The following is a 54628-nucleotide window of genomic DNA, read 5'->3' on the forward strand; positions in this document are numbered from 1 at the left end:
ATCGAGGCCCTGGCCGAGCACGTCGGCATGAGCGAGAGCTCGCTGCACCACCACTTCAAGGCCGTCACCAGCATGACGCCGATGCAGTACCAGAAGCAGCTGCGACTCTACGAAGCGCGTCGCCTGATGCTGGTCGAGGGGCTGGACGTCGGCGCGGCCGGTTTCTCCGTCGGCTACCAGAGCCCGTCGCAGTTCAGCCGGGAGTACCGCCGCCTGTATGGCCTGCCTCCGGCGCGGGACGTCGAGGCCCTGCGCGCGCCGATCGCGGCGGAGTAGCCGCTTCGGCTTGCCACCGACGCTGCAATCAGGCTCACATCCGCCGCGTAACGGTGTTTCGGGGACGGGTTTAGTGACGGAAGCCTTGATCGTTCGCGGGTTGAACAAGACGTTCGCCAAGCCCGCGGTGTCCGACCTCGACCTGACGGTCCATGCCGGAGAGCTGTACGCCCTGCTGGGTCCGAACGGGGCCGGCAAGACCACCACCCTGCGGATGGTCGCGGGCCTGACCCAGCCCGACAAGGGCGAGGTTGAGATTTTCGGCGTCGACGCGCGCAAGGACCCGGCGGCGGCCAAGGCCGTGCTGGCCTGGGCGCCGGACGAGGCGATGATCTACGACAAGCTCACGCCCATGGAATATCTGGAGTTCGTCGCCGGGCTCTGGAACATCGACCCCCAGGTCGCCAAGGCAAAGGCCGAAGAGCTGTTGGCTACCCTGGGCCTGGCGTCAGAGGCGCGTCGCCGGTGCGAGGGCTTCTCGCGCGGCATGAAGCAGAAGGTCGCCCTGGCCGGGGCCCTGATCCACGACCCCAAGCTGCTGATCCTGGACGAGCCGCTGACGGGCCTCGACGCCGCCGCCGCGCGCCTGGTCAAGGACATGCTGCAGGCCCGCGTCGACGCTGGCGGCACGGTGATCCTGACCACCCACATCCTGGAAGTCGCCGAGCGCATGGCCGACCGCATCGGCATCATCGCCGGCGGTCGCCTGCTGGCCGAGGGCACGCTGGAAGAGTTGCGTAGCCGGGCCGGCAGTGGCGGGACGCTGGAGGATGTCTTCCTGCAACTGACGGCGGAGACGGCTGCGTGAGCCTGCCGTTCAAGCCCGCCAGCACGCCCTGGCTGCTGGCCCACGAACTGCGCCTGACCTGGCGCGGCTTCAAGGCCGGTCGCGCCTCGCGCGGACCCGGCGCGATGATCGCCTTCGGCGTCCTGGGCTTCATGATCCTGGTCGGCGGGATTTTCCTGGGCCTGGGCATGCGCGGCCACGCCGTGCCGATCGAGCCGCTGTCGATCATGATCGCCGACCTGGTGCTGGCGGTGATCCTGACCCTGATGCTGTCGACCACCCTGGCCGCCTCGGCCGACGCCCTCTACGAGCGCGGCGACCTGGACCTGCTGTTCTCCTCGCCCCTGGCGCCGAGGAAGGTGCTGTTCGTCCGGGCCCTGGGCCTGGCGGTCACCGCCGCGCTCTGGTTCCTGATCCCGGCCGTGCTGCTGCTGACCCCCGCGATCGTGCTGGGGCATTGGAGCTGGCTGGCGGTGTTCGTGGTGCTGGGCGCGGCGGCGCTGGCGGCCTCGGGTGTCGGGCTGTTGGTGGCCATGGGCCTGTTCGCCCTGATCGGCCCGCGCCGCACGCGCACCGTCGCCCAGGTGCTAGCGGCCCTGATTGGCGCGGCCTTCTTCCTGGCCAGCCAGTTCCGCAACCTGATGGGCGAGCGCGCCAGCGAGAGCCTGTTCCAACGCATCACGCTCGACGCCCGCGACGGCCGCATCAAGCTGCCGCCGTTCGCCGACCTGCCGCTGCGCGCGGCGCTGGGCGAGCCGCTGCCGCTGCTGGTCCTGGTCGTGGTCGGGGCGGGGATCTTCCTGCTGGCCGCCCGCACCCTGGGCCGTCGCTTTGCCGACGCGGCCGCCGCGACCGCGGGCGCGGAGACCCGCAAGGCCGCCAAGGGCCCGACCCGCGCCTTTGCCGCCGGGGCCTTCCGCGCCACGGTGCGCAAGGAGCTACGGCTGATGGGACGCGACGCGGCCCTGCTGTCCCAGGTGCTGCTGCGGGTGCTGTACATGCTGCCTTTGGCCTTCGCCCTGGCCCGCGCGGCCTCGCATCAGCCGGCCTGGGCCCTGGCCGGCGGCGCGGCGGGCGTGGCCTTCCTGGCGGGCCAAGTGGCCGGCAGCCTGGCCTGGATCGCCCTGTCGGCCGAGGACACCCCCGACCTGCTGGCCGTCTCGCCGACGCCGATGGCCGTGCTGCGCCGCGCCAAGCTGACGGCGGCCCTGCTTCCGGTCGCGGTGCTGCTGGTCGTGCCCATCGCGGCGCTGGCCTGGTTTCAGCCGCTGGCCGGCCTGTGGACGGCGATCGGCGCCGGGCTGACGGCCTGGTCGGCCGGGCTGATCAATGTCTGGCACCAGAAGCCGGGCAAGCGCGCCGACTTCCGTCGCCGTCGCGGCGGCTCGTTCCTGGCGGCCCTGGCCGAGATCTTCATCGCCTTCCTGATCGCTGGCGCGACCGCGCTGGCGGTGGCGGGCCTGCTGGTCTGGGCGGCGATCCCGTTGATCGTGGCCGGCGCGCTGATGATGGCCATGCGGCGCACCGACGAGCAGATCGCCGCGATGCTGCGGGCGGCGGCCGTCGGGGCTTCGAACTAGAGCGCGTCAGGCGTCCAGCAGGGCGCGGATCCGGCAGACCACGCCGTCGGGCTGGAAGTCGATCGCCGCCGAGCCCGAGAGTTCCGCCGCCAGGCCGCGCTCGATCAGGCGCGAGCCGAAGCCGCGACCGGTCGGGACCGTCACGGGCGGACCGCCGCGCTCGGTCCAGGTCAGGTCCAGGCGCGCCGCGCCGGGATCGGGCGCCAGGTCCCAGACGATGCGGATGCGGCCCTCGGGCGTCGACAGGGCGCCGTACTTGACCGCGTTGGTCGCCAGCTCGTGCATGGCCATCGACAGCGACAGCGCCGTCTTGGGCGACAGGCGGATCGCCGGGCCGCTGAGCTCGAACCGCGCCGATCCGCCGTGCAGCGACGCGACCCGGGCGGTGACGTCGTGCAGGTCCGCCCCCTCCCAGTTTTCGCGGGTCAAGAGGTCGTGGGCCTCGGCCAGGGCGACGATGCGGTTGGAGAAGGCCTCCTGGGCCTGGTCCAGCGAATGCTGGCCGTTGAAGCTCTGAGCGGCGATGGCCTGGATCGTGGCCAGGCTGTTCTTGACCCGGTGGTTCAGCTCGTTGACCAGCAGCCGCAGGTGCAGCTCGGCGCGCTTGCGGTCGGTGACATTGACCACGGCGCCGACGAAGCGGTGGGCCTTGCCGTCGTCGCCGAAGAACACCTTGCCCTTCACGTTCACCCAGCGCTCGACATGGTCGTCGCGGCCGATGACCCGGAACTCGGTGGAGTATTCGGCGCGGATGGCCGGGTCCTGGGCCTGGCGCATGGCGTCGTTGACGCGCACGGCGTCGCTGGGATGGACGCAGGCGCGGAACAGGCCGGCGTCGACCGCCTCTCCCGGGGCCACGCCGAACATCTGGTAGCAGCGGTCCGACCAGATCAGCTCGCCGGTGTCGATATTGAGGTCCCAGGTGCCGACGTCGGCGGCGTCGACGGCCAGGCGCAGGGTCTCTTCCTGGCGCAGCAGATGCTCGACCGCCTCGCGCCGTTCGGTCACGTCGGAGACCACGCCGACGAAGCGCGTGCAGCGCTCGCCCTCGAAGAAGGCCCGGCCGAACGTCTCGACCCAGCGCAGGGCGCCGTCGGTGGCCCGGCGGACCCGATACTCCATGTTGATCGTGGCCGAACCGCTGGGATCGGTGGCGGCGGCGACGGCGGTCTTCACCTTCTCGCGGTCGTCGGGATGCAGCAGTTCGAGGAAGGCTTCGGTGTCCGGCGGCGTGTCGGTGGTCACGCCGAAGATCGCGCTGGCCCGGGCGTCCCAATAGCGCAGACCGGCGTCGGGATTGTGGTCCCAGCGGCCCATGCCGGCGGCCTGCGCGGCGATGTCGAGGTCGGCGCGGGCCGCGGCCAGCTCGGCCTCGACCTGCTTGCGCTCGGTGATGTCGACGATCACGCCGGTGTTGCGCGAGGGCTGGCCGTCGTCGGCCAGATAGGCCTGGCCGCGAGTGTAGACCCAGCGCACGGAGCCGTCTGACTGGACCAGTCGGTATTCGTGAGAGAACTGGCCGCCCGCCGTCGCCGCCTGCAGCGCGATCTCACGGACGCGGTCGCTGTCGTCAGGATGGACGGCGGGGGTGAAGCTCTGGGCGGGCAGGCCGGCCTCGGCCAGGTCTGGATCGACGCCGTGGAGTTCGGCGTAGCGGGCGTCGGCATAGACCTTGTTGGCCTTGATGTCCCACTCCCAGGCGCCGACCACGCCGGCCACCGCGCGCGCCATCTCGTAGCGCTCCTTGGTGGTGCGCAGGTCGCGGACGGCGCGGACGTTCTCGGTGATCTCGACCACGGTGATCAGCACGCCGCCGACGCCATTGGCGGCGTTGACGTCGGGCACGGGGCTGTAGCTGACCGTGAAGTAGCCAACTTCCTGCACGCCGCTTCGGGTGACCTTCAGGGGCAGCTTGTCGAAGGAGAAGCCGCCGCTCGCGCCCGACAGGATGTCCTCGTGCACCCGGCGCAACGAGGCCTGGAGCTCGGCGGAAGCGTTCTTGAAGCTCATGCCCAGCGCGTCGGGATGCCGGTCGTGCAGGGCGGGGGCGTAGGCGTCGTTGTAGATCAGGATCAGCTCTGGACCCCACCGCACCGCCATCGGGAAGTTGGTGGCCAGGATCATGTCCACGACCATTCGCAGGCTGGGTGACCACGCGTCCCGCGCGCCTAGAGGGGTGCTGGACCAGTCAAACGTGCGGACATGGCCGGCCATCTCGCCGCCGGCGATTCTGGTAATCACAGGCGCGGCTCGAGCCTTGCCCTCGCCCATTCCTTCGGTCCCCCTACCGGTCAGACGACCGGACCTAAGTTATGGTGAACCCATAGCGAAGGCGGAGACAAGCGTCACCGTAACGAAACGCCGCACAAAGCGGCGCCGGAGACCCTTTCGGGCCTCCGGATACAACCATTTGTTTTATTTGAGATTAGTCGATGGGGGACCAGCGCTTCTCGGCCGGGGCGGCCGGACGCTTGGGACCACGGAACTCGTTTTGGGCGGAGCCGGACTTCTGGCCCGGCTTGCCGGGACCGCGACCCTGGCCCTGACCGCGACCTTGAGCCTTCTGTCCGCCCTCGGAGCGCCCGCCGCCGCCATTGCCGCCGTTGGCGCCATTGCGGTTGCGGGGGCGCTTGCGGCGCAGTTCCGACGGCACGTCGTTGCGCGGGTCGGCGCGGCGCGGATCGACGTACTTCTCGGCCGGGACCAGCTTGTCGGCGACGGCCGCGGCGGCCGCCAGCTGCTTGTCGTTGCGGCGGTCGAAGGTCGGGATCGTCTGGCGGGTAGCCTTCTGGATGTCCTTCAGCAGGCTGCGTTCGTCATCGGCGCAGAAGCTGATGGCGATGCCGTCCTTGCCCTTGCGGGCGGTGCGGCCGATCCGGTGGACATAGGCCTCCGGCACGTTGGGCAGCTCGTAGTTGATGACGTGGCTGACGTCGTTGACGTCGATGCCGCGCGCGGCGATGTCGGTGGCCACCAGGGCCCGCATCTCACCGGCCTTGAAGGCGGCGAGGGCGCGCTCGCGCTGGCCTTGCGTCTTGTCGCCGTGGATCGAGGCGGCCTCGATGCCGGCGGCGTTCAGGTACTTGGCCACGCGGTCGGCGCCACGCTTGGTGCGCGTGAAGACGATGGTGCGCGAGAAGCTGTTGTCGGCGAACAGTTCGGCCAGCAGCGGACGCTTGCGCTGAGCCTCGATGAACAGGACGCGCTGGTCGATACGCTCGACCGTGGTGGCCTGCGGGGCGACCGAGACCTGCACCGGATCCTTCAGCAGCTCGCCGGCCAGCTTGCCGATCTCGCTGGGCATGGTGGCCGAGAAGAACAGGTTCTGGCGGTTCTTGGTCAGCTGGCTGGCGATCTTGCGGATCGGCACCACGAAGCCCAGGTCCAGCATCTGGTCGGCTTCGTCGAGGACGAAGATTTCCGTGCTCGAGACGTTGGCCGACTTCTCGGCCATGTGGTCCATCAGGCGGCCGGGGGTGGCGACCAGGACGTCGATGCCGCCGGCCAGGGCCTTCATCTGCGGGCCGTACTTCACGCCGCCGTAGATGGTGTGGACCGACAGGCCCATGTGGACGGCGTAGGCCTTGAAGTTCTCGGCGATCTGGGTGGCCAGTTCGCGGGTCGGCGACAGGACCAGGCAGCGGAAGCCGCGGCGCGGGGCCGGCTTACGGTCTTCGGCCAGGCGCTGCAGGATCGGCAGAGCGAAGGCGGCGGTCTTGCCGGTGCCCGTCTGGGCGATGCCCAGCAGGTCCTTGCCCTGCAGGATCACCGGAATGGCCTGGGCCTGGATCGGCGTCGGTTCCTTGTAGCCCTTTTCAGCAAGCGCCTTCAGCAGCGGCTTGGCCAGGCCAAGGTCAGAAAATTGAGTCACGAGTGTTTGTCTTAATCATGCGCCGAATGCAGCCGATGCGTCCTCGCACGGCTGGCCCCTCGGCTAGTCGGTCGGGGGAGCGCCCCGCGTGCACGGGCTCTCTAATGAGAAGCTCTTCAGGGCGCTCGACAGGCTGGTCCAAGGAGGACCCTCACGCGGCTGGAGCACCGATAGCGCCGATGGGGCGCGGGGCTCATATCTTATGTTGCGGTGCAAAAGTCAAGGAACAGCGTGACGCGGGGGCTTTTTGCATCTCTCCTCCCCCTCGGGGGAGGGGGACCAGCGAACGCTGGTGGAGGGGCCCTGTGAGATGGACCCACACTCTGTGGCTGGCGGATTTCGCGCGAGTTCTGAGCCCGACTAGCGGAGGCTGAACCGTTCGGTTGGCCCCTCGACCGCCGTTCGGCGGTCCCCCTCCCCCAGAGGGGGAGGAGAGATGCCTGGGTCCCTAAGGTTTCGCCTTGGGCGCCACGTCGAAGATCTTGTGCACGATCTTCCAGCCCTCGGGGGTCTTCAACAGCTGCATGTAGTCGGTCAGCACGGCGTTGGGATAGTCGAGCACGATCTTGGCGCTGGCGGCCGTGCCGGTGATCGAGATCGACTCGATCCAGCGCTTGCGCTGAGCCTCGTCCGGGGCGGGCTTGCCGTTGGCGCCGGCGATGTACTCGTCGTCGGAGCGCTGCATCAGGGCGTTGTCGCGGATCCACATCAGGCGGCTGTCGTCGTGGAAGGCCTGGCGGAATTCCTTGGGATCGCCGGTGGCGTGACCGGCCAGGTAGTGCTCGAGCGCGGCGCGGACGGCGGGCTCCTCGGGATTGCTGGCTTGGGCGAAGGCCGGCGCGGCGGCGACCAGGATCGCGCCAGCGGCCAGTGTGGCGAGCGTCTTGTGCATGGTGTCCCTCCCAGGTGGTTTTGAGGAGGTTACAGGCGTAATTGCGGCGGACGTGCGGCGACGCGTTGGGCGGCCCTTGCCATCGGCTCTATGCCACGCCAAACCGGCCTCATGACCAAGCCCATCGTCCTTGTCGCCGCCGCCGCCCTCATCGATGTCGACGGCCGGGTGCTGATCTGCCAGCGGCCGCAGGGCAAGCAACTGGCGGGCCTATGGGAGTTTCCGGGCGGCAAGGTAGAGCTTGGCGAGACTCCCGAAGAATGTCTGATCCGTGAACTGCAAGAAGAGCTCGGCATCAAGGTCGCGGAAGCCTGCCTCGCGCCGTTCGTTTTCGCGTCCCACAGTTACGAGTCTTTTCATCTCCTGATGCCACTCTACTTATTGCGTCGGTGGGAAGGCCAAGTGACGCGTAAGGAGCACGAGGCGCTGGCATGGGTAAAACCGGACAAGCTCACGGACTATCCGATGCCGCCGGCCGACGAGCCGCTGGTGGCGTGGCTGCGCGACGTCCTCTGAAAAGCTTCTGGACCGACCAGTCGGGCGCCACGGCTGTCGAAGTCGGCGTGCTCGTGGTGCTGATCAGCATCACCCTGATCGGCGCCCTGACGGTGCTGGGCGACGGCATCAAGACCGCCTTCAACAAGACCTCGACCGCCATCGGCAGCTAGACTGCGCCTTTCCTTCTCCGTTTGCGGGAGAGGGATTTACGGCGTGGGTTTATCCCCCGCCGACTCCTCCGTCGTCCCCAACGCATCCGCCAGGCGCATCTTGGCCGAGCCCGGACGCAGCGGCTTCTGCTGGCTGTCGTGCGGAGCCCAGCCGGTGACCGAGACGATCTCGAAGGTCGCCGGCACCTTGCCGTCGGGCTCGGCGAAGCGCTCGACATAGAGCTCCATCGCCCGGAACAGCACCTTGCGGCTCAGCGGCTTGCGCGAGCGGTCCAGCAGCACGCTGGTCTCGCCCATGCGGCGCAGGTCGTGCAGCAGCTTGATCGGATGGCTGTAGCGCACCTTCACCCGATCGACGTCGGCGACGGGCAGGGCGAAGCCTGCCCGCTGCAGCAGGCCCGCCGCGTCGATGGCGTCCGCGAACGGCGAGACCCGCATGGAGGCGCCGTCTGAAACCTCCGCCTCAGCGGCCAGCAGGCATTGACGCAGTTCGGTCAAGGTCGCTCCGCCGAAGATCGCGCCCAGGAACAGGCCGTCGGGCCGCAGGGCGCGGCGGATCTGGATCAGCGCGCCGACCAGGTCGTTGGTCCAGTGCAGGGACAGGGTCGAGACCACGAGATCCAGGGTCGCGTCGCCGAACGGCAGGCGCTCTTCGTCGGCGACCACGCGAGGGGTGTCACGGCCCTGAAGCATCCGCCCCGAGAGGTCGGCCTCGATCACCGTGTCGATGTTCTGGCGCGCGTCGCTCTCGCTCAAGGCTTTGAAAAAATGGCCGTTTCTCGCTCCGAGGTCGACGGCGACCGGAAAGCGACGCAGGATTGTCTCCAGCCGCATGACCACGTCCTGGGCCGTCCGGGCCTTCAGGAAGTCGGCTGAGGCGAAGTCAGGCGCGGCGCGGTTGAGGCGGGCGCGGTGCAGGTTGCGGTCGAAGAGCAGGGGCGAGGCGGTCATGCGCGCGGAACATGGCGATTTCGGACCGACATGGAAAGCCGGACCGCACCTGATGGCGTTCGGGCGGGGCTTGCTGGACCTCCTGCTGCCGCCGTCCAGCCTGGATGGCGAGGCCGCCCTGAGCCGGGGGCTGTCGGCCTCGGCCTTCGCCAGGGTGACCTTCCTGGACGATCCGGTCTGCGACGGCTGTGGCCTGGCCATGGCCTATGCCGAGGCGGCGATCGAGCGCTGCCCGACCTGCCAGGCCAAGCCGCGCGCCTTCGCCCGGGCGAGGGCGGCCTGCGTCTATGACGAACACTCGCGGGATCTGGTCCTGAAGCTGAAGCACGCCGACCAGCCGGAGCTGGCGGGCCTGTTCGCGCGCTGGCTGTCGCGGGCGGCGGGCGAGCTGCTGGAAGAAGCCGACGCCGTCGTCCCCGTTCCGATCCACCGAACCCGGATGTTCAGCCGCCGCTACAACCAGGCCGCCGAGATCGCCCGGCCGCTGGCCCGGTCGGCGGGCCTGATCTACCTGCCCGACGCCCTGATCCGGAAGCGCGACACCGCCAGCCAGGGCGGCAAGTCCGCCGTCGGCCGCAAGCGCAACGTCGCGGCGGCCTTTGTCGTCCCGGACGCGAGGCGCAAGCAGGTCGTCGGGCGGCGGATCGTTCTCGTTGATGACGTGTTGACCACGGGAGCTACCGCCGAAGGCTGCGCGCGGGCTCTGCTGGCGGCGGGAGCGGCGTCCGTGACGCTATCTGTCGTTGCCCGCGTTACAGAAATGCAGGCGCGTCCTATATGAGGACGTACCGCTATCGAGTCAGAGCATGGCCCACGTCACCATCTACACCCGCCCCTTCTGCGGCTACTGCGCCCGCGCCGTCGCCCTGCTGAACGACAAGGGCGCCGATTTCACCGAGGTGGAAGCCGGCATGGACCCCAATCTGCGCCAGGAGATGATGCAGCGTTCGGGCCGCACGACCTTCCCGCAGATCTTCGTCGGCGAGCAGCACATTGGCGGCTGCGACGACATGATGGCCCTCGAGCGCGAGGGCAAGCTGGACCAGATGCTGGCCGCATGAGCTTGCGGGTCGGTCTCGTCCAGACGCGCACGCCCGCGACCCACGCGGCGGCGCTGGAGCATGTCGCGCCATTGGTCCGCGAGGCCATCGCCGGCGGCGCCCAGTTCGTCTTGACGCCGGAATGCACCAACGTCGTGCAGAAGGACCGGACCAAGCTGCTGCCGTCCCTGACGTCGCTGGAGAACGATCCGGTGGTCCAGGGCCTGCGGGAGATCGCCGCCGAGACAGGGACCTGGATCGACATCGGCTCGGCCCTGGTGCTGCGCGAGGGCGCGGACGACGGCGCCAAGGCCGCCAACCGCCAGGTCGTGATCGACCCGACCGGCGCGGTGGTCGCCACCTACGACAAGCTGCATATGTTCGATGTCGATCTGCCGACTGGCGAGACGGCGCGTGAGTCTTCCGCGTACGAGCCGGGCGACCGGGCGGTGGTGGTCGAGACGCCCTTGGCCAGCTTCGGCCTGTCGATCTGCTACGACATGCGCTTCCCGGCCCTGCATCGGGCCCTGGCCTTGGCCGGCGCGACGGTGCTGACGGTTCCGGCCGCCTTCACGCGCCCGACCGGCGAGGCGCACTGGGACATCCTGCTGCGCGCCCGCGCCATCGAGACCGGCTCGTTCGTCATCGCGGCGGCGCAAGGCGGCGTTCACGAGGACGGGCGCGGCACCTGGGGCCGCTCGATCGTCGTCGGACCCTGGGGCGAGGTGATCGCCAAGCTTGACCACGATGAGCCCGGCGTGCTGTTGGCCGACCTCGACCTGCCCGCCGCCCTCGCGGCGCGGGCGGCGATCCCGGCCCTCAAGAACGCCCGGCCTTTCGTCGGCCCCTGAAAGCGCGCACCTTAGTTCCATGATCAAGTACGCGCTTCAGTGCGACGCGGCCCACGAATTCGAGGGCTGGTTCGGCTCGTCGGCGGACTATGACGACCAGGCTGGTCGCGGCCTCGTCGAGTGCCCCCTCTGCGGCTCGCGCGGGGTCACCAAACAGATCATGGCCCCCGCCGTCGCCGGCACGAAGGCCCAGCGCGCGGCGCCGTCAAATGGGGCTTTTGGGGGCGATCCCAAGATGCGCGAGATGATGATGACGGCCATGGGCGAGGTCCGCCGGCACGTCGAGGACAATTTCGACTATGTCGGCGACGCCTTCGCCAAGGAGGCCCGCGCCATCCACGAGGGCAAGTCCGAGGAGCGCGGCATCTACGGCCAGGCCTCCCCGACCGAGGTGAAAGCCCTGGTCGAGGATGGGGTTAAGGTCGCGCCGCTGCCGCCAGCGGCGCCGAAGAAGACGGACGTGAACTGAGGCGGGCGGCCTCTATCTACCCCTTGGCCAACGCGCTGGCCGTCTTGCCGTCATACTGACCACCGAAGCTGGTCTTCAGGTAGGCCATGATCGCCCCGACATTGGCGCCGGGGTTCTTGGCCCGGAAGTCGTCGATGGCTTCGCGCAGTTCCGATTCCGTCATCTGCTTTGGGCCATACGAGGACAGGATCGCCAGTTCGGTTTCGGCCGCCTTGGTCCGCTCGTCCACCTTCGACGCATCGCCGCCGGCTTCGACCAGGCGCGCGCGTTCGGTCGCGAGGTTATCCAGCGTCAGCTTGGTGTTCTTCAAGAACTTCGCGACCGTCGCGACGACCTTTTCGTCGGTGACTTCCGTCACGCCGCGCTTGAATTCCTCGGTCGTGATCTGCGTCGCTTCGCCGATCAAGGTGGTGAGCACGTCGGCCTTCAGGCGGTCGCTCTGCTTGCGCGCTGTGAGTTGGTCAGCCTTGAGCTCGTCCAGCAAAGCCATGTCGTCGCCCTTTCAGGTCACTCTATTCGATAGTGCTGTAGCGGATGGTGACCCGGTGTCCAACGTCAACATCCTGGAAGCACGCGAGGTCGGCTTCCGACGCGCAACCTTTCGCCCACGAGAAAGGGCGCCGGACCTGCATCCGGCGCCCCTTTGGCTCCTACGAAACGCTAGGCGTTAGCGATAGCGGTACTCGTAGTGGCACTTCTTCTTGTTCTTGCCGATCTCGTGACCGGCCACGGCCCCGACCGCGCCGCCCAGCAGGGCGCCTTCGGTCTTGTTGCCGCGAGCCGCGACGGTGTTGCCCAGCAGGGCGCCGCCGAGGCCGCCGATGATGGCGCCGTTCTTGGCCTTGGACTTGTTACAGACCAGGACCCGTTCGCGACGCTGTTGGGCGTCGGCGGCGGTGACGGCCACGCTGCTGACGGTGAAACCGACGACAGTGGCCAGGACGATGGCTTTCAGGCGGGCGCGCATGGCGAGCTCTCCGATACTTTCTTGTTATGATCCCTCGGGTCGTAAACGCCCAAGCTGACGGCCGGTTGCCGTAAAAGTCGGCCAGTCGACCATCAGACTTGGGTCTTACGTTCGAAATCAGCCGTCGATGCGATAGCGGCCGTCGGCGTCGGGGCAGACGCGGACATAGCGCTGCTCGACGCGGCCGTTGTACTCGGCCGGGGCGGGGGCCAGGCGGCAGCGTTCGCTGGCTTCGGCGTAGCGGCCGTCGCTGTAGCGATAGGGCTGGGTCTGGTCATAGCTGTAGTAGTTGCCGCGCGTGTCGCATTTGGCCGAGGCGTTGCCCACGGCCGCGCCGACGCCGGCGCCGACCAGGGCGCCCAGCACCGTGCCTTCCGGACGGGCGTTGCGGGCGGCCACGTTCGAGCCGAGGGCTGCGCCCGCAAGCGCGCCGATCACCCCGCCGACCGTGGCGTTGCGCTTGGCGTCCTGGCGGCAGTTGCTGGTGGCGACATTGGCGCTGGTGTCGATGCTGTAGGCGCCGGCATAGGGCGCCGAATAGCGGCTGGCCTCGCCGGGATAGCGACGGTCGTAGCTGCCGACGCCGCGACGACGGTCATACTCGTCACGCGCGGACAGATAGCGGCTGCGGTCGCGTTCCCACTGGTCGCGATTGGCGTCGTAGCCGCTGACATAGCTGGCGCCGCTCACGCGGAAGCGGTCGGCCTCGGACGGGTGGCGGCGGTCATAGGCGCCGTCGCCGTTGCGGCGGTCATAGTCGTAGCGGGCGCGCTCGTACGTGGCGCGGGCCCGTTCGAAATCGGCCTGCTCGGCATAGTAGGCGGCGCTGTCGCGGTATTGGGCGACCCGATAGCGCTCGGCATAGCTGGGATTGCGGCGGTCATAGGCGCCGCGACCGTAGCGACGGTCGTAGTCGTCCCGGGTGCGGACATAGTTGGCCCGGTCGCGCTCGTAGGCTTCCTGGCGCGACTGATACTCGCTCACCCGCTCATAGTAGTTGGAGCGCTGGTTGTCGTAGTTGCGCAGGCTCTGCTGGTAGGCCGAGTCCTGGGCGAAGGCGGGAGCGACCGCGCCGCACGCCATCGTGGCGGCCAGCACGGCGGCCATGGTCTTGGAAGTCATGTGGTGTCTCCGTTCCCTCTAGAACGGATCGACGGCCGACCCCCGACAGTTGGGTCGCCAATCCGGGTGCAAGTCCCTGCGGAGACGAAAAGCCTCGGCAGGGGCGAAGTTCCCGAATCTGCGCCGTTTCAACCCTTGGTGACGGTCATCATGTAGTTGATGTCGACGTCGTCGGACCGGCTCCAGCGGCCGGTCAGCGGGTTGTAGGCCACGCCGAACGGCCCCTGCATCTCGACGGGCTCGCCGGCCAGGAAGGCGCGCAGCTCCTCGGGCTTGAGGAACTGGTTCCAGTCGTGCGTGCCGGGCGGCACCCAGCGCAGGATGTATTCGGCGCCGATCTTGGCCAGGGCCAGGGCCTTCAGCGTGCGGTTCAGGGTGGCGACGATCATCAGGCCGCCGGGCTTCAGCAGCTTGGAGCAGGTGCGCAGGAATTCGCCGGGATCGGCGACGTGCTCGATGACCTCCATGGTCAGCACCACGTCGAACGGGCCCGCGCCTTCGGCCAGCAGTTGCTCGGCGGTGGCGGGCCGGTAGCCGATCGAGAGCCCTTGCTCTGCCGCGTGGGTGGCGGCGGTCTTGATGTTCTTCTCGGAGGCGTCGACGGCCGTGACCGTGAAGCCCAGGCGCGCCATCGGCTCGCTCAGCAGGCCGCCGCCGCAACCGATGTCCAGCAGGGTGAGGCCCTCGAAGGGCGCGCGGGCGGCGGCGTCGCGGCCGAAGCGCACCAGGGCCTGCTCGCGAATGAAGGCCAGGCGGCAGGGATTGAACACGTGCAGCGGCGCGAACTTGCCGCGCGGATCCCACCACTCGGCGGCGATGGCCGAGAACCGGGCCACGTCGGCCGGGTCGATACTCCAGGAGGGCGTTGCGGAAGCGGCTTCACTCATGTGGTCTGTCTACCACGCGGAGTTTTTCGCGCCACGACCGGAGAAAAAAGACACATCCGCGACATTGCCGTTGCGCTTTCCGGCCGCTAGAAGGCCCGAGCTTGCGCGAGGGGGAGCGATCCGGCCGCGCGGGCGCAAGAAATAACCAAGTGTCGAGGTACCAGAGACGTGTCACGTCTGGTGATGAAGTTCGGCGGCACGTCGGTGGCCGACCTGGAGCGCATCCGTCGGGTGGCGCGTCTGGTCGCCGCCGAGGTCGCGACGGGCAAGCAGGTGGCGGTGGTCGTGTCGGCCATGTCGGGCAAGACCAACGAGCTGGTCGCCTGGACCGACGGCGCCGGCCGCGCCGCGCAAGGTCTTCCGGAATCGGACGACGAGTACGACGCCGTCGTCGCCTCGGGCGAACAGGTCACGGCCGGTCTGCTGGCCATGACCCTGCGCAACATGGGCCACAAGGCCCGCTCGTTCCTGGGCTGGCAGGTGCCGATCATCACCAGCGAGGCCCACGGCAGCGCCCGGATCGACGACATCCCGCCGGAGAACCTGGAAGAGTGCTTCGCGAACGGCGAGATCGCCGTCATCGCCGGCTTCCAGGGCGTGACCCCCAAGCAGCGCATCACCACGTTGGGCCGGGGCGGTTCGGACACCTCCGCCGTGGCCATCGCCGCCGCCGTGAAGGGCGCTTGCGACATCTATACGGACGTGGACGGCGTCTACACGACCGACCCGCGGATCGAGAGCAAGGCCAAGCGCCTGGCCAAGATCAGCTACGAAGAGATGCTTGAAATGGCCTCGCTTGGGGCCAAGGTGCTGCAGACCCGTTCGGTCGAGATGGCCATGGCCCATCGCGTCCCGGTGCGGGTGCTGTCGAGTTTCGTCGAGCCGGGCGAAGCCCCCGGCCAAGGTACGATCGTCTGCGACGAGGAAGAAATCATGGAAAAGCGCATCGTCTCGGGCGTCGCCTACAGCCGCGACGAAGCCAAGATCACCCTGCTGGGTCTGCCCGACCATCCGGGCGTGTCCTCGCAGATCTTCGGTCGTCTGGCCGACGCCAATGTGAACGTCGACATGATCGTGCAGTCGCGCGCTCGCAGCGCCGACACCGCCAACATGGAGTTCACGGTCGGCAAGCGTGACGCCGCTCGCGCCGTCGAGATCGTCCGCGCCGCCCAGAAGGAAATCGGCTTCGAGGACGTCGCCGTCGACGAGGACGTCTCCAAGGTGTCGGTGATCGGCGTGGGCATGCGCTCGCACGCCGGCGTCGCCCAATCGATGTTCCAGGCCCTGGCCGAGAAGAACATCAACATCCAGGTCATCTCGACCTCGGAGATCAAGATCAGCGTGCTGATCGACGCCGCCTACACCGAGCTGGCCGTTCGCGCCCTGCACGCGGTGTACGGCCTGGACCAACTCTAGGAGAGTTGGTGGCGGAGCGTCTGGGGGGACGCTCCGCCGTTGCCAAAACGTCGCCTTACGGCGTTATGGGAGCGTTCCAGCTTCCGAGAGACCCATGTCCGACGTCTTTAAGTTCGATCCTGCCGCCAAGACCGTCACCTTCCATGGTGATGCGGGCCTGGACCTGCTCTACGACCTGCTGCTGCGCGCCAAGTTCGGCGATGGCTACGAGAAGCCGCTGCTGATCAGCCCTTGGCTGGCGGCCCTGCTGAACCAGCTGGACCAGGCCCTGCCGGACGACGGCCAGTGGTTCCCGGAAAAGCCCGGCCAGCCGATCTTCGACACCGACGACCTGCTGGCCATGGGCGACGCGGTCATCGAGGAAGGCCACACCGTCGGCTGGTGGACCATGACCGAGCCGGAAAAGCGCGCCTATCTCCGCAACGTCATCGCCGCGCCGCATCCCCTGACCGACCTGGAGGTCGAGTTCATCGAGAGCGACATCGACGCGGCGCTGGAGCAGGCCCGTCGGTTGGTGGCGGATGCGGATGAGCCCCTGGCCCTGCCGGGGCACGGCTGACTTCGCTATACTGGGGGTCATGGGCCACGACCTGACCGCCCCCGCCGAGCTCTCGTTCCGCCGCTATGGCGAGGACGCGCCGCCGCACGCCCATGACTTCGACCAGATCGTCCTGCCGCGCCGGGGCGTGCTGGAGATGGAGATCGACGGCAAGGGCGGCCGGGTCGATCCGGGCCGCGCGGCGGTGGTCCCGCCCGGCGCCCGCCACGCCTTCGCCGCCTCGGGCGAGAACCTGTTCGTGGTGGCCGATATCGGCGGGGCGCTGATGCGGCCGTTCGAGCGCCTGCGCGAGCGGCCGTTCGCTCCGGTGACCGGCGGGGTGCGCGGCCTGCTGGAGTATCTGGCCGGCGAAGCGCCCGGCGCGATCGAGACCGGTGTCGCAAGTCTCTGGACGCCCCTGCTGCTGCGCGGCCTGTCGGCGGCGCCGATCAGCGTCGATCCACGCCTGGCCCGCGCCGTCGCGATGATCGAGGCCCGCTACGACCAGCCCTTGACCGTCCGCGATCTGGCCGCCGAGGCGGGGATGAGCCAGAGCCGGTTCTTCGCGCGGTTCTCGGAGGTTTACGGAACCACCCCGCACGCGGCCTTGTCGGACGCTCGCCTGCGCGCGGCCCAACGGCTGCTGTCGGACAGCAGCCTCTCCATCGCACAGATCGCAGCCCGCACTGGCCACGGCGACCAGAGCGGGCTCACGAAGCGCATGAAGGCGGTCCTGGGCGTCACCCCGGGCGCCTGGCGCGCACGCCGCTAGCGTAGCGGCAGATAGAGGTCCGTCACCGCCTCGTGCTCGGCCACGTCGGGGAAGAAGCTGACGCGCCGGCAGTAGAGCGGGAAGTCGCGGGCCTCCTCGCCGCTGTCCGGCAGCCAGTCGCGATAGAGGAACAGGGCCGCCGGCTCGAGATCATCGCCCCCACCGATCACCCGTAGCACCGCGCAGCGCCCGCCGGGGATCTCGTCGGCGAACACGCCCTCATCATTGGCCGCGATCGGGCGCTGCGTCGCCGCGCAGAGGTCCAGCCGGAACTCGGCCGCCTCGGCGCGCGGGTCGCTGTGGAAGACGTTGAAGGTGGCGCTGACCTTCGGGCTGAGGCCCGTGGATCTGCGCCAGGCGATGAACTTCTGGATGGTGTCGCCGATCCGGGTGGGATCGCCGTGATGGCGCATCGTGGCGACGGCGGTGGCAGGGGTGTCGACGATCTTGACGTCGGCGGCGGAGAAGGGGGTCTGCATCAGCTGGCTCCTGGCTTGGATGAGCGGCCCGAAGGCCTCCTGCCACGGCTCCCAGTCGGGAGACCTCCGGAACCCCGACGGCGATTGCCCGACCCTCTGGCGAAAGGCGCGGGCGAAGGCCTCCGGGGCGTCGTAACCGGCGTCGAGGGCGATCTCGGTGACGCTCGCGTCGTCCCGAAAAGCCAGCCGATAGGACGCCCGCTTCAGGCGGACCAGCTGTACGTAGCGATGGACGGAGACCCCGAACATCGCCCCGAACTGCCGATGGAAGTGGTGCGGAGAGAACGCCGCCACGCCGCTCAGCGTCGCCAGATCCAGATCCTCATCGAGATGCTGGTCGATGTGATCCAGCACCCGCCGCATCCGGTCCTGATAGCGCTGAAGCGCCGCCTTGGTCATCCGCACCTCCGTGACGGCCGCAAGATGTCTCCGCCCGATCCGTTGCGCCCGACCGATCTTGCGGAAGCGTAGCGGCGGGACGAGCCGCCCACATGACAAATTCTTCATCCGCCAGATTGCATCCGAACGGCCGGGTTCGAAGCCTCTGGTCAGGATGGAGACCTCGCTTCCGCGCACCGTCCGTCGTCCGCTGGGCGCGGCGCAGGCCTGCCTGACCCTCTATCCGGCGGGGCTGGTGCAGGCGCGGCACACGCACGACGTGGACGAGCTGTCCTACGTCCTTGCCGGCGAACTGGCTGAGGCGCGAGGGGCGGGCGAGGTGTTCGCGGCGCCGGGCCTGATGCTGGGCAAGGCGGCGGGGGACGCGCACGCCGACCGGTTCGGGCCCGCCGGCGCGCTGGTCTTCTCGCTGAAGCGCCCGCCGGCCGATGACGGCAAGGTGCGGTCGGGCGAGGGGCGCCTGGCCGAACCGGCGCGGCGGGACCTGCTGGACCTGATCCGCGCCGTCGCCCTGGGCGCGGGCGCTTTGGACGCCGGCCAGACGGTCGCCGACCTGGAGGCGGTCACCGCCCAGGCCGAACCCGAGCGCGTCGAGGCGCCGCCGCTCTGGCTGTCGCGAGCCCGGGAGGCCTTGCGTGATACGCCCGGCGCGATCGGCGAGATCGCCGACGAGGTCGGGGTCGATCGCACACACCTGTCGCTGCGCTTCCGCCGGGCGTACGGCATGCCGCCCAGCGTTTACCGGCTGCACGCCATGACCGCGCGGGCCATCGGCCTGATGGTGAGCGGGCGCGAGCGGCCAGCCGAGGCGGCGCTGAGCGCGGGCTTCGCCGACCAGAGCCACATGGCGCGCGCCATCCGCTGGGCCAGCGGGCTGACGACCACCGAACTCAAGCGGCTGCTGGCCGATCCCGACATCGGTTCAAGATCGAAGGTCCGGCTTCTGGTCCGTAGGGCGGCATGACCCGCGCCACAGGAGCCGCAATGAGCCTCGCCCGACTGACCTTCGCCGCCGTGCTTTCGGCCCTGGCGCTTCCAGCCTGGAGCGCGCCCGTCGCCCAAGGGGCTGCCAAGGCCGACCTGGATCGCGCGGCGGCGCGGGTGGACGCGGTCGCGCGCGGCGTGATGGCCGATCCGCTGGCCCCGCCGGGCCTGGCGATCGTGATCAGCCAGGCGTCGGGGCCGCCCCGCATCCTGACCTATGGCCGACAGAACATCGCGACGAAGGCCCCGGTGAGCGCCCGGACGTGGTTCTACATCGCCAGCATGACCAAGGCCTACACGGGCCTGCTGGCCGCCGACCTCGACCGCACCGGCGTCATGGCGCTGGACACCCGCCTGGACGAGGCCTGGCCGGGCCTGGCCATCCCGGGCGAGGGCGACCTGGCCAAGATCCGCCTGCGCTCGTGGATGGCGCACGAGGCCCCCATCGCCAACGACACCCTGAACTTCACCACCGGCTTCATCCGCGCGATCCCGGCCGCCGACTATCCCCGGACGCTCGGGACCTGGTCGGCCGCCCGTCAGCCGGGCTTCCGCTATGCGAACACGGGCTACCTCGTCTATGCGGCGGCGCTGGAGACGCGGACTGGCAAGACGCTGCCGACCTGGATGCAGGCGCGGGTGTTCGGTCCGATGGGTCTGACCGAGACCTCGATGCGCATCACCGCCGCGCCGAAGGGCCGCCTGGCGACCGGCTATGCGCTGGACAAGGACGCCCACTGGGTCGCCGTCTCGCTGAAGAGCGACGACCTGATGCATGCCGCGGGCGGTATCGTCACCACGCCGGTCGACATGGACCGCTGGCTGGTCGCCAACCTGCGCCGCGCGGCGCCGGGCCTGCCCGAGGCCGACTTCGCCCTGGCCCAGACCGCCAATGCGCCGATGAAGGCGATGCGCGAGGGGCTGGATTGCGGCGGCTACGGCCTGGGCTGGTACCTCTGCGACTATGGCGGCCGGCGGGTGCTGTCGCACGGCGGCGGCTACACCGGCTACGGCGCCCTGATGACCATTGCGCCCAACGACGGCGTCGGGATCGCGGTGCTGGGCAATGGTGAGACGGCCGGCTTGGGCTTCAGCAGCGCCCTGACGCGCGTCTTCCTCGACGGCCTCGACCCGGCCAAGCCCGACGACACCGCCGCGCGGGTCGCCGCGCGGGTCGCCGCGATGACCGCCGCCCTGGCCCAGCAGCGCCAGCGCGGCGAGGAGCGGGCGGCCAAGAGCCTGGCCGATCCGGTCTTCGGCGACTGGAGCTGGCGTCCCGCCGCCGCCGACCTGACGCCCTATGCCGGCCGCTATGTCAGCGACCGCCTGGGGCCGATGGAGATCGAGGCGCGAGGGCAGGGCGCGGTTGCCCGTTTGGGCGTCCTCACCTTCGATCTGAAGCCGGCCATGCCCAACGTCTTCGCCGCCTCCAGCCTGGGCGCGCCAGGGGCGGAGGTCTTCCGGTTCGAGCATGGCGCCGACGGCCGGGTCACCGCCGTGCTCTGGGGCGAGCGCCGGTTCGAGCGGCGCTGAACCGGAGCCTTCGCCAAAACCTCGGGCGTTTTCGCCAAAGCCGTCGCCCGTGCGGCCTGCTAAGCGGAGGACATGAATTCCTCCCGCAACCTCGTTCTTGGCCTGCTGTGCGGCCTGGTGGCCGGCGCCTTCTGGGGCGGGGTGTTCCTGGCCCCGAAGCTGCTGGCCGCCTTCACGCCGCTGCAGATGACGGCCGGCCGCTACATCGCCTACGGCCTGGCCTCGGCCGTGTTGCTGGCGCCGGGCTGGAAGGCCGTGATGGCCAGGATGGACGGGCGGGACTGGCGCGATCTCGTGCTGCTGAGCCTGCTGGGCAACCTGATCTACTATGTCGGGCTGTCGGTCGCGGTACAGAGCGCGGGCGTGGCCCTGGCCTCGCTGATCATCGGCCTGTTGCCCGTGACCGTGACCCTGGTCGGGGCGAAGCCGGGGGAGGGCGTGCCTTTGCGCCGGCTGGCTCTGCCGCTCTTGCTGGTGGTGGCCGGCGGGGCCTGCATCAACGTGTCGGTCTTCACCGAAAGCCGGGGCGTCGGGATCGGGCGCCAAGTGGTGGGCGTACTCGGCGCGACCCTGGCGCTCGCCATGTGGACCGCCTACGCCGTCTGGAACGCCCGGCGCCTCGCCGCGACGCCGAAGTTCAACAGTCACGAGTGGTCGTTGCTGACCGGCCTGGCGACCGGGCTGCTGTCGCTGCTGCTGGTGATCCCGGCCTTCCTGCTGGGCGGCAAGCTCCATGCGCCGGCGGCCTGGGGCTGGTTCTGGACGGTCAGCTTCGCGGTCGCGATCGGCGCCTCGGTGATCGGCAACGGCCTGTGGAACGCCGCCAGCCGCCTGCTGCCGCTCAGCCTCTCGGGCCAACTGATCGTGTTCGAGACCCTATTCGCACTGCTCTACGGGTTTCTACATGAAGGCCGCTGGCCTCGCGGCCTGGAGACGGCGGCGATCGTGCTGATGCTGGCCGGGGTGCTGTGGTCGGTGCGGCTGCATCGGCCGGCGAAAGATTTTTCAACATGACGCGAACCTGAACACGGCGGTTCAAATCAGGTTCAGGCGCGGGGCTCTAGAACAGTCCTCAACAGCGCCGCCCAATCTCATCTTCGGGAAAGGGGGCGACGCTTCTGAAACAGGAGCCCTGCCATGAAGACCATCGGCAAGTTCACCAAGACCGTCATCGCCGTCGCCATCACCGGCGCGATGGTCGTCCCCGCCTCGACCGCCTTCGCTGGCGAGAAGACCAATCGCGCCATCGTCGGCGCCCTGATCGGCGGCATCGCCGGTGCGGCTATCGGCGACGGCAAGACCGATGCGGTCGCCATCGGCGCGGTCGCCGGCGCCGCCCTGGGCGCGACGACGGCCAAGGACAAGTACGACCGTCGCTACAGCCAGTCGTACCGGACCGCCCCCCGCTACAGCGACAATCGCCATGGCTACGACAACCGCTACAGCAACGGCCGCTACGCGAACGACAACCGCTACGCCTACGACAGCCATGGCCGCCGTTACGACCGCTACGCCACGCAATACGACAGCCGTCACGACAACTACGCCTACGGCTACCGCCGCTAGGCCCCGCCAATCGCCGCTAGAGTTTCGATCCCTCCCCTAGCGAGCATGACTGCGCCGCCCGGATATTCTGGGCGGCGCTTTTTCGCGCGTTCACACCTAATCGACGTTCGGTTGTCCACGGCGACTTTCGCGTGGGCGAAATCTGCTATAGCCCCCATCTAGGTACGAAGGGTCTTTAACCCCTGGCGCTTGAAGCTAGGCTAGATCTCTTCAGGGGTAGGGAGCGCGCGCAGACGAAATGGCGGCATCCGGCATGGCCGTTCGAGGACCACGCAGCCTGCTTCGGCAGATTCGCGAGGCGATGGCCGGCGGCGGTCCCGCCCAGGCCAAGCTCGACATGGTCGTGCGCACCATCGCCATCTCGATGGTCGCCGAAGTCTGCTCGATCTATCTGCGCCGCGCGTCCGGCGATCTCGAACTGTTCGCCACCGAAGGTCTGGCCCGCGAAGCCGTCCACGTCACGCGACTGAAGCCGGGCGAAGGCCTGGTCGGCGAGACCATGCGCCTGGGCCGGCCGCTGAACCTGTCCGACGCCGCCAGCCACCCGCAGTTCTCGTACCGTCCGGAAACGGGCGAAGATCCCTACCACGCCTTCCTCGCCGTGCCGCTGCTGCGCGGCGGCCGCGCCATCGGCGTGCTGGTCGTCCAGAACCGCACCGAGCGCAACTATGACGAAGAGGAGGTCGAGGACCTCCAGATCATCGCCATGGTGCTGGCCGAGATGGTCAGCTCCAGCGAACTCCTGGGCGCCGACGAGCTCAAGGACGTCGAGCTGGCGCCGCACAAGCCGGAGCGGCTGAAGGGTTCGCGCTTCGCCGAAGGCCTGGCGTACGGCGTGGCCGTACTGCACGAGCAGCCGGTGGTCCCCGAGACCCTGCTGTCCGACGACGCGCTCGCCGAAGAGGCGCGCCTCACCTACGCCATCGAGCAGTTGCAGACCCAGATCGACGAGATGCTGGACGGCCAGCACGGCCTGGTAGGCGCCTCTTACGAGGTGCTGGAGACCTACCGGATGTTCGCCCACGACCGGGGCTGGAACCGGTCGCTGCAGGAAGCCGTGCGCTCGGGCCTGACCGCCGAGGCGGCTGTCGAGCGCGTGCGCTCCGAGCACCGCGCCCGCCTGGGCCAGGCTCGCGACCCCTATCTGCGCGAGCGCCTGCACGACTTGGAAGACCTGAACGACCGGCTGCTGCGCCACCTGTCGGGCGACGTGCACGCCGTGCGCCAGCTGCCCGACGACGCCATCCTGATCGCCCGGAACCTGGGGCCGGCCGACCTGCTGGAGTACGACCGGACCAAGCTGAAGGGCATCCTGCTCGAGGAGGGCAGCGCCGCCAGCCACGCCGGCATCGTGGCCCGCGCCTTGGACATCCCCTGCGTTGGCCGCCTGGCCGGCCTGCGCGACCGGGTCAACGAAGGCGACCCGGTGGTCGTCGACGGCGAGACGCAGGAGGCGTGGCTGCGTCCGCGCTCGGACGTGGTGAAGGCGCTGAAGGTCCGGATGGAGGTCCGCGCCCAACGCAAGGCCGAGTTCGCCCGTCTGCGCGACACGCCGCCGATCACCAAGGACGGCGCCAAGATCACGCTGTTGATGAACGCCGGCCTGGCCGTCGATCTGGACATCCTGGCCGAGACCGGGGCGGAGGGCATCGGCCTGTTCCGCACCGAATTCCAGTTCATGGTGGCCGAGGAGCTGCCGCGGCTGGAGGCCCAGACGGCGCTCTACGAGAAGGTGCTGGAGGCCGCCGACGGCATGCCGGTGACCTTCCGCACGCTCGACCTCGGCGGCGACAAGCTGCTGCCGTACATGGAGCTGGAGCGCGAGGACAATCCGGCTCTGGGCTGGCGCGCCGTGCGCATGGGCCTGGACCGTCCGGCCCTGCTGCGCATGCAGATCCGCGCCCTGGTCAAGGCCGCCGCCGGTCGCCCGCTGAAGGTGATGTTCCCGCTGGTGGCCAATGTCGACGAGTTCCGCGCCGCGCGCTCGTTCGTCGACCAGGAAGTCGCCTGGGCCCTGAAGCGTGGCCGCGCCGCGCCGTCGCGCCTGGACGTCGGGGCGATGATCGAGGCCCCGTCGCTGCTGTGGCATTTGGACGCGTTGTTGCCGATGACCGACTTCGTTTCGGTCGGCACCAACGACCTGATGCAGTACATGTTCGCCGCCGACCGGGGCAATCCGAAGGTGTCGGACCGCTACGACCCGCTGTCGCCGGCCGCCCTGCGCGCGCTGAAGACCATCCAGCAGGCCTGCGCCGACACCGGCACGCCGGTCTCGGTCTGTGGCGAGATGGCCGGGCGTCCGCTGGAGGCCTTCGCCCTTGTGGCCTTGGGTTTCGAGGCCCTGTCGATGCCGCCGGCCGGCATTGGCCCGGTCAAGCAGATGGTCCTGTCCCTGGATCGCGAGGCCGCCCGGCGCAATGTCGAGGCCTTGCTGAAGGGCGCCGGCGGGTCGCTGCGCGGCGAGATCGAGACGCTGGCCCGCAAGCTTTACGTCGCCGTGTAGTCAAGCTTGTCCGATCGGACAAGCGTCACTATTTGTGCATTGAATCCGGCTACTTAGTTTGATATCCACAATATGGATTACAACTTCGCGCGTCGCGGAGTGGGGGGGAGTGCCGCGCTTCGCGCGTGGCGCGAATTTTCGGGGGCTGTTGGTTAGTATGCCGCTGGATACGGGCAACGTGAGACGTCTGCATCTCGTCTCCGACGCCGACACGGACGATGTTCCGGTCGCGGTCGCCCAACCTTCTCTGGATGAAGGGGCCGACATCGGTCTGGCCCTGAAGGCCGCGCGCGAATTCCGCGGCATGACCACCCAGGACGTGGCCGACGGCACCCGCATCCGCCAGAGCTATATCGAGGCCCTGGAGGACATGCGTCTCGAGGATCTGCCCTCGCGTCCCTTCACCATCGGCTATGTCCGCGCCTATGCCGGCCTGATGGGGCTGGACGGCGAGGCCGCCGTGGCCCGCTTCAAGACCGACGCGCCCGACGAGGGCGTCGAACTGCGCGAGCCGATCGGCGTGCATCGCGAGCGCGATCCGCGCCTGGCCATGATCTTCGCCGGCGGCGTGCTGGTGGTCGGCGCGATCCTGCTGTGGAACGTCGCCCAGCGCGCCATCGCCAAGGACGAGCCCCCGCCGCAGGTGGCGCCCGCCACCAGCGCGTCGTCGTCCCAGGTCGCCGCCCATGCGGGCAACAACCAGGTCGCCCTGGGCGCGCCGCTGCCGGCCCCGGTCGAATCGACCACGCCCGAGCCCTACAAGACCCCCGGCCTCGACGACGCCGCCGCCAACGGCGGTTCGGTCGACGCCGCCAACGCCGCCGCCAAGGCGCGCGCCGAAGCCGACGCCAGGCTCGCGGCCCTCGATCCGGCCAACCAGGTCACGATCGGCTCGCCGTTCAAGCCCAAGGGCCAGATGCTGGGCGTGGGTCCCGGCGAAGGCGTGGGCGTGGTCCTGCAGGCCCGCAAGGCCGGCGCCTTCACCGTGCGTCGCGCGGACGGCACGATCCACATGACCCGCTGGCTTTCGGCCGGCGAGGCCTATCGTCCGCCGCCGACGCCTGGCCTGATCATCGACGTCGTCGAGCCGGCGCTGTTCGAGGTCTATTACAACGGCCGCCTGACCGGTCGCCTGGCTTCGCTCCAGACGCCGGTGTCCAAGCTGGTCCCGGCCGCTCCGCCGCCGCCCGCGCCGACGGCGGTGGGCGCGACGGTCGCCAAGCCGGCCGGTCCGGCCCGCTAGGCCTTCCAGGAAATCGCAAGTCCGCCTTGGGTTCGCCCCCGAGAGTCTCTAGATTAGCGCCATGGCCGCAGACCACACGCACGTCCGTCCCTGGCGCATGATCACGCGCCGGCAATCGCGCAAGATCCGCGTCGGCAATGTCGAGGTGGGCGGCGACGCGCCGATCACCGTCCAGTCGATGACCAACACCCTGACCAGCGACGCCGCCGCGACGCTGGAGCAGATCCGTCAGCTGGAAGAGGCCGGCGCCGACATCGTCCGCGTCAGCTGCCCCGACACCGACAGCACGGCCGCGTTCAAGACCATCGCCCGCGAGGCCAAGGTCCCGCTCGTGGCCGACATCCACTTCCACTACAAGCGCGGCATCGAGGCGGCCCAGGCGGGCGCGGCCTGCCTGCGGATCAATCCGGGCAATATCGGCTCGCCCGACCGGGTCCGCGAAGTCATCCAGGCGGCCCGCGACCACGGCTGTTCGATGCGCATCGGCGTCAACGCCGGCTCCCTCGAACGCGAACTCCTCGAGAAGTACGGCGAGCCGTGCCCCGAGGCGATGGTCGAGAGCGCCCTGAACCACGCCCGTATCCTGCAGGACCACGACTTCCACGAGTTCAAGATCTCGGTGAAGGCGTCCGACCCGTTCATGACCGTGGCCGCCTACTACCAACTGGCCGAGGCCATCGACTGCCCGCTGCACCTGGGCGTCACCGAGGCCGGAGCCTTGCGCACCGGCACGGTGAAGTCCTCGATCGGCATCGGCTCGATGCTGTGGGCCGGCATTGGCGACACCATCCGGGTCAGCCTGGCCGCCGATCCCGTCGAAGAGATCAAGGTCGGCTTCGACATCCTGAAGTCGCTGGGCCTGCGCCACCGCGGCGTCAACATCATCGCCTGCCCGTCGTGCGCCCGTCAGGGCTTCAACGTCATCAAGACCGTCGAGGCCCTTGAAGGGCGGCTGGCCCACATCTCGACGCCGATGTCGCTGTCGATCATCGGCTGCGTCGTCAACGGTCCGGGCGAGGCCCTGATGACCGATATCGGCTTCACGGGCGGCGGGGCCGGGGCGGGCATGGTCTATATGGCCGGCAAGCCCGACCACAAGCAGTCCAACGAAGGCATGATCGACCACATCGTCGAGCTCGTCGAAAAGAAGGCCGCCGAACTGCAGGCCAAGGACGCGACGAAGGTGGCCGCGGAGTAGGGAGACCGAAATGCGCGAGGTTCTTCACGGATTGACGGCCCTGGCCGTCCTGACGGCGTCCACCGCCGCCTTCGCCAGCGACAAACCGCGCCTCGCGCCGGAGGCCGAGCTGGCCGGGATGTTGGAGGGCCGCACCGCTGGCGCGCCGGTGGACTGCATCAACCAGCGCTCGATCGAGTCGGTGAAGGTCATCGACAAGACGGCGATCGTGTACCGCATGCCGGGCGGCGCGCTGTATGTGAACCGACCCGTCGGGGCCGAATTCCTGGACCGCGACACCGCGCTGATCTCGCGCACCAGCGGCTCGCAGCTGTGCCGGATGGACATCCTGAACCTGTTCGATCCGGCGATGAGCTTCAGCCATGGTTCGGTCAGCCTGAACGCCTTCATCCCCTACGCCAAACCTCGGCCCTAGGCGGTCGGCGATCCGCCCACGGCGCGTTTTTGCTAGCCATGACGGCCGATGACCGCTAACGCCGCGTCATGATCGGACCTCACGCCTCGGGCGGCTACATCCTGGAAGAGCTTTCCGTCGGGATGGTCGCCGAAAAGCACGTCACCGTCACCGAAGAGCGCATCGGCCAGTTCGCCGAGGCCTCGGACGACTTCAATCCCGTGCACATGGACGAGGCCTTCGCGTCCAAGACCGCCTATCGCGGCCGCATCGCCCACGGCCTGCTGTCGGCGTCGTTCGGCTCGGCGGTAGTCGGCACCATCCTGCCCGGCGCCGGCGCGATCTACCTGTCCCAGACCCTGGCGTTCCATCGTCCGGTCCGGATCGGCGACGTTGTCACCGCGCGCGTCACCGTGGCCGCTGTCGACGAGGTTAGCGCCCGCGTGACCCTGCGCTGCGCCGGCTATGTCGGCGAGGACCTGATCATGGACGGCGAGGCCGTGGTCCGCGTGCCGAGGCGGCGGAAGCCGGCGAAGGGTTAGGATACGAAAGGCGCGCCTTTGGCAGAGAGGGGAGTCAGCGTGGGCCCCTCGGGCGCGATCTCGACGCCTAACTGGATGTAAGCCGCGTCATCGGCCAGCAGGTTAGCCTTGAAGGTTGCCCAGCCAAGGCCGAAGCGCAAATCCTCGATCCGGATCACAGAGGCTTGGTCTATCAGCGGGTCCAGCCACTGGCCCACGGCGCCGCTGCGTCGCGCCGCCGCCCGGATGATCAGTTGAAGATAGACTTGCCGCGCCTCGCCCACAGGCTGCGACCTGAAGCGCCGCATCTGCGTGGCTAGCAGGCTCCAGATCGTGACGACCTTTTCGTCGCCGACGCCGAGGACGTCGCGAGCGTTGACCCAAAACTCTCCTGTCCTATTGAGATCGTTTACAACGGTGGCGACATCGGCCCATTGGCTGATCAGGATTTCGGTCACAGAGGCGAAATCGAAGGCTTTGAGCTTGGCAGGGTCCGCTATCGCGGCTGGTGGCTTCGGTGGCGAAAGCGAAATGTCCGCGACAGGTAGTCTCGCTCCGGACACGCCAACGAAAATGCGAGATCCATCGCCCAAAGGAGATATATTTTGCAGCGCGCTCAGTGCGTGCCGCGAATAGTTATCTATGAATCTCTCGGGTAGAAGGGCGTCACCGAGATCAACGAATGCACTGACGGTGGATGGCGACGATCTCAGCAGGTTGACGTCCCAGTCGAACAGCGCGTTCAGGCCGAGCGTCTCTGTCGCCTCCATTTCTCCTGGAACAAAGGCCAAGCGCAGGCGGCATAGGTGTAGCTCCTCCCGCCAAAGTCGATCGAAGAGCTGCGCGCCTGCGTCGAGGATCGGTCGTGGGCCGACGCCTTGCGCTCGCATGAACAGCGTGGGCGGCCCCTCGCGGGCCATTAGCTCTTCCCAGTTTTCCGTCAGTAGATGGCAGAGGGACCGGGTTTCCACGGCGATGCTCGAAGCTCTCTTGGCTTTCCCGAGGCCGAACTCTTGCGTGAAGAACGCATAGCGTTCCGACACCAAATCCGGCCAGCGCGTAAGCCAGCGGACGGGGTCTCGCGCTTGGACGATCAGCGCCCAGGGTAGGCCGTCCTTGCCGATGGAGTTCAGAGCCTCCTCGGCTAGCTCCGTTTCAGCCTCGAAGGCCAGTGCGATCGCCGGATAGCCGACCCGTACGCTGTCGAAGAACGCGTAGACCTGCTTCGGCCCAAACAGCCGTGGCGACAGTGCCCCCAGCCGCCGTTCCGCGTCGACCAGATCCAGCCGCGACGACAGCACCAGGATCGGTGGGCCTTCGACCGGCAATTGCTCCGGATCGATCCGCGTCCGCGCATCGTGCTTCACGCGCGAGAGATCGAGGTCCGTGAACACCATCCCCCGCAGATCCTGCCCCCTCAAGTCCGTCCCGTCCAACCGCGTCCCGACATACGCCGTGCGCGGGTCGACGCCGCCGAGCTTGGCCAGTTCCCGCAGGTTGTCCGTCTCGGCGCGCAGCACCTTGGCCACGCCGTCCAGCCAGTGCGGCGGCTTGGCCATGTCAGTTGCTCTCGGCGGTGACGGACGCCAGGGTGATGAGCGCGTAGCGGTCGTCGCTGTCGCCGGCCAGCAGGCCTTCCTCGAACAGGCGCGTGCGGATCACCGCCTCGGCGGCGGCCTGTTTATTGCGCTGGTTGTCGCGCCGCAGCTTGTCGCCCAGGCCCTTGATGTCCTTTAGCTGGATGTCCGAGATCACCAGGTCTTCCCGGCGACATCGCACCTCGACCTGGACCGAGGGCGGCAGCCCCTTGGTGCGGTCGGACCGTTGATCCACCACCTTCAGCCGCGGGGCCTTGACCGCGTCCCAGGGGCGGCCGTTCAGCGGCGCTTCGTCGGCGGTCGACACGGTCCAGCGGTGATGGCCATCGCCGCCCAGGCTGTGCAGCAGGCGCATGCTCTTGATGGCCTCGACCACGGCGATGCGGGTTCGCTCATCGGCCTCCAGCCCCGCCTCGGCCTCGGCGCCGACTTCGGCCTTGAGGCTGGCCACGCCCAGCTTGGCCTTGCTGGAGACCTTCGCCTTGGCCTTCTTCTTGATCGTCTGGTCACGGCTGAGCTTTGTCTCGATCTGCGGCGCGTCGCGCGAGACCGAGGCGGTGTCGACCTTGGCCGGTTCGGTGGGCGGGATGACCACGACGATCTCGGCCTGCCGCAGTTGCAGCACGAACCAGACCTCCGACTCGGCCTCGCCGCCGAGGCGTCCACTCAGGAAGGCGACATCCACGCAGAGGTCGACCTTCTTGTCGGCCTTCGAGAAGGCGTCGTGCCAGGCTTCGAGGGAGACGACCTCGCCCAACGCCCGTCTACGATTGTCGTTGCTCATTGCGACCTCACGGCGAGTGGCGTGAGGATAGGCGTGGCGCCGATTTTGGGAAGTGGCCCTAGCCCGAGATCAGCGCCGCGCGCTCTTCGCTGGTCAGCGGACGCCAGCGGCCTTCGGGCATTTCGCCCAGGGTCAGCGGGCCGATGCGGACGCGGAACAGGTCGACGACCTTCAGCTCGACCAGTTCGCACATCCGGCGGATCTGGCGGTTGCGGCCTTCGCGAAGGACGATGCGCAGGCGCTGGTCGGAAATGACCTCGACCTCGGCCGGACGCAGTTCGCGGCCATCCAGCTCCAGGCCGAAGCGGAGGAGCTCCAGCTTCTCCTCGGTCAGCTCGCCCATCACGGCGACCCGGTATTCTTTCTCGAGATCCGACTGCGGGCCGATCACGGCCTTGGCCACGACGCCGTCCTGGGACAACAGCAAGAGGCCGCGCGAGTCCTTGTCCAGGCGGCCGATCGGCGGCAGCAGGTCGCCCGACTGCGGGATCGGCGCGGGTACGCCGCCCCAGATGTTCTGGCGGGTCAGCAGGCGCGCGGCCGGAACCTGGCCGGGGTCCGGCTGGGCCGAGACCACGCCCACCGGCTTGTGGATCATGTAGGTGAAGGTCGATTCCAGCTGCGCCGTGGCGCGGTCGGCCAGCACCAGGGTCTGGCCGGGCAGGATCTTGCGGCCGACGTCCTCCACGACCTCGCCGTCGATCGAGACCAGGCCGTCGGAGATCAGCTGTTCGGCTTCGCGGCGCGAGCAGACGCCGCTCTGGGCCAGCCACTTGTTGACCCGCTGGGGCTCGTCCTCGTCGTAGGTCCGGGTCCAGGACATTAGCCGAAGCTTTCCTCGAGGCTGGCCAGGCGCTCGGCCTGGTCCTCAGCGATCAGCGGGTTGATCACGTCGTCCAGGCTGTCCCCTTCGATGATCCGGGCCAGATTGTAGAGCGTCAGGTTGATCCGGTGGTCGGTCACCCGGCCCTGCGGGAAGTTGTAGGTGCGGATGCGTTCCGAACGATCGCCGCTGCCGACCTGGCTCTTGCGGGCCTCGGAGCGGGCGCTGTCGAGCGCCTCGCGCTGCATGTCGTAGAGGCGCGCCTTCAGGTTCTTCATGGCCCGGGCGCGGTTCTGGTGCTGCGACTTTTCCGAGGAGGTCACGACCACGCCGGTGGGCAAGTGGGTGATGCGCACGGCCGAGTCGGTCTTGTTGACGTGCTGCCCGCCCGCGCCGGAGGACCGGTAGGTGTCGATCCGCAGGTCGCTTTCCTTGATGTCGATCTCGACGTCTTCGGCTTCCGGCAGCACCGCGACCGTCGCGGCCGAGGTGTGGATGCGGCCCTGGGCCTCGGTGGCCGGCACGCGCTGCACCCGGTGCACGCCGCTCTCGAACTTCAGCCGGCCGAACACGCCGTCGCCGGTGATCGAGGCGACGATTTCCTTGAAGCCGCCCATTTCGCCTTCCGAGATGCTGTCGATCTCGACGCGCCAACCCTGCAGGGTGGCGTAGCGCTGGTACATGCGGAACAGGTCGCCGGCGAACAGGGCGGCCTCGTCGCCGCCGGTGCCGGCGCGGACTTCAAGGATGGCGGAAGCGTTCTCGTCCTTGTCCTTGGGGGCCAGCATCAGGGCCAGGTCGTGTTCGAGGGCCGGGAGCTTCTCGTCCAGGGCCTGGATCTCGTCCTTGACCATGTCGGCCATCTCGGGATCGGCGGCCATGACGTCCAGCTCGGCGCGCTCGGCGCTCAGCTTGGCCAGGCGCTCGACGGCCTCTGCCACAGGGCGCAGCTCGGCGTGCTCCTTGGAGAGCTTGACGATCTCGGTCCCGTCGGTGGCCGCGCCCATGCGGGCTTCCACTTCGCGGAAACGGTCGAGAACCTGGTCGAGGCGGGCCTGGGGCAGTCGCAAGGTGTGGGTCGCAAGGCTGGGGGAATGGGTCGGTCTCTCTAGTGCTTTTCCCGGACAAAGGGAATGGATCGAGGCAAAACCCAGTTCAGGGACCGTTAGCCCCCGGCGTTAGGCCAGGCTTAGCCATTGCTAGGCATTGTGTCGGCTTCCCGTCGCGTCGCCTGGCCTTCTCCCGAACATGAAGCGCATCGAGACCCGCCTTTCCGCGCCTCTGGCGGGTATGGCCCTGCTGACCGTCGGCGTCCTCGTCGCCGTGCTGTTCATGATCGCCGCGCGCGTCGACCGCGACGCGCTGCAGCATGAGCAGGCGCTGGTGCAGCGTGGCGTCCAGGCCAAGACCGCCGACATCGAGCGCACCGTCTCGCCCCAGGTGGTCTGGGACGACGCCGTCCAGCACCTGGACAACAAATTCGACCCGGACTGGGCGCGCGAGAACATCGGCGCCTATCTGCTCGGCCAGGCCGGCTTCGACCTGATCTTCATCGTCGACCACACCGACCGCCCCGTGTTCAGCGAGGAAGTCGGCCAGCCGATGTCGACCGCCTATTACGACCGCCACGCGCCGATCTTCGGGCCGCTGCTGGCCAAGCTGCGGCTGGCCGAGGCCGGACGGGTTCAAACGACCGGTCCGCGCAGCGACGGCGGCCTGGTTTCGCGGGCGATCCAGCTCAGCAGCGTCGAGGAGATCGACGGCGACGCCTATCTGATCACCGCCAGCCTGGTGCAGCCCGACTTCGGCAAGGCGGTCATCCGCCACAGGCATGCGCCGGTGGTGATCACCGCGCTGAAGATCGACGCGCTGTTCCTGGAGAACCTCTCGACCCGCTTCCTGCTGGCCGGCGTCCATCTGCATCGCGGCGACTCCACCGCCCAGACCGGCGACGCGCACGTGGCGCTGAAGAACCTCAAGGGCCGCATCATCGCCACCCTGGACTGGGAGCCGCCGCATCCGGGCCAGCGCCTGCTGCGCAAGGCGGTGCTGCCGATCCTGCTGGTCGTCGGCGGTCTGGCCGTCGCCGTGGTCGTCTTCGCCCGCCGTAGCCGCAAGATCGCCGAGGGCCTGATCGCCAGCGAGGCGCGGGCCAAGCACATGGCCCTGCACGACGCCCTCACGGGACTTCCCAACCGCGTGCTGTTCGAGGAGCGCATGCGTCAGGCCATCGACGGCCTGTCGCGCCGTCGCGGCGCCATGGCGGTGCTGGCCATCGATCTCGACCGCTTCAAGGCGGTCAACGACACCCACGGCCACGCGGCCGGCGACGAGCTGATCCAGGCCATGGCCAAGCGCTTGTCCAGCCTGTGCCGCGTCGGCGAGACCGTGGCGCGGCTGGGCGGCGACGAATTCGGCGTGGTGGCCATCGACCTCGACCCCAATGGCGCGGCGTCCCTGGCCGAGCGCTTGGTCGCGGCCCTGGGCGCGCCTGTCGAGCTGTCGTGCGGCACGGTGTTCGTCGGCGGCTCGATCGGCGTCGCCCTGATCGATCAGAACGAGGCCCATGCCGGCGCCGTCGAGGCCGCCCGCCGCGCCGACGTCGCCATGTACCGCGCCAAGGAAGAGGGCCGCGGTCGCTACTGCTTCTTCGAGGCCGAGATGGACGCGGCGCTGAAGGCCCGTCGTGGGCTGGAGACGGACCTGCGCACGGCGATGGCCACCGGCGGGGTCTGGCTGGCCTATCAGCCGCAGGTCGACGCGGTCGGCAAGCTGGTCGGGGTGGAGGCCCTGGCGCGCTGGACCCATCCCGTGAAGGGCCCGATCTCGCCCGCCGCCTTCGTGCCCCTGGCCGAGGACTGCGGCCTGATCGACGAGCTGGGGCGCCTCGTCATGCGCCGCGCCTTCACCGACAGCCGTCGCTGGAAGGATCTGAAGGTCGCGGTCAACGTCTCGGCCCTGCAGATGAAGCAGGCCGACTTCCCCGACCAGGTCGCGGCCCTTCTGCACGAGACCGGCGCCCGCGCCGAGGCCATCGAGCTGGAGATCACCGAGGGCGCGCTGCTCGGGGATGACGAGACCACCCATCAGGCGATCGAGCGCCTGCGCGAGATGGGCTTCTCACTGGCCCTGGACGACTTCGGCACCGGCTACAGCTCGCTGAGCTATCTGCGCCGCTATCCGATCGACAAGATCAAGATCGACCGCAGCTTCATCACCCCGCTGGGCGACGACAAGGAGGCCGGCGCCGTGGTCGCGGCCATCGTCCGCCTGGCCAAGGCTCTGCGGCTGTCGGTGATCGCCGAGGGCGTCGAGACCAACGCCCAGCGCGAGCAGCTGAAGGAAATCGGCTGCGCCCAGGCGCAGGGCTTCCTGTTCAGCGCCCCGGTAGCCGCCGACGCCATCGACGCCCTGGTCGCCGACGGCGGCCGGGTGCGACTGACGGCCGAGGCCTGATCCTCAAGTATTTCGCATAGGTAGTTATTGAAAACGCTCTAGGGCGTGTCTAACTCGCTAGGCAGCTCGGCCGGAGGGGCCGGGTTCAGCGAGGAAGCTTCCCATGTCCGTTTCCATCCAACACGTCGCCGTGACCTCGATCACGCGCGGCCTCAAGACGCTTTCGTCCCTGCTCGACAAGGCCAAGGCCCATGCGGAAGCGACGGGGACCGATCCGGACACCTACGTCTCCGTGCGCCTGTTCGACGACATGCTGCCGCTGAGCGGTCAGATCCAGCGCGCGTCGGACACCGCCAAGGGCGCGATCTCGCGTCTCGCCGGCGTCGAGGCCCCGGCCATGGCCGATGACGAAACCACCTTCGCCCAACTGCAGGACCGCGTGGCCCGCACCCTGGCCTATGTCGAGGGCGTGCCGGCCGCCGGCTTTGACGGCGCCGGAACCCGCGAGATCGTGGTGCCGGCCGGTCCGGGCATCACCCTGGGCTTCACGGGCCTGGAATATCTGCTGGAGTTCGTGATCCCGAACTTCCAGTTCCACGTCGTCACCGCCTACGACATCCTGCGCCACAAGGGCGTGCAGATCGGCAAGCGCGACTTCCTGGGGATCGGCCCGGAGCGCCTGAAGACGGCGGCTTAGGGGAGATTGGCTCTCCTCCCCCAATGGGGGAGGAGAGCATCTGCCGAGGCCTCAAAACGCCGGCTTCACCTCGATCGCCACCAACTGTCTCGGCGCGCGCGACGCCCGCAGGTCGCCGTCGACCACCAGGCGATAGGGCCCTTCACGCTCATCCAGCTTGTGGCCGTTGACGGTGTCGGCGACCACCACCGGGTTGGCGCGATAGACTGGGTCGGTCTCGGCCAGCGACAGGATGCTGGCGAAGCCGTCGGCGGCGCGGGCGATCACCACCTGGTTCAGATAGCGGCCCATCAGGCGCTCGCCATGCACCACGCCGGCCTGGGCCAGGACGGCGTCGAGGCGAACGCCCTCATAGGTGACGGACGCGCCCTTGACCGTGATCGTCGCCTTGGCGCGGGGCAGGGCGGCGAGGTCCTTGGGTGTCAGCACCACGCTGTCGCGCCCGGCGACGGTGACCTTCAGGTCCTGGGCCGCCGCGCCGGTGGCGAGCAGGGCGGTTACGGCGAGGGCGAGCAGCAGGCGCATGGGGAGTTCCTTTTGATGACCTCACCATATTTCTCCGGTCATCCCCGCGAAAGCGGGGACCCAAGCCGAGTCAGCAGTTAGCCCTTCGGCCTAGCCACGCCCTCAAAGGTCAGCTTGGGTCCCCGCTTTCGCGGGATGAGCGGTTTAAGGCGGCGCCGCTACCCCCGCGACTTCAGCGTCGCCGGCGCTGGGACGCTGGCCAGGGTCTCCAGAGTGACGTCCGGCTTGGCCTCGTGCCGCACGAACAGCGGGTACAGCGACGCCACCAGCAACACCGCCATCGTCACGTTGAACGTCCGCAGCACCGCCGGTCGATCCAGGAACGGCCGCAGGCCTTGGCCGAAGCCCGCCCAGGCGGCGCTGCAAGGCGCGCCGACCAGCATGAAGGTCCCCGCCAGTAGCGGGATCACCAGCCACGAACCACCTTCCGGCGCGTAGGTCGTCACCGCGCCCAGCGCCATGGCCCAGGCCTTGGGATTGACCCATTGGAACGCGGCGGCCTGCAGGAAGGTCATCGGTTTGCCCAGGTCCTTGTCGCTGACCTTGCTCGATGTGCCGATCTTCCACGCCAGCCACAGCATGTAGGCCGCGCCGACCCAGCGCAGGATCTCGTGCAGCACGGGATAGGCCTTGAACGCGCCGCCCAGCCCCAGGCCCATCGCCAGCACCATGAAGCCCAGGCCGCTGCTGATGCCCAGGATGTGCATCACGGTGCGGCGGAAGCCGAAGTTCGCGCCCGACGCCAGCAGCATCATGTTGTTCGGGCCGGGCGTACCGGCCGTCGCGAAGGCGAACAGGACAAAGGCGAGGAGCAATTGGGGAGTCATCACGGCCTCCTTGGGAGTCCATTGGGTGTGGGAATGTCACCGTGATGATTTCCATTGTATCGTGAGTCAAATTGCATATTGTAATGATGACAATATAGGAGACATCCGTGGCCCCGGCCTGGACGCCCAGCATCCCCGATGGCGAGGCGCCGCTGTACGAGCGGTTGACGGCGGTGCTGCGCGCCGACATCGCCTCGGGTCGGCTGGCCGCCGGCGTCCGCCTGCCGCCGCAGCGGGACCTGGCCTATCGCCTGGGCGTGGGCCTGGGCACCGTCACCCGCGCCTATGTCGAGGCCGAGAAGGCGGGGCTGGTCAGCGCCCATGTCGGCCGCGGCAGCTTCGTCAACGCTCCGACCGAGCATCGCCCCTATGAGCGCGAAGGCCCGATCAACCTGGCCCAGAACATCGCCACGGCCGCACCCGCCGCCTCGCGCCTGACCGAGGCCCTGGCGCGCCTGCGCAAGCGGCCCGACCTGCTGGAGCACCTGGCCTATGCGCCGCCGGCTGGGCACGAGGTCCAGCGCCGGGCCGGAGCCGCCTGGCTGGCGCGGACCAGCAGCTACGAGGACATCGACTGGCGGCGGCTGATCTGCTGCGCCGGCGCCCAGCAGGGCCTGGCCCTGGCGATCGGCTCGGTCGCGCGGGCCGGCGACACGGTGCTGTGCGAGGCCTCGACCTATAACGGCGTCAAGGCGCTGGCGGCCCACAACGGCCTGCGGCTGAAGGGCGTGGCCATGGACGGGGAGGGGCTGGACCCCGACGCGCTGGAGGCCGCGATCAAGGCGACCGGCGCGAAGGTGCTGTCGACCATCCCGACCCTGCAGAACCCGACCGGGAGGATCATGAGCGTCTCGCGCCGCCGGGCGATCGCCGCCCTGGCCCGCAAGTACGACCTGACCATCGTCGAGGACGACATCTACGGCATCTACGCCCCCGACGCGCCGCCGCCGTTCGCCCTGCTGGCGCCGGAGCGGACCTTCCACGTCTCGGGCGTGTCGAAGATCCTGGGACCGGGCCTGCGGGCGGGCTTCCTGGTCGCGCCCGACGCCCAGGCCTTCGAGCGCGTGCTGGATGCGGTGCGGGCCCTGACCTACGCCCCGCCCGGCTTCGGCGGGCTGGTGGCGACCCAGTGGATCGAGGACGGCTCGGCCGACGCCATCGCCGACGAAGTGCGCCAAGAGGCCGCCGTGCGTCTGTCCATGGCGCGCGAGATCCTGGGCGAGGCGATCGAGACGCCGCGCTCCGACCAGGCGCCTCACGTCTGGCTGCCGATGGGTGAGCTGGCCGCCGAGCGCCTGGCCGGCCGCGCCCTGCGGGGCGGCGCCGAGGTCACCCCGCCCGATGCCCCCGTGGTCGAGCCCGGCCTGGAGAGCGGCGTCCGGATCTGCCTGGGCGCGGCCGTCGACCGGGAGTCGCTGCGACGCGGCCTGGAGATCGTGGCCGGCGCCCTGTCCAGCGAGGTCGGCGAGCGCTCGCGGGCGGTGATCTAGCGGCGGCCTACCAGATCAGCGTCTTCACCCAGGTCGAGCCGTCCGGCGCGGGCGAGACGACCTTCAGCACCACCTGGCTGTCCTTGGCCAGGTAGAAGGTCGCCGGCTTGGATTCGGGGTGGTTATAGTCGGTCGTCACGACCCAGCAGTCGACCTTGTGGCCCGCCGAGCTGGTCAGGACTTCCGAGCCCGCCACCTTGAACACATAGGGCGCGGGCGCGCCGCCGCCGGGATGGTGGAAGACGATCTGGGCCTCGTAGCCCTTGGCCAGCGGCAGGGCCTGCAGGAACTCCATATCCGTCTCGAAGTTGAAGGTCGGCTGCGGCGCGGCGACGTCGTAGGCGGCCTGGGCGTTGCCCTCCAGGTCCTTGAGGCCGACCACGCGGTCCGGCTGAAACGCGAAGCCCTCGACCTTGGTCTGGCCGTCCTTGGTGGTGCGGCGGATGTGGGTGAAAGGGCGGAACGTGCCCAGCTCGAACCAGCTGTCCAGTTGCCGGACCGTCCCCGGCGTCGCGCCGTCCCAGTGCTGAACGATATGCAGCCGCTTCACGCCGGCCTTGTCGGGCTCGATGCGGATTTCGCGGGTCCAGACGTCCATCGGCTGGACGGTGTCGCCGACCTGCTTGTAGCGGAGGTAGCGGTGGGTGGCCGGCTTGATCTTGTCGAAGCGAGCCAGCGGCTGGCCGACCGGCACAGGCGTGAGCGCCGCCTGCGCTGACGCGGTGACGGTGATGGCGAGCGCGAGGCCGAGGGCTGCACGGGAGGTAAGCGACATGGGAAGCCCCTGAACAGAGAACGCCGGCATGTGAAGGCAGTCAGGTCCGACGAGCCACTTAAGCTTCGGTAATGCGCGCCAGCACCGTCTTCACGCGCTCGGCGACCGGACCCGCTTCCACCGCGACGAGATCGAACCCCAGTTCGCGATAGGCGTCCTCATGCACGCGTTCGAAGACCTGGGCGTCCTCCAGGCTGATCCGCCGTGCGGCTGTTGGCGTGATGAAGCCCAGGCCACGCACCAGGAACACCCGGCGCTGATAGACCTCCTGGGCCGTGATCCGGTCGAGCTCGACCAGCAGCAGCGGCGAGACCGGATGACCCAGGAAACGCGCCAGGGCCAGCGCGCAGACCGGCGAACGGTCGAAGAGGATCGGATTGCCGACCGCCTGCGCCTCGCGCTGTCTCTGCAGGGCGACGATCGCGTCGATGAAGCCGGGATCGGTCCACGGCTCGGTCGCGCCCTGTCCTTGCGCCAAGGCGATGACGTCCGTCGCGGCCTCCTCGACCACGGCGTATCCGGCGCGTTCGAGGGCGCGCAGCAGCACGGTTTTCCCGGCGCCCGGAGCGCCGGTCAGGATGTAGCGATGCATGGGGGATCTCCGCCGAGGTCGGCGTATCCCCAAGCCATAGCGCCTCTAGAGCGCCTTTTCCATGATCACGAACTGCAGGTCGTCGCGCTGGGGCTCGCCGAAGCGTTCGTCGCCATAGGGGAAGGGCTGGGTCTCGCCGGTCAGGCGGTAGCCGCGGCGTTCGTACCAGGCGATCAGGGTGTCGCGGACCGAGATGACGGTCATCCGCATCGCCTTGCCGCCCCGGGCCTTGGCATAGGCCTCACAGGTCTCCAGCAGGGCGCGGCCCAGGCCGCCGTCCTGGCGGAGAGGCGAGACGGTGATCATGCCGGCGTACCAGATATCGTCCGCTTGCGGTTCGACCCAGGCGCAGGCGTGGGGCTTGTCCCAATTCTCGTCCCGGAAGGTCAGGATGGTCGAGCCGGGCTTGGCCTCGAGGTCGGCGCGCAGGGTCGCCTCGTCGGTGCGCTGGCCGCCCAGCAGGTAGCTCTCGCTGGTCCAGCCCTGGGTCGCCAGCTCGCCGCGATAGGCCGAGTTCACCAGCTCGGCGATGTCGGCCAGTTCGTGATCCTTGTAGAGCGTCAGCAGCGGCATCAGCGGTCCCCCAAAAGCGTGCGAGGGCGGAAGCTAGGTACTGCCCAGGGGCGCAACAAGCCGATTCCGCCGGTCAAGCCGAACAATAACTTCCGCAGAATCGCGTAGCGTGCGGCGCGAAGCCCACGCCAGGGGCGACGGGGGACAGGTCATGCCGGAACTTCTGATCGGTTGCGGCAATCGTCGCGACAAGCGCGTGGGCGATACCAGCAACTGGGAGTGGAAGGATCTCACCACCCTGGACATCGATCCCGACGCCGGGGCCGACGTCATCCATGACCTCAACGACCTGCCCTATCCGTTCGCGGACGACCAGTTCGACGAGATCCACGCCTACGAGGTGCTGGAGCATGTGGGCCGGCAGGGCGACTGGCGGTTCTTCTTCGCGCAGTTCAGCGAGTTCTGGCGCATCCTCAAGCCGGGCGGCCTGCTGTGCGCCACCTGTCCGTCGGCGAGCTCGCGCTGGGCGTGGGGCGATCCGGGCCACACCCGGGTGCTCCAGCCCGAGACCCTGATCTTCCTGCAGCAGCCGCAGTACGCCCAGGCCGGCGTGACCTCGATCACCGATTACAGGGCGGTGTACCAGGCCGACTACGACCTGGCCTTCACCGAGGACGATGGCGAGAGCTTCAAGTTCGCGCTCCGGGCCATCAAGCCGTCGCGGATCCAGCCGAAGGCCTAGCGGCCGCGCACCCGCTTCCAGGCGCCGCCGGTGATGCGACGCACCGTGCCGGCCTCGCGCTTGATCATCTCCCAGGGATGGAAGGCCAGGCCCACCGTGTCGGCCATGGCCGCGCCGCGCGCGCCCATCGGGCGCTCCGGCCCGGTGGTGGAGTCGACGGCGGTCTGGTGCTCGATCTCGGCGTTCAGCTCGGCCCCGACCAGGATGGCCATGATCGAGAACCACACCCAGACCATGAAGGCGATAACCGCGCCCAGCGGCCCGTAGGTGGCGTCGTAGTGGGCGATGCGGTTGACATAGACCGAGAAGCCCAGCGAGCCGGCCAGCCATCCCGCCGAGGCCGCCGCCGCGCCGATCCACACCCAGCGCCACCGCGCCTGGGCCCGGCTGGGGGCGAAGCGATAGAGCACGGCGAAGGCGATGGCGGTCATGGCCAGCACGATCAGCCAGCGGATCGGCGCCCAGATGGCGTCCAGCGCCGAGAGGTGGGCGGCCTCCAGCAGGATCGGCGTCAGGATCAGCACGCCCGAGGCCGCCGCCGCATAGACCAGGGCGCAGAGAGTGAAGAGGTAGCTGAGCAGGGTGCGCGGCACGAGGTGACGCTTCTCGTCCTCGTCATAGGCGATGTTCAGCCCGTCGAAGAGCGCTCGCATGCTGGCGTTGGCGCTCCAGATCGACAGCAGCAGGCTGAAGGCGAAGGCTACGCCCAGTTTGGTCTGGCCTTGGCTGGCCAGGCGCAGCATCTGCTCGCCGACGATCTGGACCACGCTGGCGGGGAAGACGCCGCGCATGCTGCGCAGCTGCTCCTCCACCGTCCGCACGTCGGCGAACAGGCCGTACATCGACACGAAGGCGCCGATGGCCGGGAACAGGGCCAGCAGGGTGTAGAAGGTCACGCCGCCGGCGACGGCCGGCAGGCGGTCGACACTGATCTCGCGCCAGGTGCGCCAGAGGATGTCGCGCCAGCCCAGGAGGGGGATCGCGCCCGGATGGTGGGCGGCCCGGCCCCGGCGCGGCTCGGCCTGGTCGAAGTCGGCCGGCGGCATGGCGCGGTCTTCCGACAGGCCGGGCGGATCGACGATCGGTTCTTCGGGCGACGGCTTCTTGGGCAGCACGAAGGGCGCGGCCGCCAGCAGCACGATCCAGGGCGCCAGGTGATACGGACGCGACTTCAACCAACTCAGGATCGGACGCGGCGAAGCGTCGGTCATGATACGCCCTCCAACCCACCAGAACCCCGAGCGGCGAGTCCTGTTCCGTCAAAGCCTTGCCATTGGCCGAGTCGGACCCGATCTTCCGCCGCATGGACGCCCGGATCGCTTCGATTTACCGCCACCCCGTGAAGGGCTTCACGCCCGAGCGGATCGCCTCGGCCACGCTGGAGGCGGGGGCGTGCTTTCCCTGCGACCGGCTCTATGCGGTCGAGGATGGGCCCAGCGGTTTCGATCCCGCCGAGCCGGTCCACATCTCGAAAATGAAGTTCACCGTGCTGGCCAAGATCCCGGCCGTCGCCAAGGCTCGCACGGCCTATGACGAGGCGACCGGGGTGTTCAGCGCCAAGGCCGAGGGGCGGGCGGACTTCGCCGGCGACCTGCGGACGGATACGGGGCGGACGGGTTTCGAAACCTGGCTGGCCGATCTTTTGGGCGAGGATATTCAGGGTCCGCTGAAGGTGGTCGAAGGCCCCGGCGCCTACCGGTTCATGGACAGCCGCTCGGGCTATGTCTCGATCGTCAACCTGGCCAGCGTGCGCGACCTGGGCCAGAAGATCGGCCGCGACCTCGACCCGCTGCGCTTCCGGGCCAATCTCTATGTCGAGGGTTGGCCGGCCTGGGCCGAGAACGAGCTCACCGGCAAGACCCTGACCGTCGGCGGCGCGACCGCCGAGGTCCTCAAGCCCATCGTCCGCTGCGCCGCGACCCACGTCGATCCGACCACGGCCGAGCGCGACGTGGAGCTGGTGAAGGCCCTGTTCGACAACTACGGCCACATGTTGTGTGGGATCTACCTGAACGTGACGGTGGGCGGCGCGGTCGGCGAGGGAGATGTGGTGGCGGTGAGTTGATCAGCTCAGGCGAGATTTCGCGTCCATGCTCTGATGGAGAATGCGGACGATCTCTGTGCCCCGGTCTATGCGATAGAAAATGACGTGTGATCCTACGGCGCGCCGGCGATAGTCCTCGCCCAGCGTTTCGTCGGTCCAACCTGAGTCCGGACGCTCGGCGATCATCTCGACGGTGGACTGGATGTTCCGGAGATAGGCCTCGGCACGGGCATCGCCCCATTTGCCGCGCGAATAGTTCCAGATCTCAATGAGATCGAGTCTGGCGAGAGACGAGAGGCGGTAAGCCTTCATTCTTCGTGGAAGCCGTGTTGGCGGGACTCCCGAAGCCTTTCTTCGATGAAGGCGTCAAAGTCGAAGTCTTCGATGAAGCCGCTCTCCTCACCTGCCTTAAGAGCCGCCCGCAAGGCGGCAATTTTGGCCTCATGGCTTTCCAAGAGGCGAAGCCCGGCTCGCACGACCTCGCTGGCCGAGCCGTATCGCCCATCGGCGACTTGCTCCTCGATGAAAGCCTGGAAGTGATCGCCTAGGCTCACGGAGGTATTCTTGCTGGCCATGCGAGCATGATACCAAAAACTGGTACCTCATTCAATCTCGCCTCCGCCCACCCAAAGCGCTAAACCCCGCCCATGACCCTGACCCTCGTCAAAGCCTGGACCGCCGCCAAGGATCGTCTGAAGGACGCCGGCATCGATCAGCCGTCGATCGACGCGCGCCTGATGCTGGAGGTGGCCGCCAATGTCAGTCGCACCGAGATCGTCACCGATCCCTATCGCGAGCTGACGGCCGAGCAGGAGGCCACGCTGGAGGACTACCTCTCGCGTCGCGCTCGCCGGGAGCCGGTCAGCCACATCATCGGCCGCAAGGGCTTCTGGAAGATCCTGCTGCAGGTGAACAAGAACGTCCTGACGCCCCGTCCCGAGACCGAGGTCATCGTCGACGAGGTGCTGAAGGCCTTCCCCGAGAACATGGGCTTCTCGATGCTGGACCTGGGGGTAGGCTCGGGCACCATCCTGCTGGCGGTGCTGGCCGAGCGTCCGGCCGCCAAGGGCCTGGGGATCGACGCTTCGGCCGAGGCCCTGGCCGTGGCCAAGGACAACGCCGCGAGCCTCGACCTGAACAACCGCGCGGCGTTCCTGCACGGCGACTGGACCGCTGGCCTGGGCGACGAGAGCTTCGACCTGGTGGTCTCCAACCCGCCCTACATCCCGACGGCGGTCATCGATACTTTGGAGCCCGAGGTTCGCGACCACGAGCCGCGCCTGGCCCTGGACGGCGGGGCCGACGGCCTGGACGCCTATCGCCTGCTAGCCCCGGAGATCCTGCGCGTGCTGAAGCCGGCCGGGATGTTCGCGGTCGAGATCGGCTACGACCAGTCCAAGGACGTCGAGGCGCTGTTCCGCGAGGCGGGCGCCCAGCAGGTCAGGACGATCAAGGATCTGTCGACGCACGACCGTGTTGTCACGGGGGTGAAAAATCCCTTGGAAACCGGGGCGTGAACCGTTAGACGAGTCATGTCCCCTTCCAGATCGCCAGGTGACGGGAAAAGCAGGCATCGCTGATGCTTGCGAGGCTCCCCTGGCAGGCGCGCCCGGTCCGCCGGTCGCCGCGCCCGAAAACAGGGCGGGGGCTCTACGGAAACCAGTGTCTCTGAAACCCAAGGGTTCGACCCGCTCAGAGACCAGCAAGGCCGGATGCGCCAGCGCAAGACTGACCTCCGGACAGGTTCAGAGAGACCATGAGAGATTTCAAAGGCATGAAGCGCCAGCGCGGCCGCAACAATCGCGGTGGCAGCGGCGGCAAGCCTCAACAGCATAACGCAAACCGCGCGTTCGATTCGAACGGCCCCGAGGGCGTGAAGGTCCGCGGCGCGGCCCAGAGCGTCTATGAAAAGTACCAGCAGTTGGCCCGCGACGCCTCGTCGTCCGGCGACCGCGTGCTGGCCGAAAACTACCTGCAGCACGCCGAGCACTATTTCCGCGTCCTGCGCGCCATCCAGCCGAATCGTCCGGTGTCGGACATCGTCGGCAAGGACGTCTACGCCGCCTACGAGATCGACTTCGAGGCCGAGCCGCCGGAAGAGCCCGAGGTCGTCGAGACCCAGGCCCAGGCCGAGGGCCAGGGCGAAGGCGGTGAGGGCGGTGAAGGCGGCGAGCAACGCCGCGACCGTTTCGAAGGCCGTGATCGGGACCGCAACCGCGATCGTGACCGCAACTTCGACAACCGCGAAGGCCGCGACCGGGATCGCAACCGCGATGACCGTCCGCGCGACGACCGTCCTCGCGACAACCGCGACGGCGAAGGCCGCCGCGACCGTTGGCGCGACCGCGACGACCGTGACCGTAACCGGGACGACCGTCCTCGTGATGATCGCCCGCGCGATGATCGGCCCCGCGATGACCGTCCCCGGGATGATCGTCCTCGCGACGACCGCCCGCGTGACGACCGTCCCCGTGAAGACCGCTTCCGCGATCGTGACGACCGCCCCCGTGACGATCGTCCGCGCGACGACCGTCCCCGGGAAGATCGTCCGGCCGCCGCCGAGGGCGAAGGCCAGCCGCAAGGCGGCGAGGGCGAGGGCCGTGAAGGCCGTCGCCGTCGCGACCGCAACCGTGACCGGGACTGGCAGCCGCGCGACCGCGATCCGCTGGCCGTGGTCGAACCGGAAGCCTCGCCGCTGACGGCTCAAGCGCCGGCCGAGAGCTCGCCGGTGCTGCGTGGCCAGGATGGCGCGATCAGTGACGCTCCGGCGTTCCTGGGTCGCAAGACCGAGCGCGCGCCCAAGGCCGCCGCTCCGGTCGCCGAGACGCCCGCCGCGCCGGAAGCCGAGGGTGGCGAGGAAGTGAAGAAGCCCCGTCGTCGCCGCGCCCCGCGCAGCTTCGAAGCGGGCGAAGGCGCTCCGGCCAGCTCGGAACCCGAAGAGGCCTGATCCTTCGATCCTCGACAAATGCGAAAGGGAGCCGTGAAAGCGGCTCCCTTTTTCGTTGCGCCATGAGCGACTAGAACCAACGTGGTTCGGGAGGGTTGGTCCGTGCGCGCCGCAAGCTTCGTCTCATGCCTGACCCTGGCGGGGCTCGCCGCGAGCCCCGCCTTCGCCGCGCGTAAGCCTGACGTCTATCTGCTGGCCGGACAGTCCAACATGTCCGGGCGCGGTCTCGTCGAGGACCTGACCCCGCAAGAACGGCTCGCCGATCCGGCCATCCAGCTCTACGGCAACGACGAGAAGCTCCGGCCGGCCCTGGACCCGCTGGACGATGCGACCGGTCAGGTCGACGCCGTGTCGAGCGACGTCACCATCGCCGCCGTCGGGCCGGGGCTGTTCTTCGCCCGCGCCCTGCGCGCCCAGCGCCACAAGCCGATCCTGCTGGTCCCCTGCGCCAAGGGCGGCTCCTCGATCGGCCAGTGGAAGCCGGGCGGCGGTCGCGACACCCTCTACGGCTCGTGCCTGGCGCGGGCCACGGCGGTGGGCAAGGTGAAGGGGATCCTCTGGTACCAGGGCGAGACAGACGCCGGCCGCGAAGGCTCAGCGGAGACTTGGAAGACGTCGTTCGAGACCCTGGCCGCGAGATGGCGCCAGGACCTGCGGGCCAAGCGCCTGCCCGTCGTCATCGTCCAACTGGCTGACATGCCCTCGCCGGCGATCAGCGCGCCCAAGACCTATCCGTCGTGGGCGGCGATCCAGGCGGTCCAGGCCGGACCGCTGCCGGACTGCGTGACCATGGTCCCTGCGGGCGGGTTGCCGTTGAAGCCCGACGACCTTCACCTGACCACGGCGGGGCAGCGGGTCGTGGGCGCGAGGCTGGCCGAGGCCATGGACGGTCTGCGCCGCAAGGGATGCCGCTGAACCGACCGTCGCGCCGCGCGCCTATCGACGCCCGTCAGCCCGGGCGGGTGGTCCAGGAGGGCGCTTGAGAGGCTTGCCCGGGATGTTCATGACGAAGCGCAGGGTTGGCTTCCCGCCGGGCGGCGAGAGGTCCTCGGGGTAGGCGAACGAGTTCATGATCAGCGGCGGGTTCTTCCCCGTCAGGTACATGTCCAGCAGCTTGCGGTCGGCCGGTTCGGCGTTGGCCTGCAGCGTCCGCAGCAGGTCCAGGCTGGTGGGGTAGGGCGCGCCGCGATAGGCGTACTGCCCCAGGAAATCGCGCAGCCCGTTGTGCAGCGCCGCCTCGCCCATGGAGCTGCGGAAGAGCAGGAACACCAGTTGGGCCTTCTGGTAGGCGACGTAGTTCTGCCCCTCGACACGGGCCAGGGTCGGCTCGACCTCGCGCCGCTCACCGCGCAGCTTGCGATAGGTGTCCCCGGCGACCCTGACGCCCTTGTCGGCCATGACCGCGCCCTGCAGGCGGTTCTGGGCCATGGCGGCGCTGTAGTCGGCCAGGCCTTCGCTGAGCAGCCGCGCGCCCTTGGCGTCGGCGCCGATCACCTGGTGGGCCCACCACTGGTGCGCCAGCTCGTGCAGGGTGACGTCGGTGACGTAGTCCCAGGTCTTCGGGCTCCGCATGTCGGTCACGAAGCCCGCGTTCTCCGAGAACGGGATCGTACCCGCGAAGGCCTGGGCGTAGTCGCCATAGGCTGGGAACTCGACGATGCGCAGATAGTCGAACTGATAGGGTCCGAACTCTCGCTCGTAGACGCCGAGGCCGCTCTTCAGGGCCGCGATCATCCGGTCGATGTTCACCGCGTGCGAGGGGTGGTGGTAGATCTCGATCTCGACATTGCCCCGCCGCGCCTTGCGGATGGCGTAGCGCGCCGACTGGATCGAATAGGCGCCCAGGATCGGGCGGTTCGAGACGAAGCGGGCGGTGCGCCGGTCGCCTTCGACGCGGTCGGAAACCCGACGGCCCGGCGCGACCGGCGTCTGGTCGGCGTCCGTGACCACGGTGATGTCGCTGTCGGCCCAATCGGCGTGGACGTAGTTCACCTGGCGGGCGCGCGGATCGGACGGATCCAAGGCTGGGCGCTCGGGCGGCAGCTTCTGGCGGCGGCGGGCGTCGGCGTCGGTCAGGAAGACGTCGTTGCGCACGCCCACCGACGGCAGAAACTCCAGGCTGGAGACGAAGGTCCCGTTCTCGACGATGCGGGTATAGCCGCCGCTCGTCCCGAAGCCGCGCGGCGCGATCCGGCTGGCGAAGCGCAGCGTCCGTCGCTCGCCCGGGGCCATCGGCCGCTGGAAGGCGAAGCGGGCGACGTCGCCCTGCCGGCCCGTCTCGCGGGCGCCGTCCAGGATCAGGCGGCGATGGTCGGCGGGCAGCTGGAAGTGGGCCGCGCGCAGCGGGGCGCCGGTGCGGTTCTCCAGGACATAGGTCCCGGTCGCCTCCAGCGCGTGGCGACGAGGGAAGAGTTCGACCTTCACGGTCACCGCTGTCAGGGTCGGTTCGGGCGCGCCGATCAGGCCGGCGACGGCCCGTTCGTGCTCGGCCCGCAGCCGCTCCATCTTCGGCTTGGGCAGATATTCGTTCCAGACATTGGTGTTCAGGAAGATGAAGCCGCCCAGGCCCAGGGCGCCGGCCAACAGGCCGCCGGCGACGATCGCTGGAGCGCCCTTCAGCCGTCGGCGCGCGGTCGTCCAGGCGGCATGACGCGGCGCCGGCTTGCCGCGTGGCCAGAACAGCCAGGCGACCAGGAGCAGGAGCCCGGTCCAGCAGGTCCAGTAGGCCGCCAGCCAGGCCTGGGCGTGCATGCCGTCGCCGGCCGGGTTCATCTCGGACAGCTGCTCGTTGGGGACGCTCAGGAAATCGAGCAGCGGGTGACTGACCCCGAAGGCGCTGGTGGTGGCGCTGGCGGCCAGATAGAGCGCGGTCACGCCCCAAGCGAAGTAGCGGTTCGGCGAGAGGGCCGCCACGGCGACGGAGAGCGCCGCGATGATCAGCAGCGGCCACAGCACCGGCGCGACGATCAGGCGCCAGTAGAGGTCCGGTCGTCCGTCCGCATAGCCCCGCGCCCATTGCACGCCGATGGTCATCAGGACGCACAGCAGCGCGACGAGGCCGATCAGGGCGCTGAGGGCCACGAGCTTGCTCGTCAACAGCACGCCATCGGGAACGGGCGCGGCGTCGACCATCTCCGAGGCGCCGTGATCGCGATCGCGCCAGACGGTGTCGCCGGCGTAGAACAGACCGACGATCACGCCCAGGACGGTGATCCAGGACTGGACGTTCTGGGCCAGGACCCGGGTGGCGGGCAGGCTGGGCGTGCCGGCGACGCTGTTGGCGCTCCACAGGGTCATCACCATCAGCGCCCCGCAGATGACCAGCAGGAACACCGTCGAGGGGCGCAGGATCAGCCGCCGCAGCTCCCAGCGGATGCGCAGGATCAACTGGGCCAGCAGGGTGGGCGCGGCGAAGGTCTGGCGGGTGCGAGGCCAATCCCCCGGCGGCGGGAGGGATGCGGCGCTGGCCGGCGTGCGGCGCAGGCGGGCGGCGTCCTCGCGTCGCTCGAAGAACAGGGCCAGCACCACCATGACGCCCGAGACGATCAGGCCGACCAGGCGGTTCAGCAGCAGGAGCCCCGGCATGATCACCGCGACCTGGGCCCGCCGGTCGGGGTCGACCTCCATCATGTCGAAGAGATGGGCGGCCACGCCGAAGGGCTCGCTCACCGCCAGAACGATGGCGACCACCGGCGGCATCTTCAGGATGAACTTCGCGCCCAGCACGGTGGACAGGATCAGGCCGATGACCAGGGCGTAGACCGCCGGGGCGGATCGCAGGCCGGTCGCGGCCGAGAAGCAGAGCGAGGTCAGCACCGCCACGGTCGGCGCGGCGACCAGCGCGACGATCAGCAGAGCCTGGGGAATGTTCAACGGCCCCACCGCCGCCTTGTCCGTCCACGGCGCATAGGCGCCGAGCACCAGGCCCAGGCAGGCCAGCAAAAAGCCGCCGATCGCGGCCAGCTGGACGCCGGCCAGCCGTCCCAGCAGGGTCTCGACCCGGCGTACGGGCGTGGCGCGCAGGATGCTCTCGAAACCGCTCTGGGCGTCGCGCAGCGCCGCGTCGCTGGCTAGGGCCACGATCACGAACAGGTAGAAGACGCTGAGGAGGATCACGCCCTTGGCCAGTTCGCTCGGTGCGTTCCGCGCCAGGACCGGCGATCCGAGAATGCCGTCGGCCGAGACCAGCGCCACGGCGAAGGCGAAGAACAGCAGGGTGGTGATCCAGTAGCGAGCCTGGCGGACCTGCCGGCCGATCTCGAAACCGGCGATGGCGCCCATCAGCTTCAGCCGCGACGCCATGTGGCCGGCCTTGCCCGGCAGGTCGGAAAGATCGATACGCCCCACGCTCGCAACCTAAGGGCGCGGCGCGTGGGGAGCAACCGTGCTCGTCGAAGTCCGCTATCGACAGACGCTAGGCGCCGCAGGCGCTCGACTGTTTGGTGAAGGTCTGCTTGTCGCCCAACCGCCAAGTCGAGCCGTCTCGGCTCATCTCGTAGGTCGCCTCGAAATGGCAAGCGTCCAGGCGGGCGAAGGTGATGCGCTCGAGAGCGAACGTCGCGCGCAGCGCCGGATCGCTTTCGAACATCAATCGATCCTCTCGCCAACCGGCGCCGCGCATCAGGCGGCCACCGCCCCGGTTCGGCGTCAGCAGCAGCAATGTCTGCCCGGTGGCGGCGTCGACCGACATCAGCCCGGCATAGGCGAAGGTGGCCGGCGGCGCCTCCTCGTGCCGAACATCCAGCACCTTGCCGCCCAGAATGGGTTGGAAATGGAAACGCGACTCCAGCGGCTTGCCGTTCGCGAAGGCGCCGCGCCCGTTCCAGTCGCCCGCGAAATAGCTGGTGATCGCGGTGGGCAGGTCCGTCGGTGCGGGGGGTGGCGTTTCGGCGATCGCCGCCGCGAGGACCAGGGACATCAGGAGCATCGGATCCTCGGGGAAGCCTGTTTGTCCAAGCCTGGCCGTTCAGCCCGGGTCATGACAGTCCGAGGAGACGAACCCGGGCAATGGCGCGACGAGGCGAATGACAAATAGGTAAGGCCAAGCTCCACAGGTTGCGTCCGCCCCGCCCGCCGTCGATAAGCGTGTGTCGATCTCGAAACACTGTTCGCCGAGCCCCATGATCGCCCTGCGCCGCCTCACGCTTCCGCTCCTGCTCGCCGCCGCCAGCGCGTTGGGCGGCTGCGCCTACAATGCCGATCTCGGTCGCGACCAGCTGCTGATCGTCAATGACGACAACCTGGCCGCCCAGGGCGAGAAGGCCTGGGCCGATACGCTGCGGACCAGCTACATCTCCAAGGAGCCGCGCAAGAACGCCCGGGTGCAGGCCGTGGGCCAGCGGGTGATCGCGGCGGCGGGCCTGTCGGGCCGTCCCTGGGACTACGCCGTCTTCCTCGACGAGGCTCCGAACGCCTTCGTGCTGCCGGGGGGGCACGTCGGGGTGACGGTGGGCCTGCTGACCATGGTCGAGAACGACGACCAACTGGCCGCCGTCATCGGCCACGAGGCCGGCCACGTGGTGGCCCACCACGCCGCCGAACGGGCCTCGCAGGAGACGACCTCGAAGATCCTGCTGGGCATCGCCAACGCGGCGGCGGGGTCCACGGATTTCGGCAAGCTGCTCAAGGACCACGGCAAGGACGCCGCCAAGTTCGGCGTGCTGCTGCCGTTCTCGCGCAAGCAGGAGCTGGAGGCCGACCGCCTGGGCGTCGACTTCATGCAACGCGCCGGCTACCAGCCGCGCGAGGCCGTGTCCCTGTGGCGCAACATGCAGGCCGCGGACGGCGGCCAAGGGGGCAAGTCTTCCAGCAGCGACATGAGCTCGACCCACCCGTCGGACGCGGTGCGGATTCAGGAGTTGGAACGATATCTCGTCAGCAAGGGCTGGTGAGACTTGTGTGGCTAGAGGGCCACACCTAAATGCCCCATCGGGACCAGCCGTGCTCATGAGAGGCGGCAGGTCCAGATCCGCCTAGGAAGGGGACACCAGACCTTATGAATATCGACCTCTATTCGGACCGCGCCAAGCAGGCGGTCCAGTCGGCCCAGAGCCTGGCGCTCGCTCGTGGCCACCAGCAGTTCGCGCCCGAACACATCCTGAAGGTCCTGCTCGAGGAGAAGGACGGCCTGAGCCGCGCCCTGATCCAGAGCGCTGGCGGCCGCGCCGACAAGCTGGACGGCGGCGTCGAGACCCTGCTGACCAAGACCCCACGCGTCGACGGCGCCGGCGGCCAGCTCTACATGAAGCCCGACACGGCCCGCGTCTTCGCCGAAGCCGAGAAGTCCGCCAAGGCGGCAGGCGACGCCTTCGTCACGACCGAGCGCCTGCTCATCGCCATCGCCAAGGAAGGCGGCGAGACCGCCAAGCTGTTCAAGGAAGCCGGCGTCACGCCCAAGGCCCTGGAAGCCGCGGCCGACGCTATCCGCAAGGGCCGCACCGCCGACAGCGCCAACGCCGAGGAAGGCTATGAAGCCCTCAAGCGCTACGCCCGCGACCTGACCCAGGCGGCCCGCGACGGCAAGCTCGACCCCGTGATCGGCCGCGACGAGGAGATCCGTCGCACGATCCAGGTCCTGTCGCGCCGCACCAAGAACAATCCCGTCCTGATCGGCGAGCCCGGCGTCGGCAAGACCGCCATCGTCGAGGGCCTGGCCCTGCGCATCGTCAACGGCGACGTGCCCGAAAGCCTGAAGGACAAGAAGCTGCTGTCGCTGGACATGGGCAGCCTGATCGCCGGCGCGAAATACCGCGGCGAGTTCGAGGAGCGCCTGAAGGCCGTTCTGGCCGAGACCACGGCGGCCGAAGGCTCGATCATCCTGTTCATCGACGAGATGCACACGCTGGTGGGCGCCGGTAAGTCGGACGGGGCGATGGACGCCTCCAACCTGCTCAAGCCCGCCCTGGCGCGCGGCGAGTTGCACTGCGTCGGCGCCACCACGCTGGACGAGTACCGCAAGCACGTCGAGAAGGACGCGGCCCTGGCCCGTCGCTTCCAGCCCGTGTTCGTCGGCGAGCCCACGGTCGAGGACACCGTCTCGATCCTGCGCGGCCTGAAGGAGAAGTACGAGGTCCACCACGGGGTGCGCATTTCGGACTCGGCCCTGGTCGCGGCCGCCACGCTCAGCAACCGCTACATCGCCGACCGCTTCCTGCCGGACAAGGCGATCGACCTGATGGACGAGGCGTCCAGCCGCGTGCGCATGGCGATCGACAGCAAGCCCGAAGAGCTGGACGAGATCGACCGCCGCCTGGTGCAGTTGAAGATCGAGCGCGAGGCCCTCTCCAAGGAAACCGACGCCGCGTCCAAGCACCGCCTGGAGAACCTGGAGGTCGAAATCGACGACCTGCAGTTCCGCAGCGACGAGATGACCGCGCGCTGGAAGGCCGAGAAGGAGAAGGTCGGCGGCGCCGCGCAGGCGCGTGAAGCCCTCGACCGCCTGCGCGCCGATCTCGCCACCGCCCAGCGCGCCGGCGACTTCGCCCGCGCCGGCCAGATCCAGTACGGCGAGATCCCGGCGCTCGAAAAGCGCCTGGCCGACGCCGAGGAAGGCGAGGGCGAGGCCCTGACGCCGGAAGTCGTCGACGCCGAGCAGATCGCCGCCGTGGTCAGCCGCTGGACCGGGGTTCCGGTCGAGAAGATGCTGGAAGGCGAGCGCGAGAAGCTGCTGCAGATGGAGAACGAGCTGCGCGGTCGCGTGGTCGGCCAGGACGAGGCGCTGACCGCCGTGTCCGACGCCGTCCGCCGCGCGCGGGCCGGCCTGCACGACCCGACCAAGCCGATCGGCTCTTTCCTGTTCCTGGGCCCGACGGGCGTGGGCAAGACCGAGCTGACCAAGAGCCTGGCCGAGTTCCTGTTCGCCGACGAGCACGCCATCACCCGGATGGACATGTCCGAATATATGGAAAAGCATTCGGTCAGCCGCCTGATCGGCGCGCCTCCCGGCTATGTCGGCTACGACGAGGGCGGGGCGCTGACCGAGGCCGTCCGCCGGCGTCCGTACCAGGTCGTGCTGTTCGACGAGATCGAGAAGGCCCACCCGGACGTCTTCAACGTGCTGCTGCAGGTGCTGGACGATGGTCGCCTGACCGATGGCCAGGGCCGCACGGTCGACTTCCGCAACACGCTGATCATCATGACCAGCAACCTCGGCGCCGAATTCCTGGCCAACCAGGAAGAAGGCGATGACGTTGAGGCTGTCCGGCCGATGGTGATGAACATGGTGCGCGGCCACTTCCGCCCCGAGTTCCTCAACCGGATCGACGAGATCATCCTCTTCAAGCGCCTGTCGCGCGCGCACATGGGCGATATCGTTCGCATCCAGCTGCAACGTGTCGAGAAGCTGCTGACCGACCGTCGCATGACGTTGTCGATCGACGCCGAGGCCCTGAACTGGATCGCCGACAAGGGCTACGACCCGGTTTACGGCGCGCGCCCCTTGAAGCGGGTGATCCAGAAGGAACTGATCGACCCGATCGCCCGCAAGCTGCTGGCCGGCGAGATCGAGGACGGCGGGGTGATCGCCGTCGGGGTCGAGAATGGTCTGTTGTCGTTCGGAAAAGCGACGCTGCAGTAGAACCTCATCCCTCTCCCCTTGTGGGAGAGGGTGGCCACCGAAGGTGGTCGGGTGAGGGGTTGAAGATGATATCCGCCGCGATTGGCCTTTCGGCTGGTCGCGGCGGTTTTCGTTTGTACGACCCCTCATCCGTCGCCTGGGGCGACACCTTCTCCCGCAAGGGGAGAAGGGGCGTACAGGGCGGCCCTTTTTCTTGGGGCCACATCGGGTTATTCCCTCGCATGGCCAAAACCACCAAGCTCACCGTCGAGTTCGACATCGATATCGATGGCGCCCCCTATGTCTGGCGCCTGCACCGCCTGCCGCAGTGGAACTACGACCCGTCGGAGCGCCACGGCAAGGTGATCGCCGCGCGTCACAAGGAAGGCCAGCGCGAGGCGCTGATCGAATTCC

55 protein-coding genes and 1 pseudogene (2 of these 56 only partly in view) are annotated in these 54628 nt (G+C 68.8%); 33 read left to right on the forward strand and 23 right to left on the reverse strand.

Going from position 1 to position 54628, the window contains the following annotated elements; all coding sequences use genetic code 11:
• The 3 genes in view from AC07NN_RS10560 to AC07NN_RS10570 are tightly spaced (at most 22 nt apart) and all read left to right on the forward strand, a layout consistent with a single transcriptional unit that may run on beyond the window.
• Window positions 1-276: the end of an AraC family transcriptional regulator gene (locus tag AC07NN_RS10560; protein WP_494640445.1), read on the forward strand. 633 nt of this gene lie to the left of the window's left edge; only the last 276 of its 909 coding nucleotides appear in the window; its start codon lies beyond the left edge, outside the window; the stop codon is at window positions 274-276.
• A 22-nt stretch (window positions 277-298) separates the two neighbouring features.
• Window positions 299-1084, forward strand: coding sequence for an ABC transporter ATP-binding protein (locus AC07NN_RS10565; RefSeq protein WP_494641854.1), 786 nt, complete (start codon window positions 299-301; stop codon window positions 1082-1084).
• Window positions 1081-2643 carry a hypothetical protein gene (locus AC07NN_RS10570; RefSeq protein ID WP_494640446.1) on the forward strand — a complete coding sequence of 521 codons (1563 nt, stop codon included), beginning with the start codon at window positions 1081-1083 and terminating at the stop codon, window positions 2641-2643. Before AC07NN_RS10565 ends, AC07NN_RS10570 begins: the two co-directional genes overlap by 4 nt.
• A gap of 6 nt (window positions 2644-2649) precedes the next feature.
• Here the strand turns inward: AC07NN_RS10570 and AC07NN_RS10575 are convergent, their stop codons facing one another.
• From AC07NN_RS10575 to AC07NN_RS10585, 3 genes are all read right to left on the reverse strand, one after another.
• Window positions 2650-4884: a PAS domain-containing protein gene (locus AC07NN_RS10575; protein WP_494640448.1), complete on the reverse strand. Its 2235-nt coding sequence runs from the start codon at window positions 4882-4884 to the stop codon at window positions 2650-2652.
• Window positions 4885-5068: 184 nt separating this feature from the next.
• The gene (locus AC07NN_RS10580; protein WP_494640450.1) at window positions 5069-6514 is read right to left on the reverse strand and encodes a DEAD/DEAH box helicase; all 1446 of its coding nucleotides are present in this window, start codon (window positions 6512-6514) and stop codon (window positions 5069-5071) included.
• Window positions 6515-6962: 448 nt separating this feature from the next.
• Window positions 6963-7406, reverse strand: coding sequence for a nuclear transport factor 2 family protein (locus tag AC07NN_RS10585; protein ID WP_494640452.1), 444 nt, complete (start codon window positions 7404-7406; stop codon window positions 6963-6965).
• A 111-nt stretch (window positions 7407-7517) separates the two neighbouring features.
• On the opposite strand from AC07NN_RS10585, the gene mutT reads away from it, so the two are divergent.
• Both mutT and AC07NN_RS10595 read left to right on the forward strand, forming a co-directional pair.
• Window positions 7518-7922, forward strand: coding sequence for an 8-oxo-dGTP diphosphatase MutT (mutT, locus tag AC07NN_RS10590; protein ID WP_494640454.1), 405 nt, complete (start codon window positions 7518-7520; stop codon window positions 7920-7922).
• A complete protein-coding gene (locus AC07NN_RS10595; RefSeq protein WP_494640456.1) occupies window positions 7901-8074 on the forward strand; it encodes a Flp family type IVb pilin in 174 nt (57 codons plus the stop codon). Before mutT ends, AC07NN_RS10595 begins: the two co-directional genes overlap by 22 nt.
• Before the next feature lie 36 nt (window positions 8075-8110).
• Here the strand turns inward: AC07NN_RS10595 and AC07NN_RS10600 are convergent, their stop codons facing one another.
• Window positions 8111-9025, reverse strand: coding sequence for a methyltransferase domain-containing protein (locus AC07NN_RS10600; protein WP_494640458.1), 915 nt, complete (start codon window positions 9023-9025; stop codon window positions 8111-8113).
• Between AC07NN_RS10600 and AC07NN_RS10605 the strand changes: the two genes are divergently transcribed.
• From AC07NN_RS10605 to AC07NN_RS10620, 4 genes are read left to right on the forward strand one after another with little or no spacing between them, the layout of a single operon-like run.
• Window positions 9024-9806, forward strand: coding sequence for a ComF family protein (locus AC07NN_RS10605; protein WP_494640460.1), 783 nt, complete (start codon window positions 9024-9026; stop codon window positions 9804-9806). The two genes, AC07NN_RS10600 and AC07NN_RS10605, sit on opposite strands and share 2 nt — an antisense overlap.
• A 25-nt stretch (window positions 9807-9831) precedes the next feature.
• The gene (gene grxC / locus AC07NN_RS10610; protein WP_494640462.1) at window positions 9832-10086 is read left to right on the forward strand and encodes a glutaredoxin 3; all 255 of its coding nucleotides are present in this window, start codon (window positions 9832-9834) and stop codon (window positions 10084-10086) included.
• Entirely contained in the window at window positions 10083-10916 is an 834-nt protein-coding gene (locus AC07NN_RS10615) for a carbon-nitrogen hydrolase family protein (protein WP_494640464.1), read from the forward strand. The genes grxC and AC07NN_RS10615 overlap by 4 nt, the downstream gene beginning before the upstream one ends.
• A gap of 19 nt (window positions 10917-10935) precedes the next feature.
• Complete coding sequence (locus AC07NN_RS10620; protein WP_494640466.1) at window positions 10936-11385, forward strand: DUF1178 family protein; 450 nt, start codon at window positions 10936-10938, stop codon at window positions 11383-11385.
• Window positions 11386-11401: 16 nt separating this feature from the next.
• Here AC07NN_RS10620 and AC07NN_RS10625 read toward each other — a convergent pair whose 3' ends face one another.
• From AC07NN_RS10625 to ubiG, 4 genes are all read right to left on the reverse strand, one after another.
• On the reverse strand, window positions 11402-11875 hold the full coding sequence (locus AC07NN_RS10625; RefSeq protein WP_494640468.1) for a GatB/YqeY domain-containing protein: 474 nt from the start codon (window positions 11873-11875) through the stop codon (window positions 11402-11404).
• A gap of 177 nt (window positions 11876-12052) precedes the next feature.
• On the reverse strand, window positions 12053-12352 hold the full coding sequence (locus tag AC07NN_RS10630) for a glycine zipper 2TM domain-containing protein (protein WP_494640469.1): 300 nt from the start codon (window positions 12350-12352) through the stop codon (window positions 12053-12055).
• Between the two features lie 117 nt (window positions 12353-12469).
• Window positions 12470-13474 carry a YMGG-like glycine zipper-containing protein gene (locus tag AC07NN_RS10635; protein WP_494640470.1) on the reverse strand — a complete coding sequence of 335 codons (1005 nt, stop codon included), beginning with the start codon at window positions 13472-13474 and terminating at the stop codon, window positions 12470-12472.
• Between the two features lie 128 nt (window positions 13475-13602).
• Window positions 13603-14361 carry a bifunctional 2-polyprenyl-6-hydroxyphenol methylase/3-demethylubiquinol 3-O-methyltransferase UbiG gene (ubiG, locus tag AC07NN_RS10640; RefSeq protein WP_494640471.1) on the reverse strand — a complete coding sequence of 253 codons (759 nt, stop codon included), beginning with the start codon at window positions 14359-14361 and terminating at the stop codon, window positions 13603-13605.
• A gap of 168 nt (window positions 14362-14529) precedes the next feature.
• On the opposite strand from ubiG, the gene AC07NN_RS10645 reads away from it, so the two are divergent.
• The 3 genes from AC07NN_RS10645 (at window position 14530) to AC07NN_RS10655 (ending at window position 17087) form a co-directional block, all read left to right on the forward strand.
• Window positions 14530-15777 carry an aspartate kinase gene (locus AC07NN_RS10645; protein ID WP_494640472.1) on the forward strand — a complete coding sequence of 416 codons (1248 nt, stop codon included), beginning with the start codon at window positions 14530-14532 and terminating at the stop codon, window positions 15775-15777.
• A 94-nt stretch (window positions 15778-15871) separates the two neighbouring features.
• Window positions 15872-16336, forward strand: coding sequence for a hypothetical protein (locus AC07NN_RS10650; protein WP_494640473.1), 465 nt, complete (start codon window positions 15872-15874; stop codon window positions 16334-16336).
• Window positions 16305-17087 carry a helix-turn-helix domain-containing protein gene (locus tag AC07NN_RS10655; RefSeq protein WP_494640475.1) on the forward strand — a complete coding sequence of 261 codons (783 nt, stop codon included), beginning with the start codon at window positions 16305-16307 and terminating at the stop codon, window positions 17085-17087. The genes AC07NN_RS10650 and AC07NN_RS10655 overlap by 32 nt, the downstream gene beginning before the upstream one ends.
• On the opposite strand, the gene AC07NN_RS10660 is transcribed toward AC07NN_RS10655, so the two are convergent.
• Complete coding sequence (locus tag AC07NN_RS10660) at window positions 17084-17965, reverse strand: AraC family transcriptional regulator (protein WP_494640477.1); 882 nt, start codon at window positions 17963-17965, stop codon at window positions 17084-17086. The two genes, AC07NN_RS10655 and AC07NN_RS10660, sit on opposite strands and share 4 nt — an antisense overlap.
• A gap of 154 nt (window positions 17966-18119) precedes the next feature.
• Here AC07NN_RS10660 and AC07NN_RS10665 point away from each other — a divergent pair, with 154 nt between their 5' ends.
• From AC07NN_RS10665 to AC07NN_RS10705, 9 genes are all read left to right on the forward strand, one after another.
• Window positions 18120-18929, forward strand: coding sequence for a helix-turn-helix domain-containing protein (locus AC07NN_RS10665; protein ID WP_494640479.1), 810 nt, complete (start codon window positions 18120-18122; stop codon window positions 18927-18929).
• Window positions 18930-18949: 20 nt separating this feature from the next.
• Entirely contained in the window at window positions 18950-20482 is a 1533-nt protein-coding gene (locus AC07NN_RS10670; RefSeq protein ID WP_494640481.1) for a serine hydrolase domain-containing protein, read from the forward strand.
• A 72-nt stretch (window positions 20483-20554) separates the two neighbouring features.
• The gene (locus AC07NN_RS10675; RefSeq protein WP_494640483.1) at window positions 20555-21496 is read left to right on the forward strand and encodes a DMT family transporter; all 942 of its coding nucleotides are present in this window, start codon (window positions 20555-20557) and stop codon (window positions 21494-21496) included.
• 123 nt (window positions 21497-21619) lie between these two features.
• Window positions 21620-22048: a YMGG-like glycine zipper-containing protein gene (locus AC07NN_RS10680; protein ID WP_494640485.1), complete on the forward strand. Its 429-nt coding sequence runs from the start codon at window positions 21620-21622 to the stop codon at window positions 22046-22048.
• Window positions 22049-22286: 238 nt separating this feature from the next.
• A complete protein-coding gene (gene ptsP, locus AC07NN_RS10685) occupies window positions 22287-24551 on the forward strand; it encodes a phosphoenolpyruvate--protein phosphotransferase (RefSeq protein ID WP_494640487.1) in 2265 nt (754 codons plus the stop codon).
• A gap of 157 nt (window positions 24552-24708) precedes the next feature.
• Window positions 24709-25794 carry a helix-turn-helix domain-containing protein gene (locus AC07NN_RS10690; protein ID WP_494640489.1) on the forward strand — a complete coding sequence of 362 codons (1086 nt, stop codon included), beginning with the start codon at window positions 24709-24711 and terminating at the stop codon, window positions 25792-25794.
• Window positions 25795-25855: 61 nt separating this feature from the next.
• Window positions 25856-26992, forward strand: a complete 1137-nt coding sequence (gene ispG / locus AC07NN_RS10695) for a flavodoxin-dependent (E)-4-hydroxy-3-methylbut-2-enyl-diphosphate synthase (protein WP_494640491.1) — start codon at window positions 25856-25858, stop codon at window positions 26990-26992.
• Window positions 26993-27002: 10 nt separating this feature from the next.
• Window positions 27003-27407, forward strand: coding sequence for a hypothetical protein (locus tag AC07NN_RS10700; protein WP_494640493.1), 405 nt, complete (start codon window positions 27003-27005; stop codon window positions 27405-27407).
• A gap of 68 nt (window positions 27408-27475) precedes the next feature.
• Entirely contained in the window at window positions 27476-27928 is a 453-nt protein-coding gene (locus AC07NN_RS10705) for a MaoC family dehydratase (protein ID WP_494640495.1), read from the forward strand.
• Here the strand turns inward: AC07NN_RS10705 and AC07NN_RS10710 are convergent.
• The 4 genes from AC07NN_RS10710 to prfA are packed head-to-tail and all read right to left on the reverse strand — an operon-like array spanning window position 27925 to window position 32182.
• Complete coding sequence (locus tag AC07NN_RS10710; protein WP_494640497.1) at window positions 27925-29466, reverse strand: hypothetical protein; 1542 nt, start codon at window positions 29464-29466, stop codon at window positions 27925-27927. The two genes, AC07NN_RS10705 and AC07NN_RS10710, sit on opposite strands and share 4 nt — an antisense overlap.
• 1 nt (window position 29467) lies before the next feature.
• Window positions 29468-30289: a hypothetical protein gene (locus AC07NN_RS10715; RefSeq protein WP_494640499.1), complete on the reverse strand. Its 822-nt coding sequence runs from the start codon at window positions 30287-30289 to the stop codon at window positions 29468-29470.
• Between the two features lie 58 nt (window positions 30290-30347).
• Window positions 30348-31112 carry a pseudouridine synthase gene (locus tag AC07NN_RS10720; RefSeq protein WP_494640501.1) on the reverse strand — a complete coding sequence of 255 codons (765 nt, stop codon included), beginning with the start codon at window positions 31110-31112 and terminating at the stop codon, window positions 30348-30350.
• Window positions 31112-32182, reverse strand: coding sequence for a peptide chain release factor 1 (gene prfA, locus AC07NN_RS10725; protein WP_494640503.1), 1071 nt, complete (start codon window positions 32180-32182; stop codon window positions 31112-31114). Before prfA ends, AC07NN_RS10720 begins: the two co-directional genes overlap by 1 nt.
• Before the next feature lie 178 nt (window positions 32183-32360).
• Between prfA and AC07NN_RS10730 the strand changes: the two genes are divergently transcribed.
• Together AC07NN_RS10730 and AC07NN_RS10735 are read left to right on the forward strand one after the other, a co-directional pair.
• Window positions 32361-34568 carry a putative bifunctional diguanylate cyclase/phosphodiesterase gene (locus AC07NN_RS10730; RefSeq protein ID WP_494640505.1) on the forward strand — a complete coding sequence of 736 codons (2208 nt, stop codon included), beginning with the start codon at window positions 32361-32363 and terminating at the stop codon, window positions 34566-34568.
• Window positions 34569-34671: 103 nt separating this feature from the next.
• Window positions 34672-35205, forward strand: a complete 534-nt coding sequence (locus AC07NN_RS10735) for a DUF1993 domain-containing protein (protein WP_494640507.1) — start codon at window positions 34672-34674, stop codon at window positions 35203-35205.
• A gap of 51 nt (window positions 35206-35256) precedes the next feature.
• Here AC07NN_RS10735 and AC07NN_RS10740 read toward each other — a convergent pair whose 3' ends face one another.
• Together AC07NN_RS10740 and AC07NN_RS10745 are read right to left on the reverse strand one after the other, a co-directional pair.
• The gene (locus tag AC07NN_RS10740) at window positions 35257-35730 is read right to left on the reverse strand and encodes a molybdopterin-dependent oxidoreductase (protein ID WP_494640509.1); all 474 of its coding nucleotides are present in this window, start codon (window positions 35728-35730) and stop codon (window positions 35257-35259) included.
• A 158-nt stretch (window positions 35731-35888) separates the two neighbouring features.
• On the reverse strand, window positions 35889-36557 hold the full coding sequence (locus AC07NN_RS10745; protein WP_494640511.1) for a LysE family translocator: 669 nt from the start codon (window positions 36555-36557) through the stop codon (window positions 35889-35891).
• A 107-nt stretch (window positions 36558-36664) separates the two neighbouring features.
• Here AC07NN_RS10745 and AC07NN_RS10750 point away from each other — a divergent pair, with 107 nt between their 5' ends.
• Window positions 36665-38047, forward strand: a complete 1383-nt coding sequence (locus AC07NN_RS10750) for an aminotransferase-like domain-containing protein (RefSeq protein WP_494640513.1) — start codon at window positions 36665-36667, stop codon at window positions 38045-38047.
• Between the two features lie 7 nt (window positions 38048-38054).
• On the opposite strand, the gene AC07NN_RS10755 is transcribed toward AC07NN_RS10750, so the two are convergent.
• From AC07NN_RS10755 to AC07NN_RS10765, 3 genes are read right to left on the reverse strand one after another with little or no spacing between them, the layout of a single operon-like run.
• Window positions 38055-38822, reverse strand: coding sequence for a DUF3108 domain-containing protein (locus tag AC07NN_RS10755; RefSeq protein ID WP_494640515.1), 768 nt, complete (start codon window positions 38820-38822; stop codon window positions 38055-38057).
• Between the two features lie 58 nt (window positions 38823-38880).
• Complete coding sequence (locus AC07NN_RS10760; RefSeq protein WP_494640517.1) at window positions 38881-39414, reverse strand: AAA family ATPase; 534 nt, start codon at window positions 39412-39414, stop codon at window positions 38881-38883.
• A gap of 45 nt (window positions 39415-39459) precedes the next feature.
• Window positions 39460-39987 carry a GNAT family N-acetyltransferase gene (locus AC07NN_RS10765; protein WP_494640519.1) on the reverse strand — a complete coding sequence of 176 codons (528 nt, stop codon included), beginning with the start codon at window positions 39985-39987 and terminating at the stop codon, window positions 39460-39462.
• 151 nt (window positions 39988-40138) lie between these two features.
• Here AC07NN_RS10765 and AC07NN_RS10770 point away from each other — a divergent pair, with 151 nt between their 5' ends.
• Entirely contained in the window at window positions 40139-40669 is a 531-nt protein-coding gene (locus AC07NN_RS10770) for a methyltransferase domain-containing protein (RefSeq protein WP_494640521.1), read from the forward strand.
• Here the strand turns inward: AC07NN_RS10770 and AC07NN_RS10775 are convergent.
• Window positions 40666-41880: a YihY/virulence factor BrkB family protein gene (locus AC07NN_RS10775; RefSeq protein WP_494640523.1), complete on the reverse strand. Its 1215-nt coding sequence runs from the start codon at window positions 41878-41880 to the stop codon at window positions 40666-40668. The genes AC07NN_RS10770 and AC07NN_RS10775 overlap by 4 nt on opposite strands.
• A 92-nt stretch (window positions 41881-41972) precedes the next feature.
• Between AC07NN_RS10775 and AC07NN_RS10780 the strand changes: the two genes are divergently transcribed.
• Window positions 41973-42734, forward strand: coding sequence for an MOSC domain-containing protein (locus AC07NN_RS10780; protein ID WP_494641860.1), 762 nt, complete (start codon window positions 41973-41975; stop codon window positions 42732-42734).
• On the opposite strand, the gene AC07NN_RS10785 is transcribed toward AC07NN_RS10780, so the two are convergent.
• Both AC07NN_RS10785 and AC07NN_RS10790 read right to left on the reverse strand, forming a co-directional pair.
• Window positions 42735-43025, reverse strand: a complete 291-nt coding sequence (locus AC07NN_RS10785; RefSeq protein ID WP_494640525.1) for a type II toxin-antitoxin system RelE/ParE family toxin — start codon at window positions 43023-43025, stop codon at window positions 42735-42737.
• Window positions 43022-43288 (reverse strand): type II toxin-antitoxin system ParD family antitoxin, encoded by a 267-nt coding sequence (locus AC07NN_RS10790; protein ID WP_494640527.1) that lies wholly within the window; start codon window positions 43286-43288, stop codon window positions 43022-43024. The genes AC07NN_RS10785 and AC07NN_RS10790 overlap by 4 nt, the downstream gene beginning before the upstream one ends.
• A gap of 72 nt (window positions 43289-43360) precedes the next feature.
• On the opposite strand from AC07NN_RS10790, the gene prmC reads away from it, so the two are divergent.
• The 4 genes and pseudogenes from prmC to AC07NN_RS10810 all read left to right on the forward strand — a co-directional run bounded on the left by prmC (window position 43361) and on the right by AC07NN_RS10810 (window position 46575).
• Complete coding sequence (gene prmC, locus AC07NN_RS10795; RefSeq protein ID WP_494640529.1) at window positions 43361-44230, forward strand: peptide chain release factor N(5)-glutamine methyltransferase; 870 nt, start codon at window positions 43361-43363, stop codon at window positions 44228-44230.
• 37 nt (window positions 44231-44267) lie between these two features.
• Window positions 44268-44465 (forward strand): annotated as a pseudogene (locus AC07NN_RS10800) (hypothetical protein); the annotation flags it as partial.
• A 4-nt stretch (window positions 44466-44469) separates the two neighbouring features.
• Window positions 44470-45660: a DUF4167 domain-containing protein gene (locus AC07NN_RS10805; RefSeq protein WP_494640531.1), complete on the forward strand. Its 1191-nt coding sequence runs from the start codon at window positions 44470-44472 to the stop codon at window positions 45658-45660.
• 102 nt (window positions 45661-45762) lie between these two features.
• Window positions 45763-46575, forward strand: coding sequence for a sialate O-acetylesterase (locus AC07NN_RS10810; protein ID WP_494640533.1), 813 nt, complete (start codon window positions 45763-45765; stop codon window positions 46573-46575).
• 21 nt (window positions 46576-46596) lie between these two features.
• Here the strand turns inward: AC07NN_RS10810 and AC07NN_RS10815 are convergent, their stop codons facing one another.
• Window positions 46597-50007: an ABC transporter permease/M1 family aminopeptidase gene (locus tag AC07NN_RS10815; protein ID WP_494640535.1), complete on the reverse strand. Its 3411-nt coding sequence runs from the start codon at window positions 50005-50007 to the stop codon at window positions 46597-46599.
• 67 nt (window positions 50008-50074) lie between these two features.
• Entirely contained in the window at window positions 50075-50587 is a 513-nt protein-coding gene (locus AC07NN_RS10820; RefSeq protein WP_494640537.1) for a hypothetical protein, read from the reverse strand.
• Between the two features lie 196 nt (window positions 50588-50783).
• Between AC07NN_RS10820 and AC07NN_RS10825 the strand changes: the two genes are divergently transcribed.
• The 3 genes from AC07NN_RS10825 to AC07NN_RS10835 all read left to right on the forward strand — a co-directional run.
• Window positions 50784-51551, forward strand: a complete 768-nt coding sequence (locus AC07NN_RS10825; RefSeq protein ID WP_494641865.1) for a M48 family metallopeptidase — start codon at window positions 50784-50786, stop codon at window positions 51549-51551.
• A 104-nt stretch (window positions 51552-51655) separates the two neighbouring features.
• Window positions 51656-54235, forward strand: a complete 2580-nt coding sequence (gene clpB, locus AC07NN_RS10830; protein ID WP_494640539.1) for an ATP-dependent chaperone ClpB — start codon at window positions 51656-51658, stop codon at window positions 54233-54235.
• A 221-nt stretch (window positions 54236-54456) separates the two neighbouring features.
• Window positions 54457-54628: the 5' portion of a hypothetical protein gene (locus tag AC07NN_RS10835; RefSeq protein WP_492085788.1), read on the forward strand. It continues 161 nt past the right edge of the window; only the first 172 of its 333 coding nucleotides appear in the window; it begins with the start codon at window positions 54457-54459; its stop codon lies beyond the right edge, outside the window.

It is taken from the genome of Caulobacter sp. GW821-FHT09H08 (assembly GCF_059415885.1).

Excerpts from the sequence above, each read along its gene's own strand:
- AC07NN_RS10585 (WP_494640452.1), bottom strand. The coding sequence starts at position 7,406 with ATGCACAAGACGCTCGCCACACTGGCCGCTGGCGCGATCCTGGTCGCC.
- mutT (WP_494640454.1), top strand. The coding sequence starts at position 7,518 with ATGACCAAGCCCATCGTCCTTGTCGCCGCCGCCGCCCTCATCGATGTC.
- AC07NN_RS10605 (WP_494640460.1), top strand. The coding sequence starts at position 9,024 with ATGCGCGCGGAACATGGCGATTTCGGACCGACATGGAAAGCCGGACCG.
- AC07NN_RS10600 (WP_494640458.1), bottom strand. The coding sequence starts at position 9,025 with ATGACCGCCTCGCCCCTGCTCTTCGACCGCAACCTGCACCGCGCCCGC.
- grxC (WP_494640462.1), top strand. The coding sequence starts at position 9,832 with ATGGCCCACGTCACCATCTACACCCGCCCCTTCTGCGGCTACTGCGCC.
- AC07NN_RS10615 (WP_494640464.1), top strand. The coding sequence starts at position 10,083 with ATGAGCTTGCGGGTCGGTCTCGTCCAGACGCGCACGCCCGCGACCCAC.
- AC07NN_RS10620 (WP_494640466.1), top strand. The coding sequence starts at position 10,936 with ATGATCAAGTACGCGCTTCAGTGCGACGCGGCCCACGAATTCGAGGGC.
- AC07NN_RS10625 (WP_494640468.1), bottom strand. The coding sequence starts at position 11,875 with ATGGCTTTGCTGGACGAGCTCAAGGCTGACCAACTCACAGCGCGCAAG.
- AC07NN_RS10630 (WP_494640469.1), bottom strand. The coding sequence starts at position 12,352 with ATGCGCGCCCGCCTGAAAGCCATCGTCCTGGCCACTGTCGTCGGTTTC.
- AC07NN_RS10635 (WP_494640470.1), bottom strand. The coding sequence starts at position 13,474 with ATGACTTCCAAGACCATGGCCGCCGTGCTGGCCGCCACGATGGCGTGC.
- ubiG (WP_494640471.1), bottom strand. The coding sequence starts at position 14,361 with ATGAGTGAAGCCGCTTCCGCAACGCCCTCCTGGAGTATCGACCCGGCC.
- AC07NN_RS10650 (WP_494640473.1), top strand. The coding sequence starts at position 15,872 with ATGTCCGACGTCTTTAAGTTCGATCCTGCCGCCAAGACCGTCACCTTC.
- AC07NN_RS10655 (WP_494640475.1), top strand. The coding sequence starts at position 16,305 with ATGAGCCCCTGGCCCTGCCGGGGCACGGCTGACTTCGCTATACTGGGG.
- AC07NN_RS10660 (WP_494640477.1), bottom strand. The coding sequence starts at position 17,965 with ATGACCAAGGCGGCGCTTCAGCGCTATCAGGACCGGATGCGGCGGGTG.
- AC07NN_RS10665 (WP_494640479.1), top strand. The coding sequence starts at position 18,120 with ATGGAGACCTCGCTTCCGCGCACCGTCCGTCGTCCGCTGGGCGCGGCG.
- AC07NN_RS10670 (WP_494640481.1), top strand. The coding sequence starts at position 18,950 with ATGAGCCTCGCCCGACTGACCTTCGCCGCCGTGCTTTCGGCCCTGGCG.
- AC07NN_RS10675 (WP_494640483.1), top strand. The coding sequence starts at position 20,555 with ATGAATTCCTCCCGCAACCTCGTTCTTGGCCTGCTGTGCGGCCTGGTG.
- AC07NN_RS10680 (WP_494640485.1), top strand. The coding sequence starts at position 21,620 with ATGAAGACCATCGGCAAGTTCACCAAGACCGTCATCGCCGTCGCCATC.
- ptsP (WP_494640487.1), top strand. The coding sequence starts at position 22,287 with ATGGCGGCATCCGGCATGGCCGTTCGAGGACCACGCAGCCTGCTTCGG.
- AC07NN_RS10690 (WP_494640489.1), top strand. The coding sequence starts at position 24,709 with ATGCCGCTGGATACGGGCAACGTGAGACGTCTGCATCTCGTCTCCGAC.
- ispG (WP_494640491.1), top strand. The coding sequence starts at position 25,856 with ATGGCCGCAGACCACACGCACGTCCGTCCCTGGCGCATGATCACGCGC.
- AC07NN_RS10700 (WP_494640493.1), top strand. The coding sequence starts at position 27,003 with ATGCGCGAGGTTCTTCACGGATTGACGGCCCTGGCCGTCCTGACGGCG.
- AC07NN_RS10705 (WP_494640495.1), top strand. The coding sequence starts at position 27,476 with ATGATCGGACCTCACGCCTCGGGCGGCTACATCCTGGAAGAGCTTTCC.
- AC07NN_RS10710 (WP_494640497.1), bottom strand. The coding sequence starts at position 29,466 with ATGGCCAAGCCGCCGCACTGGCTGGACGGCGTGGCCAAGGTGCTGCGC.
- AC07NN_RS10715 (WP_494640499.1), bottom strand. The coding sequence starts at position 30,289 with ATGAGCAACGACAATCGTAGACGGGCGTTGGGCGAGGTCGTCTCCCTC.
- AC07NN_RS10720 (WP_494640501.1), bottom strand. The coding sequence starts at position 31,112 with ATGTCCTGGACCCGGACCTACGACGAGGACGAGCCCCAGCGGGTCAAC.
- AC07NN_RS10730 (WP_494640505.1), top strand. The coding sequence starts at position 32,361 with ATGAAGCGCATCGAGACCCGCCTTTCCGCGCCTCTGGCGGGTATGGCC.
- AC07NN_RS10735 (WP_494640507.1), top strand. The coding sequence starts at position 34,672 with ATGTCCGTTTCCATCCAACACGTCGCCGTGACCTCGATCACGCGCGGC.
- AC07NN_RS10740 (WP_494640509.1), bottom strand. The coding sequence starts at position 35,730 with ATGCGCCTGCTGCTCGCCCTCGCCGTAACCGCCCTGCTCGCCACCGGC.
- AC07NN_RS10745 (WP_494640511.1), bottom strand. The coding sequence starts at position 36,557 with ATGACTCCCCAATTGCTCCTCGCCTTTGTCCTGTTCGCCTTCGCGACG.
- AC07NN_RS10755 (WP_494640515.1), bottom strand. The coding sequence starts at position 38,822 with ATGTCGCTTACCTCCCGTGCAGCCCTCGGCCTCGCGCTCGCCATCACC.
- AC07NN_RS10760 (WP_494640517.1), bottom strand. The coding sequence starts at position 39,414 with ATGCATCGCTACATCCTGACCGGCGCTCCGGGCGCCGGGAAAACCGTG.
- AC07NN_RS10765 (WP_494640519.1), bottom strand. The coding sequence starts at position 39,987 with ATGCCGCTGCTGACGCTCTACAAGGATCACGAACTGGCCGACATCGCC.
- AC07NN_RS10770 (WP_494640521.1), top strand. The coding sequence starts at position 40,139 with ATGCCGGAACTTCTGATCGGTTGCGGCAATCGTCGCGACAAGCGCGTG.
- AC07NN_RS10775 (WP_494640523.1), bottom strand. The coding sequence starts at position 41,880 with ATGACCGACGCTTCGCCGCGTCCGATCCTGAGTTGGTTGAAGTCGCGT.
- AC07NN_RS10780 (WP_494641860.1), top strand. The coding sequence starts at position 41,973 with ATGGACGCCCGGATCGCTTCGATTTACCGCCACCCCGTGAAGGGCTTC.
- AC07NN_RS10785 (WP_494640525.1), bottom strand. The coding sequence starts at position 43,025 with ATGAAGGCTTACCGCCTCTCGTCTCTCGCCAGACTCGATCTCATTGAG.
- AC07NN_RS10790 (WP_494640527.1), bottom strand. The coding sequence starts at position 43,288 with ATGGCCAGCAAGAATACCTCCGTGAGCCTAGGCGATCACTTCCAGGCT.
- prmC (WP_494640529.1), top strand. The coding sequence starts at position 43,361 with ATGACCCTGACCCTCGTCAAAGCCTGGACCGCCGCCAAGGATCGTCTG.
- AC07NN_RS10805 (WP_494640531.1), top strand. The coding sequence starts at position 44,470 with ATGAGAGATTTCAAAGGCATGAAGCGCCAGCGCGGCCGCAACAATCGC.
- AC07NN_RS10820 (WP_494640537.1), bottom strand. The coding sequence starts at position 50,587 with ATGCTCCTGATGTCCCTGGTCCTCGCGGCGGCGATCGCCGAAACGCCA.
- clpB (WP_494640539.1), top strand. The coding sequence starts at position 51,656 with ATGAATATCGACCTCTATTCGGACCGCGCCAAGCAGGCGGTCCAGTCG.